At 60.0% G+C, this 57,671-nt stretch carries 42 protein-coding genes, 10 pseudogenes and 1 riboswitch (1 of these 53 running past the window's edge); of the genes and pseudogenes, 25 read left to right on the top strand and 27 right to left on the bottom strand.

From position 1 onward, the window contains the following. Positions 1-380, top strand: the 3' portion of a protein-coding gene (locus IYW40_RS01940; protein WP_124740578.1) for a hypothetical protein. Its footprint begins 112 nt before the window's first position; only the last 380 of its 492 coding nucleotides appear in the window; its start codon lies off the left edge, out of view; the stop codon is at positions 378-380. A gap of 435 nt (positions 381-815) precedes the next feature. Here the strand turns inward: IYW40_RS01940 and istB are convergent. Further along, a pseudogene (istB, locus tag IYW40_RS01935) lies at positions 816-1,561 on the bottom strand (IS21-like element helper ATPase IstB). Positions 1,562-1,572: 11 nt separating this feature from the next. Further along, positions 1,573-2,355 (bottom strand): annotated as a pseudogene (locus IYW40_RS01930) (IS21 family transposase); the annotation flags it as partial. 5 nt (positions 2,356-2,360) lie between these two features. Between IYW40_RS01930 and IYW40_RS01925 the strand changes: the two are divergent. From IYW40_RS01925 to IYW40_RS01910, 4 genes are all read left to right on the top strand, one after another. Continuing rightward, positions 2,361-2,669, top strand: coding sequence for a DUF5372 family protein (locus IYW40_RS01925; protein ID WP_196399181.1), 309 nt, complete (start codon positions 2,361-2,363; stop codon positions 2,667-2,669). A 176-nt stretch (positions 2,670-2,845) separates the two neighbouring features. Continuing rightward, on the top strand, positions 2,846-3,322 hold the full coding sequence (locus IYW40_RS01920) for a helix-turn-helix domain-containing protein (RefSeq protein WP_196399180.1): 477 nt from the start codon (positions 2,846-2,848) through the stop codon (positions 3,320-3,322). A 143-nt stretch (positions 3,323-3,465) separates the two neighbouring features. Beyond that, positions 3,466-3,603 carry a hypothetical protein gene (locus tag IYW40_RS01915; RefSeq protein WP_196399179.1) on the top strand — a complete coding sequence of 46 codons (138 nt, stop codon included), beginning with the start codon at positions 3,466-3,468 and terminating at the stop codon, positions 3,601-3,603. After that, on the top strand, positions 3,596-5,674 hold the full coding sequence (locus tag IYW40_RS01910; protein ID WP_196399178.1) for a recombinase family protein: 2,079 nt from the start codon (positions 3,596-3,598) through the stop codon (positions 5,672-5,674). The genes IYW40_RS01915 and IYW40_RS01910 overlap by 8 nt, the downstream gene beginning before the upstream one ends. 6 nt (positions 5,675-5,680) lie before the next feature. On the opposite strand, the pseudogene istA reads toward IYW40_RS01910, so the two are convergent. Beyond that, a pseudogene (istA, locus tag IYW40_RS01905) lies at positions 5,681-6,430 on the bottom strand (IS21 family transposase); the annotation flags it as partial. A gap of 762 nt (positions 6,431-7,192) precedes the next feature. On the opposite strand from istA, the gene IYW40_RS01900 reads away from it, so the two are divergent. Further along, positions 7,193-7,405 carry a transposase gene (locus IYW40_RS01900; RefSeq protein ID WP_109026914.1) on the top strand — a complete coding sequence of 71 codons (213 nt, stop codon included), beginning with the start codon at positions 7,193-7,195 and terminating at the stop codon, positions 7,403-7,405. A gap of 190 nt (positions 7,406-7,595) precedes the next feature. Here the strand turns inward: IYW40_RS01900 and IYW40_RS21570 are convergent. The 12 genes and pseudogenes from IYW40_RS21570 to IYW40_RS01845 form a co-directional block, all read right to left on the bottom strand. After that, positions 7,596-7,857, bottom strand: a pseudogene (locus IYW40_RS21570) (IS1380 family transposase); the annotation flags it as partial. A gap of 228 nt (positions 7,858-8,085) precedes the next feature. Then, positions 8,086-10,377 carry a copper-translocating P-type ATPase gene (locus IYW40_RS01895; protein ID WP_109026913.1) on the bottom strand — a complete coding sequence of 764 codons (2,292 nt, stop codon included), beginning with the start codon at positions 10,375-10,377 and terminating at the stop codon, positions 8,086-8,088. A gap of 666 nt (positions 10,378-11,043) precedes the next feature. After that, positions 11,044-14,205, bottom strand: a complete 3,162-nt coding sequence (locus IYW40_RS01890; RefSeq protein WP_196399177.1) for a CusA/CzcA family heavy metal efflux RND transporter — start codon at positions 14,203-14,205, stop codon at positions 11,044-11,046. Continuing rightward, a complete protein-coding gene (locus IYW40_RS01885) occupies positions 14,202-15,626 on the bottom strand; it encodes an efflux RND transporter periplasmic adaptor subunit (protein ID WP_124740575.1) in 1,425 nt (474 codons plus the stop codon). The genes IYW40_RS01890 and IYW40_RS01885 overlap by 4 nt, the downstream gene beginning before the upstream one ends. Further along, positions 15,623-16,777: a TolC family protein gene (locus tag IYW40_RS01880; RefSeq protein WP_245435099.1), complete on the bottom strand. Its 1,155-nt coding sequence runs from the start codon at positions 16,775-16,777 to the stop codon at positions 15,623-15,625. Before IYW40_RS01880 ends, IYW40_RS01885 begins: the two co-directional genes overlap by 4 nt. An 89-nt stretch (positions 16,778-16,866) precedes the next feature. Continuing rightward, a complete protein-coding gene (locus tag IYW40_RS01875; RefSeq protein WP_245435141.1) occupies positions 16,867-17,268 on the bottom strand; it encodes a FixH family protein in 402 nt (133 codons plus the stop codon). 792 nt (positions 17,269-18,060) lie between these two features. Beyond that, positions 18,061-18,342: a hypothetical protein gene (locus IYW40_RS01870; protein ID WP_109026909.1), complete on the bottom strand. Its 282-nt coding sequence runs from the start codon at positions 18,340-18,342 to the stop codon at positions 18,061-18,063. A gap of 1,278 nt (positions 18,343-19,620) precedes the next feature. Continuing rightward, entirely contained in the window at positions 19,621-19,917 is a 297-nt protein-coding gene (locus tag IYW40_RS21565) for a DUF6522 family protein (RefSeq protein WP_109026906.1), read from the bottom strand. 957 nt (positions 19,918-20,874) lie between these two features. Continuing rightward, positions 20,875-21,621, bottom strand: coding sequence for an ABC transporter ATP-binding protein (locus tag IYW40_RS01860; RefSeq protein WP_109026905.1), 747 nt, complete (start codon positions 21,619-21,621; stop codon positions 20,875-20,877). 1 nt (position 21,622) lies between these two features. Continuing rightward, positions 21,623-22,756: an FtsX-like permease family protein gene (locus IYW40_RS01855; protein ID WP_109026904.1), complete on the bottom strand. Its 1,134-nt coding sequence runs from the start codon at positions 22,754-22,756 to the stop codon at positions 21,623-21,625. Continuing rightward, positions 22,753-24,003 carry an efflux RND transporter periplasmic adaptor subunit gene (locus tag IYW40_RS01850; protein ID WP_109026903.1) on the bottom strand — a complete coding sequence of 417 codons (1,251 nt, stop codon included), beginning with the start codon at positions 24,001-24,003 and terminating at the stop codon, positions 22,753-22,755. The genes IYW40_RS01855 and IYW40_RS01850 overlap by 4 nt, the downstream gene beginning before the upstream one ends. A gap of 288 nt (positions 24,004-24,291) precedes the next feature. Beyond that, on the bottom strand, positions 24,292-24,945 hold the full coding sequence (locus tag IYW40_RS01845; RefSeq protein WP_109026902.1) for a TetR/AcrR family transcriptional regulator: 654 nt from the start codon (positions 24,943-24,945) through the stop codon (positions 24,292-24,294). Positions 24,946-25,439: 494 nt separating this feature from the next. On the opposite strand from IYW40_RS01845, the gene IYW40_RS01840 reads away from it, so the two are divergent. From IYW40_RS01840 to IYW40_RS01830, 3 genes are all read left to right on the top strand, one after another. Next, positions 25,440-26,009: a hypothetical protein gene (locus IYW40_RS01840; protein WP_109026901.1), complete on the top strand. Its 570-nt coding sequence runs from the start codon at positions 25,440-25,442 to the stop codon at positions 26,007-26,009. 867 nt (positions 26,010-26,876) lie between these two features. Beyond that, complete coding sequence (locus tag IYW40_RS22185) at positions 26,877-27,128, top strand: transposase (protein ID WP_246695852.1); 252 nt, start codon at positions 26,877-26,879, stop codon at positions 27,126-27,128. Positions 27,129-27,216: 88 nt separating this feature from the next. Then, positions 27,217-27,381, top strand: a complete 165-nt coding sequence (locus tag IYW40_RS01830; RefSeq protein ID WP_154454016.1) for a hypothetical protein — start codon at positions 27,217-27,219, stop codon at positions 27,379-27,381. A 16-nt stretch (positions 27,382-27,397) separates the two neighbouring features. On the opposite strand, the gene IYW40_RS01825 is transcribed toward IYW40_RS01830, so the two are convergent. Further along, positions 27,398-27,946 carry a hypothetical protein gene (locus tag IYW40_RS01825; protein ID WP_124740573.1) on the bottom strand — a complete coding sequence of 183 codons (549 nt, stop codon included), beginning with the start codon at positions 27,944-27,946 and terminating at the stop codon, positions 27,398-27,400. A gap of 749 nt (positions 27,947-28,695) precedes the next feature. Between IYW40_RS01825 and IYW40_RS01820 the strand changes: the two genes are divergently transcribed. From IYW40_RS01820 to IYW40_RS01780, 9 genes are all read left to right on the top strand, one after another. Further along, positions 28,696-29,673 carry a YncE family protein gene (locus IYW40_RS01820; protein WP_158273654.1) on the top strand — a complete coding sequence of 326 codons (978 nt, stop codon included), beginning with the start codon at positions 28,696-28,698 and terminating at the stop codon, positions 29,671-29,673. A 287-nt stretch (positions 29,674-29,960) separates the two neighbouring features. Continuing rightward, on the top strand, positions 29,961-30,662 hold the full coding sequence (locus IYW40_RS01815; RefSeq protein WP_245435097.1) for a sigma-70 family RNA polymerase sigma factor: 702 nt from the start codon (positions 29,961-29,963) through the stop codon (positions 30,660-30,662). Between the two features lie 21 nt (positions 30,663-30,683). Further along, entirely contained in the window at positions 30,684-30,929 is a 246-nt protein-coding gene (locus IYW40_RS01810) for a hypothetical protein (protein WP_109026897.1), read from the top strand. Positions 30,930-31,005: 76 nt separating this feature from the next. After that, positions 31,006-32,019, top strand: coding sequence for a multicopper oxidase domain-containing protein (locus tag IYW40_RS01805; RefSeq protein ID WP_210327161.1), 1,014 nt, complete (start codon positions 31,006-31,008; stop codon positions 32,017-32,019). Between the two features lie 28 nt (positions 32,020-32,047). After that, positions 32,048-33,889 carry a hypothetical protein gene (locus IYW40_RS01800; protein ID WP_245435095.1) on the top strand — a complete coding sequence of 614 codons (1,842 nt, stop codon included), beginning with the start codon at positions 32,048-32,050 and terminating at the stop codon, positions 33,887-33,889. A gap of 191 nt (positions 33,890-34,080) precedes the next feature. Beyond that, positions 34,081-34,686 carry a GTP cyclohydrolase I FolE gene (gene folE / locus IYW40_RS01795; RefSeq protein WP_109026895.1) on the top strand — a complete coding sequence of 202 codons (606 nt, stop codon included), beginning with the start codon at positions 34,081-34,083 and terminating at the stop codon, positions 34,684-34,686. Between the two features lie 495 nt (positions 34,687-35,181). Then, entirely contained in the window at positions 35,182-35,838 is a 657-nt protein-coding gene (locus IYW40_RS21560; protein ID WP_246716394.1) for a hypothetical protein, read from the top strand. A gap of 3 nt (positions 35,839-35,841) precedes the next feature. After that, a complete protein-coding gene (locus IYW40_RS01785; RefSeq protein ID WP_246716395.1) occupies positions 35,842-37,488 on the top strand; it encodes a cbb3-type cytochrome c oxidase subunit I in 1,647 nt (548 codons plus the stop codon). 12 nt (positions 37,489-37,500) lie between these two features. Then, positions 37,501-37,899 (top strand): SirB2 family protein, encoded by a 399-nt coding sequence (locus IYW40_RS01780; protein WP_109026893.1) that lies wholly within the window; start codon positions 37,501-37,503, stop codon positions 37,897-37,899. A 42-nt stretch (positions 37,900-37,941) separates the two neighbouring features. Here the strand turns inward: IYW40_RS01780 and IYW40_RS01775 are convergent, their stop codons facing one another. From IYW40_RS01775 to IYW40_RS21555, 8 genes and pseudogenes are all read right to left on the bottom strand, one after another. Further along, positions 37,942-39,105 (bottom strand): NnrS family protein, encoded by a 1,164-nt coding sequence (locus IYW40_RS01775; protein WP_312029689.1) that lies wholly within the window; start codon positions 39,103-39,105, stop codon positions 37,942-37,944. A gap of 458 nt (positions 39,106-39,563) precedes the next feature. After that, a pseudogene (nthA, locus tag IYW40_RS01770) lies at positions 39,564-40,183 on the bottom strand (nitrile hydratase subunit alpha). 72 nt (positions 40,184-40,255) lie between these two features. Beyond that, positions 40,256-40,741 (bottom strand): annotated as a pseudogene (locus tag IYW40_RS22180) (SH3-like domain-containing protein); the annotation flags it as partial. Between the two features lie 727 nt (positions 40,742-41,468). Beyond that, complete coding sequence (locus tag IYW40_RS01760) at positions 41,469-42,182, bottom strand: RNA polymerase sigma factor (protein WP_109026971.1); 714 nt, start codon at positions 42,180-42,182, stop codon at positions 41,469-41,471. A gap of 220 nt (positions 42,183-42,402) precedes the next feature. Beyond that, complete coding sequence (locus IYW40_RS01755; RefSeq protein ID WP_109026890.1) at positions 42,403-43,095, bottom strand: hypothetical protein; 693 nt, start codon at positions 43,093-43,095, stop codon at positions 42,403-42,405. A 506-nt stretch (positions 43,096-43,601) separates the two neighbouring features. Beyond that, positions 43,602-44,129 carry a DUF488 domain-containing protein gene (locus IYW40_RS01750; protein WP_109026889.1) on the bottom strand — a complete coding sequence of 176 codons (528 nt, stop codon included), beginning with the start codon at positions 44,127-44,129 and terminating at the stop codon, positions 43,602-43,604. Between the two features lie 12 nt (positions 44,130-44,141). Further along, positions 44,142-44,351 carry a DUF2945 domain-containing protein gene (locus IYW40_RS01745; RefSeq protein WP_109026888.1) on the bottom strand — a complete coding sequence of 70 codons (210 nt, stop codon included), beginning with the start codon at positions 44,349-44,351 and terminating at the stop codon, positions 44,142-44,144. Positions 44,352-44,434: 83 nt separating this feature from the next. Continuing rightward, a complete protein-coding gene (locus tag IYW40_RS21555) occupies positions 44,435-44,719 on the bottom strand; it encodes a family 1 encapsulin nanocompartment shell protein (protein ID WP_245435091.1) in 285 nt (94 codons plus the stop codon). Between the two features lie 544 nt (positions 44,720-45,263). Further along, positions 45,264-45,323, top strand: a riboswitch (Fluoride riboswitch). A 115-nt stretch (positions 45,324-45,438) separates the two neighbouring features. Here IYW40_RS21555 and IYW40_RS01735 point away from each other — a divergent pair. Beyond that, the gene (locus IYW40_RS01735; RefSeq protein ID WP_245435089.1) at positions 45,439-47,004 is read left to right on the top strand and encodes an MFS transporter; all 1,566 of its coding nucleotides are present in this window, start codon (positions 45,439-45,441) and stop codon (positions 47,002-47,004) included. 53 nt (positions 47,005-47,057) lie between these two features. Then, positions 47,058-47,387, top strand: a pseudogene (locus tag IYW40_RS01730) (transposase); the annotation flags it as partial. 61 nt (positions 47,388-47,448) lie between these two features. Here IYW40_RS01730 and IYW40_RS01725 read toward each other — a convergent pair. Next, positions 47,449-48,072, bottom strand: a pseudogene (locus IYW40_RS01725) (TniB family NTP-binding protein); the annotation flags it as partial. A 560-nt stretch (positions 48,073-48,632) separates the two neighbouring features. On the opposite strand from IYW40_RS01725, the gene IYW40_RS21550 reads away from it, so the two are divergent. Further along, the gene (locus tag IYW40_RS21550; RefSeq protein ID WP_245435143.1) at positions 48,633-49,391 is read left to right on the top strand and encodes a DUF3600 domain-containing protein; all 759 of its coding nucleotides are present in this window, start codon (positions 48,633-48,635) and stop codon (positions 49,389-49,391) included. 634 nt (positions 49,392-50,025) lie between these two features. Here the strand turns inward: IYW40_RS21550 and IYW40_RS22175 are convergent. After that, positions 50,026-50,199 (bottom strand): annotated as a pseudogene (locus IYW40_RS22175) (LysR family transcriptional regulator); the annotation flags it as partial. 455 nt (positions 50,200-50,654) lie between these two features. On the opposite strand from IYW40_RS22175, the gene IYW40_RS01710 reads away from it, so the two are divergent. The 4 genes from IYW40_RS01710 to IYW40_RS01695 all read left to right on the top strand — a co-directional run bounded on the left by IYW40_RS01710 (position 50,655) and on the right by IYW40_RS01695 (position 57,139). Further along, complete coding sequence (locus tag IYW40_RS01710) at positions 50,655-51,737, top strand: efflux RND transporter periplasmic adaptor subunit (protein WP_245435086.1); 1,083 nt, start codon at positions 50,655-50,657, stop codon at positions 51,735-51,737. A gap of 10 nt (positions 51,738-51,747) precedes the next feature. Further along, the gene (locus tag IYW40_RS01705) at positions 51,748-54,891 is read left to right on the top strand and encodes a CusA/CzcA family heavy metal efflux RND transporter (protein ID WP_109026884.1); all 3,144 of its coding nucleotides are present in this window, start codon (positions 51,748-51,750) and stop codon (positions 54,889-54,891) included. Positions 54,892-54,977: 86 nt separating this feature from the next. Beyond that, positions 54,978-56,264 (top strand): TolC family protein, encoded by a 1,287-nt coding sequence (locus IYW40_RS01700; RefSeq protein ID WP_109026883.1) that lies wholly within the window; start codon positions 54,978-54,980, stop codon positions 56,262-56,264. A 311-nt stretch (positions 56,265-56,575) separates the two neighbouring features. Then, a complete protein-coding gene (locus tag IYW40_RS01695) occupies positions 56,576-57,139 on the top strand; it encodes a helix-turn-helix domain-containing protein (protein WP_109026882.1) in 564 nt (187 codons plus the stop codon). A gap of 71 nt (positions 57,140-57,210) precedes the next feature. On the opposite strand, the pseudogene IYW40_RS01690 reads toward IYW40_RS01695, so the two are convergent. Then, a pseudogene (locus IYW40_RS01690) lies at positions 57,211-57,671 on the bottom strand (hypothetical protein); the annotation flags it as partial.

Genomic DNA, 57,671 nt, shown 5'->3' with positions numbered 1-57,671 from the left:
TCGTCTATGACCGCCTCGATCGGCAGCGCGTCGCGCAGCTCCGCCGAAAAAAATCCAGCGCGCACAAATTCGCCAAAAGGCTGCAATCCGCGTCGCGCCATAAGGTCGCGGAGAGAGCGGTAGGCTGCGGCCGCCACGGTATGGATCGCCAGTTCGTCTTCTTCCGCAAACCAAAAGCGGATCGCGGCGTCCAGTTTCTCCTGGCAGCGGCCGCGTTCGTCACGGGCATGCCCGCGCCGTCAGCGTCCAACTACATGCCCTTGCTCAACCAACGATACGCTATCCCCAAGTTGGATTTGCCAGACGCAACATCGCCTCGCCTAACCCTTGGCGGCGATCGCAGCGACGCAGACGGAGGCAAGTTTGTCCCTTCGGGTTAGGGCGCGCGTGTGGCGGTGAATGGCGCTGCGATAACCGTCGTCGCCCGCGCAACGCCATAAGGCGGCAGTTTCGCCAGAATGTCCGCGCCCGCCGGGTAAACAGCGACTTGACCGCCGGTTGTCAGAAGGCGAGAGGCAGCGTTACGCGTCGGTTAGCGCATGAATTTTGGTCACGCGTCTTGCGCGCGACTGGCGATTGCCTGGGCGTGTTTCTTTGCCGCTGCGCTCGCCGAAGGATGCGCCTACGCCGCTGAAGAGCCGACAAAGACTTGAGTCGGCGGGTTGCCTGACGATTCCGACGAAGGCGCCCGTCTGTAACGGGATAATGCCGCCCGGGGATTCCGGGATAATGGCGCCCCCCTTTTACGAGATGATCCCGCCCGGGCGCCGCGTTCGTTGACCGACGAGATTTGTCTCACCTCCGATTGTTTTTGGTCAAGTCGTTTTGGGTCCTTTGGCGCGGGCGCGGCGCAGGCTCTCGCCGACGAGTTCTACGCGATGCGCGTTGTGCACGAGGCGGTCCAAGATCGCGTCGGCGTAGGTGGGATCGCCGATGACCTCATGCCATGAGGTCACGGGAAGTTGGGATGTGACGATCGTCGATCGTCGCCCATAGCGCTCTTCGAGGATTTCCAGGAGATCGTGGCGGGCGCCGGCGTCGAGCGGCTCGAGGCCGAAGTCGTCGAGGATCAGGAGATCGGCGCGGCCGAGGGATTTGATAAGACGCGGTGGCGCCCATCGCCGCGCGCGAGTGCAAGGTCTTCGCAGAGCTTCGGCCAGCGATGATAGACGACCGAGCGATTGTCCCGGCAAGCCTTCTGGCCGATGGCGCAGGCGAGCCAGCTCTTGCCGACGCCGGACGGACCGACGAGGGCGAGATTGTCGTGGGCGTCGATCCATTGGCCCTCGGCTAGCTTCTGGAACAGGGCGCGGTCGAGCCCGCGCGCGGCGCGGTAGTCGACATCTTCGATGCTGGCCTGCTGGCGGAGTTTTGCGGCGCGCAGCCTGGCCGTCAGCCGCTTGTCGCGTCGAAGAGACGCTTCTCGATCAAGCAGCAGCGCGAGCCAGTCGTTGCGGTCGATCCCTTTCGCCTCATCTGTCTCTGCGAGTTCGGCGAAAGCCTTGGCCATTCCGTAAAGGCCGAGGGCGTGAAGCTGGTCGAGGGTGGGATGTTTAAGCAAGTCGCTGTCTCCTAATGATAGTAGCGCGGGCCGCGGATATTGGGGTGAAGGATCGGAGCCGCGTCCGCGGCGCGCTTTGCCGCCGGCTTCCGATCGAGCTTGTTGTCGAGGATGGATTTGACCGAGCCGTAGGTCTTCGCGCCGATCTCGATGGCGCGCTCCGCCGCGGCCTCGACGCGCTCGGACCCGTAGGGGCCGACAAGGCGGACGATGCCCAGACAAGCGCGATAGCCCTGTTCGGGATGAGGCCGCGCCTCCAGAATCTGCTCGCAGAGCGCCGCCGTCGCCGGGCCGATCTTGCGGGCGTCCTCGCGGATGCGTTCAACGGTCCAGCCGGCATAGCGCCGGTGGCTCGACGGCATGTGCTCGGGAATGGTCGTGTGCTTGCGGTTGCCGCTCATCCGCAGATGGACGGCGATGCGCTCGCTCTTGCAGAAAATCTCGACGCCGCGGACGGTCAGGCGCGCTTCGACCTCCGCCCGGGCGAAGCGATAAGGCACGGAGTAATAATGCGCGTCGATCTCGACGTGATAGTCGATGCCGACGCGGCGCAAGCGCCATTCGCAATATTCGTAAGGCTCGACTGGAAGCGCCTTCAATGCCGGGCGGTCGATCTCGTCGAACAATTGGCGACGGGTGACACCGAGCCGGCGGATGGGGCGCTCCTCGTTGAGAGTTTTCAGCATCCCGTCGATGGCGGCGTTGACCTCCGCGAGGCTGTAGAAGGTTTTGCGACGCAGCCTGCCGAGCAGCCAGCGTTCGACGATCAGCACCGCCGATTCCACCTTCGCCTTGGAGAATGCCGCCAACTGCGGATCGTGTGGGAACGATCCATGACAAGGTGCATGTCATCCACCCGTTCCATCCGCTGAGCGGGCAAGAGATCAACGCGGTCTGCCGACGCTCTCACTGGGGTGAGGATCGCGTCGTCTACTTGGGCAAAGACAATCGGCTTTGCTTCATCTCCGCCGCATGGACAGATATCGACCCGGGGGATGAGTTCCGGCGGATTGCTGATGGCCGGGCGTCGTTTCGCAGCTGCGATTTATTGGCGCTGCATTGCTTGCTCGACGAACTTACGGCGCGTCTGGAGGCTGGCGATGTGTAAAGCCAATTTCGCCTATGATGTAAAGGTAATGACGCCGCATAACCCTTCGGTTTGTCCTTGGCTTGCTGAGAAAAGCTCGACTATCTGCTCGCATCCTTACCAAGAGTGCCGGCAAAGAGAGGTTGACAGCCAGGAATATGCGGCGTATTTATGTTTACATATATCCGGGGCCGCGCATGGCGAAGGCAAAACGACAAGACCCGAAAAGGGAAGCACTCGCGCAGGATGGCGCGCTCAATCCTCACCCAGAAGCCGTCCGCGACGCTCTGTTCGCCGGCAATCCATTCTTCGACCCGAACGACTTGCTCCAGGTCCGTTACGAGATGGTAAGGCGCCACAAGGTGGATGGCCTCAGCATCAGCGACGTCGCCGAGAACTTTGGGGTCTCACGACCGACCTTCTACAAATCCCGGAACGCGCTCGAAATTGCCGGGCTTTCGGGTCTGCTGCCCAGGCAGCGCGGGCCAAAGGGTGGACACAAAATCTCTGCCGAAGTCCTTGCCTTCATCGTCGAACTCAAGGCCGGCAGGCCCGAAGTGACGGCGCAGCAATGTCTCGACGCGATCGAAACACGTTTCGGCTTCAAGCCGCACCGGCGCAGCCTGGAACGCGCGCTCGCGGGCAAAAAAAAACGCCTCAATCCAGCAATCTGACGCCCCCTCCGGCAGACGCGGCCATCGCATACGAAGAACTGCGCGCAGCCGTCTTGTCCGCCCAGCAAAGCAGCTGTTTCGGCCTCGGCGTCATTCGCCGCCGTGGTCTCGCGGCATGGATCAGAGATCTTGGATCGGAGCCTTTGGCCAAGCCTCCCGGCTTCTATCACCGTCCGCCAGATCACGGGATTGCGCAGGTTCCAACGCCCGCATCGGACGAACTCACCCGCCTCATCGCCGGAATCGTCATTACTCTCACTGCGGAGACCGCTCATGCCTGACCTCAAGGTTGCCGCCAGCCATCTCGATCGCGACGCCTATCTTTACATCCGTCAGTCGACGCTGCGGCAGGTCGCCGAGAATGGCGAGAGCACGCTGCGCCAATATGCGTTGCGCGATCGCGCCGTCGCCGCGGGTTGGCCAATCGAGCGCATTCGCGTCATCGATTGTGATCTCGGGAAGTCCGGATCGAGCGCGGCGGCGCGCGACGGCTTTCAGAAACTCGTCAGCGAAGTGGCGCTCGGCAAGGCCGGCATCGTCATGGGACTGGAGGTCTCGCGGCTGGCCCGCAACTCAGCAGATTGGCATCGCCTCATCGAGCTGTGCGCGCTGGCGGGCACGCTCATTCTCGACGAAGATGGGGTGTACGATCCGGCGAGCTTCAATGATCGCCTCTTGCTCGGATTAAAGGGAACGATGAGCGAGGCGGAGTTGCACATACTCAAGGCGCGCATGCGCGGCGGGCAACTCAATAAGGCGCGCAGAGGCGAACTCGAAATGGGACCTCCCGTCGGCTTGGTCTATCGGAACGACGGAACAATCGGCCTTGATCCAGACGTGCAGGTGCAGAACGCCATCCGTCTGGTCTTCGATACCTTCGACCGAACCGGCAGCGCGGTCAAAACGGTCCGGTTCTTCAGAGAACAAGGCTTGCTTTTTCCCCGACGGCTGCGAACCGGTCAAGACAAAGGGGAACTCCTATGGGCGCTCCCGCAGCATGCGCGCATCCTGCAAGTCCTCCACAATCCGCGTTATGCCGGCGCGTTCGTCTATGGTCGCACGCGCACGCGTCACCTTCCCGACGGTGGTATCGTCGTAATCAAAGTGCCTCGGGCCGAATGGCAGTTCGTCGTGCCGGGAATGCACCCTGGCTATATCGACTGGGACTGCTTCGAAGCCAACCAACGGCGCCTGACAGATAATGCTCGGGCCTTCGGCGTGGAGCGGCGTTCGGGACCTGTCCGAGAGGGCCCGGCGCTGTTGCAGGGTCGCGTGCTGTGCGGTTTATGCGGCGAACGCATGGGCGTCCACTACAACCAAGAACATGGCCATACCGTCCCGGTCTATATTTGTCAGGAAACTCATATTCGCCGCGCTGGAAAAGTTTGCCAGACGGTTCCCGGCAAAGTTGTCGACGCGGCCATCGGCGCCCTGCTGCTGGAATTGATGACGCCGATGAACTTGGAAATCGTCATGGCGGTTCAGCGCGAACTCGAAGCGCGCTCCGCCGAGACCGACGCCCTGCGGCGTCAACATGTCGAGCGGACACGCTACGAGGCAGAACTCGCGCGGCGCCGCTACATGAAAGTCGACCCCGACAATCGTCTCGTCGCCGATGCGCTCGAGGCGGAATGGAATGAAAAACTGAAGCTTCACACCGAAGTCGCCGCGGACTACGAAAAGCGGAGCAAGGAACGGGCGGCTATCCTGGATCAGGAAGCGCGCCGCCGCATTCTCGATCTTGCCGCGCGTTTCCCACAAATCTGGCAAGACCCTCGCGTTCCCGCAGCTGAGCGCAAGCGCGTTCTGCGTCTGCTTGTCGATGACGTCACCTTGATCAAGGCCGAACAGATTACCGCGCGGGTGCGGTTGACGGGCGGCGCAACTCGCACTCTCGTCCTCGATCGGCCATTGCCCATCGCTCAGATTCGCAAGTTCAAACCCGAACTCGTCGCCGAGGTCGATGATCTTCTCGACCAGCATTGCGACCGCGAGATTGCGGAGATTCTCAACAGTCGTGGTCGGCGAACATGGGAGGGCAAACCCTTCAACCTGAAGAAGATTGCATTCATTCGCGGGGCCTACAATCTGCTCAGCCGCTATGAGAGATTGCGTCGCCGCGGAATGCTCACGACCAGTGAGATTGCACAACGGTTCGGCGTCTCGGAGACCGCCGTCCACCAATGGGGGCGTGAGGGCCTCCTAAAGAGATGCTACAAAGACACACTGAACCGCGGCCTCTGGGAAGTCCCGCCGGGCCAGACGATCCTCAAAGGCTGCGGCGGACGCGACGCCCGCCCAGCCCGCCTCGCGTCAATCACAACGCCATCAACCGAACAAGGTGCAGTATGAAGCAATTGCCTTGTCGCGCGGTTTTCTGGGCCGGGCCGGCAAAAGCGCGGCGCCGTAATGCGCCGCCATGTCGGCGTAGGTGCGGTTGACCTGTGGATCGTAGAAGCAGGCTTTGACGATGGCGGTCTTGGCGTTGTCCGGCACGATGAGCTGCGGAACGCCGCCGATCGCCTCAAGCGCGCCGACATGGGCGTCGATCCAGTCAGGAAGCGTCTGCGTCCAGCTCGCTCTCGCGAATGTGAGGCTCGACGCGCCCAGCACCGCGACGAATATCTGCCCCATGCGCACTTCGCCGGTGAGCCTGTCGACGACGACGGGAACGCCGTCGCCGGCGTAATCGACGAACAGGCGCTCGCCGGCGGCGTGGGTCTGCCGCATGGTCACCGACAGCGTTTTCTCGAAGGCGCGATACAGCTCGCAAAAGCGCGAATAGCGATAGCCGCCGGGGTTCTCGGCGATGTATTCGTCCCACAGGATCGTCAGGGTGACGTGCTTGCGCTTCAGCTCGCGATGCACGTTTGCCCAGTCCGGCTCTTCGACGCGCCGGTGACCGCGCTTGCTGCGCCGGTTGGCGTAAAGCGCCGCCTCCAGCGCGTCGTCGTTCATTCCCTCCGGCAGCGGCCAGGAGAGCCCGGCGCCCTCCGCGCGTTCGAGCGCTTCCCGAACCGTCGAACGCGGCATGCCGAGACGCCGGGAAATCTCGTGCGCTGAAACCGACGCGGTCTTCAGCCGAATAATCTCGCGCGCCTGGCGCATCGTAATCCGCTCCGCTGGCATGAATCGCTCCCCCTTGGATTGCCAAAGGAGCGACTTGATCAGGCCAACGGCGGCGGTGAGCCACTGCACGAAATCACCCGGGCGGGATCATTCCGTTGCAGGGGGCGGGATCATCTCGGAATCGGGGGGCGCCATCATTCCGTAACGGGTGGGCGCCTTCATCTCGTTTTAGGGGGCGCCATCAAGCGGAATCAGCAACGCTGCAACTCCGGGAGCCAAACCACGCCTATCCGAACACGTGCGAGCGCATCAAGCTCCGGGACAGACGGCAAGGGGGCAGCTCGCGGAAACTAGAGGAGCCGCTATGAGAGACGAATGACGACCCGCGCCCACATGTTCGCTGGGTGGGCGGGGGCGTTATTGGTGGTCTTGCTATGCAGGTCTTGGCGGCCCTTAGAACACAATCGCTGCGGTTGTCGTGAAGCTCGTTGGCGGAGCTGCTTAGGGTTTTTGTTCTAGTCGGGGCTGAGCCGGCGAGCCGGCGCAGGGTCTTTCGAGCCTGCGCCGATACATCAGGCGAGAATGACTGGCTATCGATGCCTACGGCTCATCCAGTCGGCGCGTGCACGGCCGGCACTCGCTTAAACTCGCGCGTTCAGCGTCACATAGGCCGAGCGCGGGGTGCCTGGCGTGTTGTTGTTGTTATGCTCGAAGACATAGTACGTAAGCGCTTAGCCGATCCCCTTCTGCCGAAAATGTTCTGATCATGCGAAGAAGCCCCTGCTTTCGAGGGTGGCTGTAATGACCAGAGACGTCAAAATGGACGCCCAAATGGGCGTCTCGAAAGAAGGCTACGCGGGACGGATTGAGGTGGTTGCCGGCCCCACGGGCCGTCGGCGACGCTCTGAGGCGGAGAAAGCTCGGATCGCCGCCGAGAGTCTGACGCCGAACGCCATCGTGGCCGATATCGCTCGCCGATACGGAGCGACGCGCTGGCAGATCTACGATTCATAGTACCGCGCGCCAGCCAGATTCTCGACGTTGAGCTATCCCGAGACATTCTCGCTCAACCTGATGAACAAGGCGCCGTCCACGCGCGCGTAAACGGGCACCACGACGAAATTGTCGATCGCCGGATAGAACTTGGAATTGTACCACGCCGGCGCCGACGCCCAGAACGCCAGGGCCCGCCGAAGCCGCTCACGTCGTTCACGTCCTGGTAGCCGGCGAGCCGACCTAACCCAGACCGCCGTAAATTGCCAACCAAGAGCATGCTCTTGCCGGTGCAGGCGCCGGCAAGAGTCTCGCCCGCCATGCCGCTCAGGCCAAGCGCGTCGTCGAGTTCTCGATAAGGCGACCACGCCAACATCAGAGGTCACGACCGAACCCCGAATTGCATCTTTTAGACGGCGGTCAAAATCGAGCCTGAGAGCCTCTCCATCCGATTCACCCGCCGCGTTCGTCATCGCCGCCTCACTCAACGAGCCTAACCTTCTAAAAATTGCTATAAATGACGAATTGTACAGTGAAATCAGAGTTCATCCGGCGAGTGCGGGCCAAAATGTTTGCTCTCATAACGCGGGCGAGAGTTCCGCCAATGACAGATGCTGTGAGTGTGGCAAAGTGGTGAGAGAACAGCCGGCGCTGTGGGAGTGGTGACTGCCCCCGCACCGAATAGTCCTATAGCCCTCTGCTTAGGTCGTATATGGCGGCATCTCAATTTTTCGCTCGGGGTCCAACCTGGCTTGCTTCAGTCGCAGGGAATTGACGACGACGCTTACAGATGACAGCGTCATCGCTGCGGCGGCGATCGTTGGTGATAAGAGTAGCCCGAAGATCGGATAGAGCGCGCCAGCGGCAATGGGCACGCCCGCGGCATTATAAATGAACGCAAAGAACAGATTCTCGCGGATGTTGCGCATCGTCGTCTTGGAGAGGCGTCGACCACGCACGATGCCCCCGAGATCGCCCTTCAGCAAAGTCACCCCCGCGCTTTCGATCGCGACATCGGTTCCGGTTCCCATGGCGATTCCGACATCGGCAGCGGCCAGTGCAGGGGCATCATTCACGCCGTCTCCCGCCATGGCGACGATTCGACCCGCCTCGCGCAAGCTGGTCACGACTTTGCTCTTGTCCTCAGGGAGGATCTCAGCTTCGATCTCGCCGATTCCCAAGCGTTTGGCGACGGCCCGCGCCGTTGTCCAGTTATCGCCGGTTAGCATCACGACATCGACGCCATCTTCGCGCAGCGATTTCAGCGCGGCGTCCGTCGTCGCTTTGATTGGGTCAGCGATGCCGATGACGCCGGAAATTCTTCCGTCTATGGCGACAAAGATAGCAGTCGCGCCGTCTTCCCGCAGGCGTTCAGCGTCGCTATCGAGCGGCGTCGCATCGACGCCGAGCTCCACAAGGTATCGACGATTGCCGATCGCGACCACATTGCCTTCGACCCGACCGATGACGCCCTTGCCCACGGGGGAATCGAAATCCGTCGCACCTTTGAGCGCGAGCCCGCGCTCGGCTGCGGCCTGAACGATTGCGAACGCCAGGGGATGCTCGCTGGCGCGTTCAAGACTCGCCGCCGTCGCCAACAGATCTTCCTCGGAGATCCCGGTGACGGCGAGGATGGCCGTGACGCGCGGCTTGCCTTCGGTGAGCGTCCCGGTCTTGTCCACCACCAGCGTGTCTATTTTTTCCAAGCGCTCCAGCGCCTCGGCGCTTTTTATCAGCACGCCCGACTGCGCGCCGCGTCCCACGCCGACCATGATCGACATCGGCGTCGCAAGACCGAGCGCGCAAGGGCAAGCGATGATGAGAACGGAGACCGCTGCAACAAGGCCATACGTCATGCGTGGTTCCGGTCCCCAGATTGCCCAGGCAAGAAATGCAATAACGGCGATGAGAATGACGGCGGGCACGAACCATCCCGCCACTTGATCGGCGAGGCGCTGTATTGGCGCGCGGCTTCTCTGCGCGGATGCGACCATCTCGACAATCCTTGAGAGCACGGTGTCGCGGCCAACCTTCTCCGCGCGCATCACAAAGCCGCCAGTCTGATTAAGCGTGCCGCCGATGACTCTGTCGCCTGCAATCTTCGTCACCGGCATGGATTCGCCGGTGACCATGGACTCATCGACCGAACTGCGGCCCTCGACGAGTTCGCCGTCCACAGGAACCTTTTCTCCTGGACGGACGCGCAGGCGCTCGCCGACCTTCACAAGATCCAGCACAACTTCTTCGTCGGATCCGTCAGCGTTAATCCGAGTCGCCATTTTTGGCGCGAGATCGAGGAGCGCGCGTATGGCGCCGCCGGTCTGTTCCCGCGCGCGCAATTCAAGAACTTGTCCAAGCAGAACAAGGACGGTGATAACCGCCGCCGCCTCGAAATAGATCGGGACAGAGCCATCGAGGTTGCGGAATGCCGGCGGGAAGAGCGACGGCGCCAATGTTGCGATGACGCTGTAAATCCAGGCGATGCCCGTTCCCATGGCGATGAGCGTGAACATATTCAGATTACGTGTCACGAGCGATTGCGCGCCTCGAACCAAAAACGGCCAGCCAGCCCAAATCACGACCGGCGTCGCCAAAATAAGCTGAAGCCAGTTCGACGCCTGCGGCGCTAGCAAGTGATGGAGATTGAATAAATGTCCGCCCATCTCCAAGACGAGCACCGGCGCCGCCAACGCCAGCCCGATCCAGAACCGCCTAGTCATGTCGACGAGTTCGGCGTTCGGTTCGGCTTCGGTCGAAGCGACGAGTGGCTCAAGCGTCATGCCGCAGATTGGACAATTTCCGGGCCCGATCTGACGAATCTGCGGATGCATCGGGCATGTGTAGATAACGTCCGCTACATGGGATGGGTCTTGATGCGCATCCTCGATTGTGACACCGCCACGGGCCGTCTTCGATTCCTCATGCGAGGCGCGATCATGCCGATGCTCGTGGGCCACTCGGTTCATCCTTCCTTGCGCCGTCAGAAGCGGCATCGTAATTGATCTAGGCGTCCTTTGCGCAAGGTCGATCGTCGTTGCTCACTCGGCAATACGGCCGCCCCGCTTCCAGAAATGGCGGTTCCTTCAGTCACGGCCTCGACACCATTGGCTGCGGAGGCTCCCGCTCGACCGATGTCGTCGTGTATCGTCGCTCGAAAAGATCAACAACGCAAAGTTTAACGGCGGAACTGCAAGTCACTGGATGCGGTCCGCCATTTTGCTCGACGGTTTATGAGGGGCGCGGACTCCTTGGATGATATCACGCCGATGAGACCTTCCGCGCCTCGTACTGTTGCCTAAGGAACACGGCCCGACAGCAAATCGATGGTCGGACCGTTCCATTATTGTCGACGACAATTACCGTACGTCAGCTTCGCATCGAATATGCGTTCAATCACGAAGCTCTCTCCATCAGCGACAGACCCACACCCATTTTCCATGATGGCGGTGCCAGCACACATTATGTCTGTGTTGGCCAGGAGTGCTCCAATCACGATGCATGTGACGGCCATGCCCGCCGGGGACCATTCCGTGAGTCTGCGGGTCGTGCTCCTGGAGCTCTTGGGCCATCGCGGGAACGGATAGGGCCAGCATCGTCGCTAAGGCAATAGAGAGTCTAAGCATTAGTCTTTCCTCCTGTGAAGATTGTTGTGCATTGTTCTATGGAGCTGCGTGGATAGTTCCCCCCAACTCCTGTTTGACCTCTCCTTTTTGAGGCAGGCCAAACCCCTTGATCAGCGCATAGATCGCCGGAATGACAACGAGCGTCAGAGCCGTCGAAGACACCATCCCGCCAATCATCGGAACGGCGATGCGCTGCATAACTTCTGACCCTGCGCCAGTGCTCCAGAGGATCGGCACAAGCCCCGCCATGATTGCGACGACCGTCATCATCTTCGGCCGCACGCGCTCGACCGCGCCGAGCATAATCGCTTCTCGCAAATCGGCGCGAGTGAAGATCTTCCCTTTGGCCACGCGCTTGGCCGCGACCTCGCGCATTGCCGCATCGAGATAGATCAGCATCACGACGCCGGTCTCGGCGGCGACGCCAGCAAGCGCGATGAAGCCGACCGCAACCGCGACGGACATATTGAAGTTCAAGAGCCACATCAGCCACACGCCGCCGACCAGCGCGAAGGGCAGCGACAGCATGACAATCAATGTCTCGGTCAAGCGGCGGAAATTCAGGTAGAGCAGCAGGAAGATGATGAGCAGCGTCACCGGTACCACGATCTGCATGCGCCCTCGTGCGCGCTCCAGATATTCGAACTGACCGCTCCAGACGACATAAGCGCCTGCCGGGAACTCGATCGCATCGACGACCGCCTGGCGCGCTTCTTCGACAAAGCCGCCGAGATCGCGGTCGCGGATATCAACGAAGATGTAGACTGTGAGCTGGCCGTTCTCGGTGCGAATCGAGGTCGGGCCACGAACGAGTCCGACACTCGCCACTTCGCCGAGCGGAACCGTCCCGCCGCCAGGTAGGGGAATCAGCACTTCGCTGGCGATCGCTCTCGGATCGGAGCGGAAGTCGCGCGGATAGCGGATGTTGACGCCGTAGCGTTCGCGTCCTTCAACCGTCGTTGTGACGGTCTCGCCGCCGAGCGCCGTGGCGATTATCGCTTGCATGTCGCCGATCATGAGGCCGTAGCGCGCGAGCATCGCGCGATCAGGAACAATATCGAGATAATAGCCGCCGATGACGCGTTCGGCGTAGGCGCTCGAAGTTCCGGGCACGCGCTTCAAGACGGCCTCGACTTGGCGCGCGAGCCCCTCCATTTGCGACAGGTCGCGGCCAAAAATCTTGACGCCGATCGGCGTTCTGATCCCGGTCGCCAGCATGTCAATCCTGTTTCGGATCGGCATGGTCCAGGCATTCGACACGCCGGGGAATTGCAGCGCCGCGTCCATTTCGCCAATGAGCTTGTCGATCGTTATTCCAGAACGCCACTGATCCTTCGGCTTCAACTGGATGACGGTCTCTGACATTTCGAGCGGCGCCGGATCGGTCGCCGTGGAGGCGCGCCCAGCCTTGCCATACGCGGTGTGAACTTCGGGGAAGGATTTGATGATACGGTCCTGCTTTTGCAGGAGCTCGGCGGCCTTGGTGACCGAGAGCCCGGGCAGCGTCGTCGGCATGTAAAGGAGCGCACCCTCATTGAGAGTGGGCATGAATTCGCTACCGAGCTGGCGGGCCGGAATGATGGTCAGCGCTAGCGCGCCCAGCGCCAGCAGAATAGTGGCGACTTTCGCTTTGAGCACCAGACGTATGATCGGCCGATAGAGCCAAATGAGCGCGCGATTGATGGGGTTCCTCGTCTCGGGAATAATTTTTCCGCGCACGAAGACGACCATCAGCGCCGGCACGAGCGTCACGGAAAGAAGCGCCGCCGCCGCCATGGCGAACGTCTTGGTGAAGGCGAGCGGGCTGAACAGACGCCCCTCTTGCGCTTCGAGCGTGAAGATGGGCAGGAACGAAACCGTAATGATCAACAGGCTGAAGAACAGCGCGGGGCCAACCTCAGTCGCAGCATCGATCAATATCTCGATACGCCGCTTGTCGGGCAGCGCGCGCTCCAGATGCTTATGCGCGTTCTCAATCATGACGATGGCGGCGTCCACCATTGCGCCGATAGCGATGGCTATGCCGCCCAAACTCATGATGTTGGAGCCGATTCCCAGCGCCTTCATCGCGGCGAACGCCATGAGTACGCCAACGGGAAGCATGATGATGGCGACGAGTGCGCTGCGCACATGCATTAGAAAGACGACGCAGACGAGAGCAACAATGACGCCTTCTTCGACGAGTGTGCTCCTGAGCGTCTCGACGGCTGCATGAATGAGCTGGGAGCGGTCGTAAACCGAGACGATCTCAACGCCCTTGGGCAAGCTTGTCGCCATCTGCGCAAGGGTCGATTTGACATTGTCGATCACTGTGAGCGCATTGGCGCCATAACGCTGTAGCGCGATGCCGCTCGCAACCTCGCCCTCACCATTGAGTTCGGTGACGCCACGCCGCTCGTCGGGGCCGAGCTCGACGCGCGCGACATCCTTCAGGAGAAGTGGTGTGCCGTTTTCGACGCGCAGGACAATACTTTTCAGGTCGTTCACGCTGCGCAGATAGCCTCGTCCACGCACAATGAATTCAAATTCGGAAAGTTCGACCGTGCGACCGCCTACATCGGTATTGCTGGCGCGGATGGCGCCACGCACTTTCGACAGTGGAAGGCCGAGCGCGCGTAGTCGGTTAGGATCGACAACGACATTATACTGCTTGACGAAGCCGCCGACGCTCGCGATCTCAGCGACGCCTTCAGCCTTGGCGAGGCCGTAGCGGATCGTCCAGTCCTGGATCGAGCGCAATTCGGCGAGCGTCATATCCTTGGCGATGAGCGCATATTGATAGACCCAGCCGACGCCCGTCGCATCGGGACCAAGAACAGGCGTCACGCCCGCCGGCAATCTCTTACTCGCCGCGCTCAAATATTCGAGGACGCGCGCGCGCGCCCAATAAATATCGACGCCATCGTCGAAGATGACGTAGACGAAGGATACGCCGAAGAATGAAAATCCGCGCACCACTTTGGAGCGCGGAACGGTCAACATCGAAGTGGTGAGCGGATAAGTGACTTGATCCTCGACGACTTGCGGCGCCTGGCCCGGATATTCCGTATAAACGATCGCTTGCACATCGGAGAGATCGGGAATGGCGTCGAGTGGCAGTGTGCGCACGGCATAGACGCCCCCTGCGACCGCGAAGGCAGCGCCCACGAATATGAGCAATAGGTTGCGCGCCGACCAGGCGATGAGACGGGCGATCATTTGCCCGCCTCCCCTTGGTCGAGAGCTCGTAACGCCGCCTTCAAATTGCTTTCGGCGTCGATGAGGAAGTTCGCGGTCGTAACTACGCGTTCGTTTTCGCTCACGCCGCTCTTGATTTCGACGAAGCCTTCGCCGCGCCGGCCGATCTTTACTTCTCGCGGCTCGAAGCGCCCTTCGCCCTTGTCGACAATCGCCACTTGCCGTTTACCGGTGTCGATGATGGCGCTTTCTGGCGCCGTTAGCACCTTCTCGTTTCCACCGGCTGCGATCTCGACCTCCGCATACATATCTCCCCGCAGCAACCCGTCGGGGTTCGGCAGTTCGATTCTGACGCGCGCCGTTCGTGTCTCCATATTGAGATGGGGATAAATCAGAGCGACTTGCCCCTTAAAGGCTCGATCTGGGTAAGCCCGTGGCCGCACATCGACCTTTTGTCCGGGCTTGATCAAGGCGATGTCCCGCTCGGCGATGTCCGCCAGCACCCAAACTAGGGAATGATCGACGATGCGAAACAGCATGTCGCCCGGCGCGGCGCGCATGCCGTTAATTGCCGCTCGCTCCAAGACATGGCCGTCTTGCGGCGCGGGCCATGCAATCACACGTGGAACGCTGCGGGCGCGCCCGATCGCGGCGATGGCGCTTTCGTCGAGGCCGAGATTGACGAGCCGCCGCTTGGCTCCCTCCAGACGCTGGGCGTCGATCCCGCCGCCACGCCGCATGTTGAGGACGGCGACATATTCGGCGGCTGCGCTCGAAAGATTCGGCCCATACACGCGCATCAGCGTCTGGCCCTTGCGAACATAATCGCCCTCCGCAAACTTCCCGACCGATTCGATGAAGCCTTCGAAGCGCAGGGAGACGATCGAGATACGTCGCGGGTCGAAGTCGATCCTGCCCGTCGCTCGAACAGGGACGCTCAGCGTCCGGCGTTGGACGGGTTCGGAGCGAACGCCGGTCTTTTGCAGCTTTCCGGGGCTGATCGTGATGGTCGTGCCGTTCTCCGCCTCGTCCTCGTAGACGGGTACGTAATCCATTCCCATCTCGTCTTTCTTGGGAACGGGCGATGTGTCAGGCAGGCCCATTGGATGGCGATAGAAGCGCACGCGTCGTTCGCCACCAATCTTGGCGGAGCCTGCAGGAGGCTTGTCCTCGAAACTCACATCCTCGCTGGCGCGCACCGGCAGATAATCTTTGCCTGCCGATGTCTTCTTGGGCGTCGAGGAATAGGCTGGGCGACCGTCGGGATCCCTGTAGTAAATGATCGGGCCTGTCGTTGCAGGCGGCTTACCCGAGATACTAGGCCCGGCGTCACCCAGCGTTCCTGTAGGTGTGACCCATTTGAAACGTCCCTCGGCCAGCCAAGCGAGGCTGGCCGCGACGACGACAAAGCCCAAAAGAATTGCGAAGTGACGGCGAGTCATAGAGAGCCTCCCGCCAGACGTTCAAGCTCCGCGTATCTGGCTTGCTCTTCGACTTTGAGCTTAAGGATTTCGAGTTCGATCGCTCGCAGGCGTCGTTCGGCTTCCAGAGACGTCGCCAAGTCGGCGGCTCCGGCCGCAAAGCCGCTTCGCGCCGTCTCCACCGACAGCCGCGCCGGACTGAGCTGGCGTTGTTCGACGATCCGGATCGCCTTGCGCACCGCCTCCAGCCCGAACCACGCTTCGGCCACATCGCCGTCGAGCCGGATTCGGATGGCGTCGTAGCGCATCTGCGCGGCGCCGAGCCGCGAACTGGCGGCGCGCTGTTCGGCGTCTTTCGCTTCATATTGCAGCGGCACCTTGAATCCGAGCATGAACATGCCGCTATTGTCGCCGGTGGGACGCTGCACGAAATTCGCGCCAACGGTGACGTTCGGATAGTAATTCAGGTCCGTGAGTTCTTTAGTTCCGATCGCTGCGCGGACCTGCGCGCCGGTCGTGGCGAGGGCTGGATTGGCGACTCTCGCGAGCTCCTGAACGCCGGCGAGCGTCAGCTTTGTTTTCAGCGGCCGAAAGCCTTTGGGCATAGCGAGTGGCTCTTGCGAGCCGCGACCGACCAAGGCATTTAAGCGAGCGGCGGCGGCCTTTGCCTCGCCTTGACGGCGCGCGACCTCTGTTTCAGCCGTCGCCGCCTCGATCTCGGCTTTGATCACTTCCTGCTGGTCGACCGAGCTCGCGCCATAACGCAAGCGCAGGAGCGCGAGAATTTCGTCGAGCCGGCGCTTTAATCCAAGCGAAAGGTCGATCGCCCGATGCGCGGCGCCGTATTGCGCATAGGCGGCTTTGACGCGGGCGATCAAATCTGTGGCGACGGCGCGACTCTGATGCCTCGCAGCCTCGGCGTCGGCCTCTGCGACGCCGCGCTCCAGATCGAGTTTGCCCCAAAGTTTGAATTCCTGCTCGAAGCCGATCCAACGCTGGCCGATGCCGCGTCCATTCACATCCCATGCTTGCAGCGTTACCGTCGGATCGGCCAGCACGCCTGCCGCGCCCACTTTATGCGCTGCCGCATCGGCATCCAGCGCGGCCGCCGCTAGTTCAGGGCTTAGCTGATTTGCAAGGGCGACGACGCTTTCGACGTTGGCGCCGGGCAAGTTTCGCTCGGTTGCCGAAAGCGATGTTGAGCACATCAATACCGCCGCCGATTCCACAAATGAGATGGCGCGAAGGCGCCGTCCTCGACTCATGGCGCCACCTTTAGAATTAGTCGGCCTTGGACCGTGCCGCTCTCGCCCTGCACCTTTGCAGCGAGTGATATCCGCCACGTTCCCGCATCAGTCAGATCGACCTTGAATCGATAAATTCCGGGATCGGGGCTTTGCGCCGGTTCGATCATGCTGGTCATCGTCTCCATGCCATCTGGAGCCATATCGAGACGCATCGCGAAGATCACCGCGTCTGGCGCCGGCTTGTCGTCGGGCTTATGGACGAGACGTACCGATACGATCGCTTGCCCCGTCTTGAATTGCGCTGCGACGAGTCGGAATTCGTAGTCGTTGATATTGGCGCGGGCGAACGGCGCTAGGCCTAGGATGGCAAGCGCGACCAGCGCGAATAAGCGCGCCTTGCTCGAGGTCACGAGCATCATCAGATTCTCTCCGTATCCCATTAATGCGCATGGTCGTCGGGCGGATTGCAGCCGCGCTCAATCCCGACGAGGGACGTCATCGCGCCTCACGCGTCGATGCGACAACGGCGCTGGTTCCTGCGGGAATGGGATCGTGGATAACGATCCCCCTCGGCTAGCCGCAGCGACCGCTTGAGGTCGCGCCAAATCTGCTCCGGGCGCAACCGTGAGCGAGATTGGACTTTCGGCTTTAGACGATTGGAGGCCGAAGAGCGGGCGGGCTTCGCAATCCACCGAGCTCAATGTCGTCGGAGGGAATTAGCGGCGGCGCACACACCCAAAGAACGGCATCAACGAATGGTTGAAACTGCGGAAGCGCTGCTTGACTGGGCCCGCAGAGGATCTCAGCGCACACGGGGAGTGCTGCGCCGTCATGGCCGTTGTGGTCGGGACAATCGTCCATGCTCATTTCGATGCAAGCATGGTTCATCTTCGCGGCAAAAGCTCCGCCCGCCCCAGCTAAAGCTGTAGCGAGAATAACCACAGAGATCAAAAGGCGAAGGCAGCGAAGCATTTCTCTACTCTGTCAGCCGCAAACTACCATGGCAAGCGCCACGCCCAAACCATTTTCTGATCCGGCGAAGGTCGGCTACGGACGGTGTGCGCCCGGATAGCTGGACTCCGCTAGATTGTCTCTCGCCAGTGGCTGGCCGGAATAGGATTGGACTTGAAAAGCGTACTAAAGCGTGAAGGTGCTGAACTAAAACTTCGGAGCGGCATGATTTCGTGCTCATACCGTCGACTGTCGACCTATCGTGCGATGAGATTGTTGAAGAACTTTTGGCGCAAAGTTGTTTCATGCGCATGCCAGATACCGGCGCAAAGACCATCGTCGCTTGTCTGGCCGTGACAACGACCCAAATCGGAGCGATAGGCGATGCCCATAAGAAGGGCGAGAAGAAAGCGCCCGAGATCGACCGAAGGCGAAGGAAGGGCAGTTGCGGTGTTTGCCTGGAATGCGCCCTCGGCGTCCTTTCTCAAACGCGGTCCCCTGAGTTCCTGCCCCCGCGCACGCGAATCGGCCGTGTTCATGTTCCAAATCCAGCGACAGAGCTTCCTTGGTTAGCTCGGCTCGCCGACGTCCTTGTGATTTATCAGAGAAGATGCGCGTTCAGTAATAGCCTTAAGAGGAAGCCGAAGTTCGAAGATCAACCCGTTTGGGTTAAAATCGATCGTTGCTTGTCCACCGAACGGCTTTCCCGACTCGAGTAAGATGGTATTGCCGAATCCGTTCGCTGTCGGTCGAGGATGGATGGGCGGCCCGCCGGCTGGCGACGACATACGACGCCAGCCCCGTTTTTGCACGCGCAGTACAAGCGTGATGAATCTGTAGCCCAGAGTTTTCGAAAAAGGCATCTCGCTCTCTTTTTTTGTCCGCACCTAGTCCCTCACATCGCCCATCCTACGCCTATCGATGATGCACTTGGGTAGCGCGGCTCGAGAGAAGATGCCAAAGACGCTTAGGCTCTGCCTATGACAGAAAGGGTTCTTTCGATGTGGGTCAACCCCCGAGTTTCTTACGAGGACAAATTGAAAGCCCTCACATTAGCTTGCCTCCAAGCCAATCCGGAGCTGGTCAAAAGAATTGAAAGCCGTCCAAATTGCGCTGCAAGCGCGAGCGACGTAATCGGCATTGTCGACATTAAGGTGCTGCTTATGAAGGACGTCTCTGATCGCAGGTGCCTGTCAAATATTGAGACCCTGTCGTGTTGGTGGAATTTCAAGAAAGACGCGTTGAGTTCTCAATCAGACGAATGCATCGGTTTTTTATATGAAACTCTCCTCTATCTCACACGCTAAATTCAGATTCGCCATTCTGAACGAATCCGGGGCACGGCCAGGATCGCGGTCCTTTTTGTGGTGCGCATTGCGAGCCGGCGGGAATGGTCGATGGTAAGCAGCAGCGCCTCGTGCTGTAAATTAGAAGAGGTCGGCGAGTCGGACCCCTCAGAGGTTTGCAGACAGCTTTTCGTTGGCCCGAGCCCATAGGCCGCAGCTCGCGCGGCAACGCGTCAATGCTACGCCCTCGCCACGTCGGCCGCAGGGCGTCGGCGTCGTCATCGAGGCGGAGCACAGCTGCACGACGCTGTGGGGGTCAACACGACGGACTCGCTCCTGACGATGAGCCGGCTGCTCGGCGTGAACCGCGACCACTCGCGCACCCGCAAGGAATTCCTTGCCATGGTGCAGGGGAGGCGAGCGCTGCGCCTAGCAAGTTGTGGAAATTAGCGCCGCGCCGGCGGCGGTACTTGCAAGGCGCCCAGACGAGTCGATGTGATTTATTGGCAAGAGCGCCGGCGCAGCCATAGCTCATGGACGGGATTGTGGTCGCGAAGAGCTGGCGCGTTTAGCCAGGAGCGGGTCTTCGTGGACCGCGCCGTCCCCATCCAGGACGAAGCGCCAAAGCAATATTCCGCGCCGGAAGGTGAGGCGAGTTTTGCCATAATCCTCGCCTTCTCCCCGCTCGCAGGTCGCCACGATTGTTCCCCGCTGCAGTTCCGTGCGAAAGGCTTCGACGGAGAGTCCGAATTTTGGCGCAACGAAAGTCGCGTCCACAACGAAGTCTTCGCCGTCACGGACAATGTCCGCACATCTGGGATTGGCCATCCTGTCCTCCGCTCGCCGGGTCAAGGCCGGCACCCAAAATCAAGTGCCGTTGCTTTATAGCCGACGAGGCAGGGTCGTGTCGCGGCGAAAGAGGCGTGCTTCGATTCAGCGGTTCATCAAAACGCCTTTAGGCTCGGCTTCGGCAACAATGGGGCTGACCTGAGCTTAAAGGAGGTCGATTTTCGCTGGACCTACATCTCATCGCCGCTCAATCGCCGCCACGTGCCGTCCGGCTGAACAGCCGCGCGATCTTGCGTGCTAACGGCGCGCGTGAGCGCCGCAGAATGCGCTTCTCCGCTCTTTTCCTGCGCACGCGCCGCGGCCTTGGGCTCCAAAGCGCGCCGCAGACGCCGATACGCTCAGCGATCACCGCGTCCTGCCTTGGAGTGAAGATGACTCCTGGGAGCAGGTTGGAATGAAATCGGCGGAACGTGAGAATAGCATGGCTCTGCTCCTCTTCGAAATCTCAGACCTCATCAAAACTCACTCAGAGGGCTTATCTCATGAACAGGAACACCTTGGCGATTATAAGGGACTGGGTTGGGCGCTGGTCAGACGAACGTTTCGCCGGGGCGCTCAATCGAATGGTCATCCCTCCGGCAAGGGCAAACCTCAAGTGCGCTCCCGTGCGTCGCGCGCGGTATCCAAGCCTATAATCTTCAGAATGGCTGACGATGACCGAGGCGGCTCAGGCGTCGAGCATAATGAAAGATAGGTTGAGCCATCTTAGCAAGGCTGGCCATTTTCGCCCGCGGCAGGTTGTTTCCGCAGTGCGTAACAAATCCGTGTTAACAGGACCGATGAAATGGCGGGGCTCGAAAAGGGCGCCCGTATCGCATCGCCAACGAGAAGACGCTTCCAGTATTTTACTACGCACGCACCATGATGGGTGTCATCGCAGCTTCGACACGCGTTGTTGTTTTGGATGCTCCGCTTGAGACAAAAGAGCTCAGCCTCTCACAAAGGCGAGTCCAGTCTTGAGACGTCGATCTGCTCGTCGTGCATCCCGAACAGCCTGCCGTCCCGTAGCTGATGGATGTGATCGAAGCGATCGAAAATCTTCTCGTCATGCGTTACGGCGATGATCGCGGCGTCGTGCTCGACCGCGAGCTTGCGCAAGAGGTCCATGACGATGCCGGCGCGCTTGGAGTCGAGGGCGGCCGTTGGTTCGTCCGCGAGAATGATGCGAGGGCTGTTCGCTAGCGCCCGCGCGATGGCCACCCGCTGCGCTTCGCCACCGGAGAGCTTGGCCGGCATCGCTTTTGCGCGGTGGCCGATCTCGAGATAATCGAGCAAAGCCACGGCCCGCTTGCGCGCATTAGCAATGTCGACGCCGGCCAATTGCAACACGATCGCCACGTTATCGGTCACATCGAGGAACGGCAGCAGGTTGTGGAACTGGAAGATGAACCCGATCTTGTCGAGCCTGAGACGCCGCAAATCACCCCGAAGCCGGCGGCCATCGCGGACGACCAGTTCGCCGTCGAGCTCCATGCACCCCGAGGACGGATCCAAAATGCAGCCGATGATGTTAAGGAGGGTGGTCTTGCCGGAACCGGAGGGGCCAAGCAGCGCTACGACCTGTCGGGGGTAAACCTCTAGCGAAACATCGCGCACTGCATCGACGCGGGTTTCTCCCTCGCCAAAGTGTTTTGAGATGCGATCCAGCCGAACAAGCGGCGCGCCAGAGCTTGTGGTTTGCATCTCAGCCCCCAAGCGCGGTCGCCGGATCGACCCTGAGCGCGGCGCGGACGCCAAGGACGCTCGATAGAAGGCATACTACGAAGACAATGGCTCCCAGAATGACAACATTATCCGGCTCCAGCACCACACGTCGTGGAAAGTAGTCCTGAATATTGACGATAAGTGCGCCACCGATTGCAAATCCGATGAAGCCGAGCGCCATGGCTTGCTGCACGATCATCCCGATGATCGTTCTGTCGGGCGCTCCAATCAATTTCAAGGTGGCGATCTGCTTCAGTTTCTCCATGGTCATCGTGTAGATAATAAGCGCGATGATCACCGCGGAGACGACCAGCAGCAGGCCTGTAAAAAGCGCGATTTGTCGGCGCGCACGGTCAACGAGCGAAAGTGTCAGAATGTTCTCTTGAGCTTCCTGGGTAATGGCCGCGAGATGCTTCCACCGCTTGATTGTGCTAGCGACGGCCTCCGAAGAAGAGTTCGGATGCAGACGCGCCACGACCGCATTGACGGTGTCCCGAGTTGATCCGCCCTCGCCACGAGCGAGTTTGAGTCGCGCCGCCGACGGCGCGAGATCGAACTGCAGTTTCTGCGCGTCCTGCAGCGTGACGTAGACGGCCGGGTCGCCTCCCGAACTGACCTGGTGCTGCGTGAGACCAACCACCGTGAACATGCTTCGGCCGAGCGCGACCCGATCGCCGAGGACAAGACCGGCAGCGCGGTCGGCGACTATCTCATAGTGGCTGCGAGCAACTCCGCGACCTTCGATGATTACTGGCGGACCGCCTGGTCGCGTCGGCTCGTAACCGATGACGTAGAGCCGGAGCTTGTTGCCCATGTGCTCACTCTCTACCGTCTGATACGTGACGCTTCCGGCGGCGTCCACGCCCGCGATGCGGGCGATCGCCTCCCGCGTGTCTCCTGGAATGCGAGATATCTCCGCGAAGGGACCGCGCGTACTGGATTCCACAACCCACAAATCGACAGCCGGCGCTCGGGCGATGGTCAGCGCCTCAACGACGAGCCCGCGATAGATGCCGATCATTGCGAGCACGACTCCGAGCAGGAGGCCAAGTCCCAGGCAGGTCAATAGGAACCGACCGAGATTGTGCATAATGTCGCGATATGCAAGGTTCATTTCTTGCTGGCCTCGATCGTCCAAATAAAGCGGCCTTCGCGTAAGCCGCTCTCCAGGTTCGCCACGACACGCGCATCTCCGGGCAGGCCATCCACGATCTCAAGACGCGCGTCCTCCGTGCGATGTCGGAATTTTACCAGACGCCTCCGCAACCGGCCGGACTCGACCGTCCATACCCGGCCTTGCCGTCCGTCGTAGCCCTGCACGACGGCCTCTGGAACGAGGATCGCTCTATCAAGCTGAGCGACGGTGATCCAGACCTCCACCTGCTCGCCGAGATAGACTCGGAATGGCGGATTGTCGCCCTTAATGAGAACGCGCCGTTCCTCCGTAATGCGATCGCTTTCGAGGCCAATGCGGGCGACCCGTCCTGTGAACGCATCCTGCGGACGCGAGCGAAGGCGTGCATCGACATGTTGCCCTTCCTGGATAAATCCCGCGCGCGCTTCGTCGACATGAGCGAGACCCCAGTACGTGTCAGCCGCAATGAGCGTGAAAATTGGATCGCCAGCCTTGACGACAGAGCCCAGTTCCTTGTGGCGCTCCATAATCACGGCGTCGTAGGGAGCCGTGAGCGTCCTATGGCGCAACATCGTTTCTTCGAACTGATACTGAGCTCGCGCATCGGCCAGTTGCGCCTTCGCGCTGGCAATCTCGCTATCTGCAACGGCAACATCGGCGCGGGCTACGGCCTCGTCTCTGAAAGCCTCCTCTGCGACTTGCTTTGTGACGATGCTTCGCGCAACAAGCGCCTGCTTGCGCCGATTGGCTTCCTGTCTTTGCGCCATCACCGCCCGCGCCCTCTCGAGATTGGCATCCGCCCGGTTGATGTTCGTCTCGGCGATCAAGAGCGCAGCGCGCGCCTTTGCGACCTTGGCCTCTTGTTCGCTACTGGCGAGGCGCGCGAGGACCTGGCCCTTCGTCACGCGGTCGCCGTGGTCCGCGTGCAGTTCGACCAGCGTGGCCCCCACTTCGAAACCGATTTTCGACATCACACGGGCCTCGACCGTGCCAAGCCCAAAGACTCGGATCGGCACGTTCTTTTCAATTGACGCGACCTCGACGGCGATCGGACGGTTCGCGTAAACGATTAGAGCCACGGCGATGGCAAACAGTACGCCGGAGGTCGCCAGGGCGTATCTAGCGATACGCCCGCGAAGCGCTGCGGCATACAAGAGGCTGGCTCCGGTCTTTTCGCCAATAGACGTGTCAGGCCCCCTGGCCGATCGTTCGGAGGACTCATTCATGATCAGTCTCCCGGTCGCATAGAGTTCCGCTCCAATGAGGGACTATCGTTCATTCATTGCCGCCACGTCGGAGATCCTCCAGCCCTCGGCCAGCGTGCGAATGCGTTCCATGCCGGCCGGCAGTGGCGCGTCGCTCTCCCACTTCCTTGTCACGTTGAGCATGGATCGAGCCCGATTGGCCTGATCGGTAGTGTTTTCGCCATGTCGCGTCGGAGCCTCCCGACATGCCGAGCTAGAACGCCAGCGCGGCTCCCAAGTTCGTTCCCGCTTGCCATGAACTTGCGCGCATCATCGCCTGATCTTTCCTCTTGGAGTTCTTGCATTCAGCGTCTCAGCATCGGAGGCGCCTGACTTCACGCCACGGAGGTAGATGCCGAGAACTCCATGAGCATGGGTGCGAACGCCTTTGATGTCGCCCGACAGCAATGATTGCATCACCAGACCCTGGATCATCCCGATGAACAGGATCGCCGCCGCATGCGTGTCCAGATCATTGGCTGCTTCTCCAGCCGCCTTGGCCTCCTCAAGCTTTTTTGCAAGCCGCTCGGCATAGCGCTTGATGAGCATCCGTGCGATTTTCGTGGCGGGTGCGGCTTCGGCGCGCTGCAATTCACCGAACATCATTCGAGGCACGCCAGGATATTCGATCACGAACTCGATATGACTCATGAACATCGCTCGCAATCCGTCCATCGGCGAGCATGCGCCTTCTGCCGCATGATCAATGCGATCCAGCAAACGATTGGTCACCCACTCCATCACCGCCTCCCAGATCGCATCCTTCGTGGGGAAGTGACGAAACAAGGCGCCCTGCGTCACGTTCATGTGCTTAGCGATCGCTGCTGTCGTGATCTCGCTGGGGTTCTGCGCGCCGGAAAGTACGACAACTGCTTCGACGGTGAGTGATCGGCGCTCCTCGGCCGGAAGATACTTGGACTGCATGCTGCGGCTTGGCTCGGATAATAGTAAGCAATTACTATTATTGGTTAGCCGACTGCGTTGTCAAGGGACAGGCCTTCCTCTCCCGTGGCGTCGCGCTTAAGTAGAGTTGGATACGTTAGGAGCGCGGCGAGCGGGAGCTGATTACTCACTTTTCCGCTGAGCGGAACAAGCGGAGAACCGTGGCATTGATCCTCTCCATAGAGCGTTGGCTGGAAAAAAGGGGACGCCATGGCTGAGCTGCCCAGACGGCGATCAGGTTTTCTGGTTCAGCGAGATCTTAATCGAGCGATCGGAGACGTGGGATATAGGGCCCCATTAGCGTAACCGCCCCCATAACCAAGCTCTATCTTGATCTTTGTGGCTACCTTTTCATATCGCAACGCTTTACAGAGTTGCGAGATTAGGGTCGCCGACATTTCGCCGGGACCAAAGCGCTACGGCCGATGCCGCCAACTTGCCAGTTGCGCGAAGAAAGCCTTCCCTCCGGAGCTAGAATGCGCAACTTTTTTCGAACACTTGCGCCCGAGCAATTCGATGCGAGCGTCGCAATCCGCGCCGACGGAAGCTATTTTTATTCGTACGACGGCATTCTTATTTTCGTGCCCGCTCTTATTCAGGCCTGCCGAGCGGGTTTCCTGGAAGCACGCCTGGAGGCCCGACTTAAACATGCCGCTGCGCAATTGCGCGACGAAGGCTTTCGATATGCCCAATATCTTGCCCGAGGACGTTACGCAGTATTCTTGGAGCGATCGGTCGCTAGAGGCCAATCGTCCTGTTTCCCATCACGCGAGATGAAGGTGTTTTGCATTCAGCCGCAAGCCGACGGCGCTATCGTGATTGGCGGCTCTCGACCAGACGCTAACGCCCCATGTCAACTTTCCGGAACAGATGCAGAAATCGACGGACGGCTCACCGTCAGGTTAGAAAAAGGCGTCAATGTCGTCAAACATAATGCGCAGACCAAGCGGTCGAATTTGAACCATTTCCTCGTCTACCAATGGCGCATTAAATCACCAGACGCCGACCCGTTCATGGTCGTCCAGCTTCCAGAATTAGGTCGATAAGTCTGATAGCGCCTTGGTAACGCTCATCTTCGACTCGCCGGGCTGCCACGACTTCAGAAAATCGATCCAGCCCCGGCTCAACCAGGACGCTGCCGTTAGTTGCGTGCCATTTAAGCATCGGGTTTCGTTCTGGCGCGAGCGTATCGTCCTTTTACACCGATGCCCCTCATACAAGACGAGTAGAGGATCTCTCGAGCAGCGGCCATAACGCGGACGTATGCCGCCAATCACAGTTCGAGCACGGCATCATGAAGGCAATAAGCCCTTGCAGAAAGGTACAAATCTGATGACGCGCTCAGTCGCGTCGAACCAAAGCAGAGTAGCATCTAAGGCGGAGAGGATCGAGCTACCGAATTCGTTGACAGTGGACTGATGGCTATTTCGACGATGGCCTCCGCCCCGAGGCTGTTACAACTTTGGGCATGGCGCTCCGCGAACCAATGTCCAACGCCCCGTTTAACCTTGCTAAGAAAATCGAGACCGCGGTCGTCCGCCAAGTGACCGAGATCACATATCAAGTCCGCAATAGCATGCGCCTCGACAGTGCCGCACTCCTGTTGAAAAACGGCGACTGCATTAGCGCCGGCGGCTATGTGATTGGCCTTATTCATCGTTTCTCCAACCTGACAATTAGCTGGACCCTTGGAGCAGGATATCAAGTCGGGAACTTGCACAATCACAGAGCGATAGGAGCTGATCAGCGGTCAGTGCTGTTACGGCCCCACCTTCAAACGAACGATGAAAGCGGCGAGTCTGATCTCCTGATTTGGAGATAAGGCTTATGTCTAGACTTGATCTTTCGCTTGAGCCGAACGGCTCCGGGTTACGGCGCATCGAGGTGATCACTGGAGCTGGTGGTCGGCGCCGGTGGTCCGAAGGGGAGAAGGCGCTGGCAGTCGAAGGGAGTCGCTGGCTCCTGACGCGGTCGTCTCGCAGGTCGCGCGTCGACATGGCGCTACGCCACAGCAACTGTTCACCTGGCGAAGGGAGGCGCGCCGGAGGGCAGAGGCGGCGGGTTGCAATATTCTTCATCATTCCCCTCCGTTCATTTCTGATGCGGCAACTCAACTATGCCGAAAAAGGGGGGAGCCATTCCATAATCTTACGCTAAAGCGCTGATGGAGGTTCGCTGGTATCTCGGGATGGAGTTGCGCAGATAAGCCGGACCGCTGCGCGAAGGCCCTATTGCGCACCAAAGGAGCCGGCGATGAAGAAGCATGAAATCGTCTTGGCGCAGGCCCATGCGACGCTGTTCGATCTGCCCAACCGCCCCGTCCCCGACGGCGATCTTCGGCGCCATAATTTAATGGTCCCAGCGCGGAAAGCCGCGTGGGTCGTCGGATGCAAAGAAATCTCAATTGGCAACTATTAGCGAAACGCAGAATGCCTCACATGGCGCCTTGCGGAACGTCTCGGTGATCCAGACGAGTCATCGAATACCGTATGATACTGGTTGTGACAGGCAACAGTAGCGCTCCTCCAAGTATGGCTACGATCATGATCGCTATCCACGTCGTCCTGTAGTTTGCGAGCGCTTCTTCGGGCATCAACCCTTGGAAGGGCGGCATCGCTCCAATGTCAATGATGAGGCCTAGAAAGGCAAAAAACAAAGATAGCACGATCATTTGCGCAGGGGGATTCTTCGCCCAGGCATATAAATCGGCTCCAGAAGTGCGGTTGCTTTCATTTTTTGTTTCTGCAGCGCTATTTTGTGCATCATCTCCGACAAGCTCTCCGCACCGAAACACGCCGACTTGCATTCCGCCATTTTCAACACTTTTCGCGCCAGTTCCGTTCACTTGATTTGCGGAAGGCGGAACCCCGGGGCGGCTAAGGAACACGTCGTCGGATCGCCAAGGTAGTTCAATGGCGTTTGCCGCCGGCGGAGGCGTGAGTAGGAAAGTGGCGAGCGCAAGTAGGTAGAAAACGTGGTTCATGCCATTGGGTCCTGCTACTTGGAGTTATTCGCCGACTCGGAGATCGCCCATCGTGCCGAATGCATGACGCCTCTTAGATGTGATGAAAAGACGAAATCTTACTTAGAGTCGGACTCAAATTCACATCTCGATTATCCAGGGCGATGCGTCGATGGATGCCTCCGATCTCTGGAGAGACTTAGCGGCGATTGAGCCAAGCGAGCGTTCGTTCGACCAACGCCGTGCGCGAGGATGAATTCCAAGGTATCGATTTCGGAGGACCGCAAGCCTCGCTCGCGCTATTGCGGAAGCGAGCGGTGTGGTGCCCCCTTAGCATCGACAGTCACGCGGGAAAGGCAATCCGTTCTCAGCCGCGACGTTCACTCACACGCGCCAATCACGTCACCCTTTTATAGCGGGCGTTGCTTGCTATTACCGCACCGAGCGGCTTGCGTGTCGCAGCTTTCGTTGACAACGAAGGAAATTGGTGGATCATCGCGCCTGCGAGGGTGGCGATCCCTATTCCAGGCGGTATGCCCAAGCATCGCGGACGGCTCTTCAAAGCCGAGGATTCCGGATGCCGTCTTTATATCGACGTCTGTCTATGGACTTGACCGCTCGGCTCTACATTTGGCGGCGTGCCCCGGAGCGTCTGTTGTCGCGCCAGCAAAGCTGCGCGCGCAGCACGCGGCGGCTTTCTCATTGCGCCTCGCCTTGAACGCAGGCCGGCGGGCGCTTCGAATCCATCCAAAATCAAAAGGAGAAAGCACTTGGTTTCCGCGATCATTCGCATTGTTCTCTTAACGAGCGCCCTGGCGCTTGCAATAGGCGCGCCGCAGCTGCGCGCCGAACCTGCGACGCCCATCAAGGGGACCGCCTATGTGACCTCGTGGTTCGGCGGCGTCGTTTCCGTTATAGATCTCGCATCAGGCGCACTGAAGAAGAAAATCCCAGTCGGCATCCACAATCATAACGTCACGCTGCGTCCCGATCAGAAACAAGCTTGGGTCACGAACAACAACGCGGGGACCTTATCCATCATCGATACGCAAGCAAACAGCGTGATCAAAGCGCTGCCAACAGGAAAGGGTCCGCGACACATCTTTTTCAGCGCCGATGGCAAGGAAGCATACGTTACGAACGAGTTCGACGACCGGGTCGAAATTTTTGACGCGCAGGCGGGTGCATCGCTTGGCGTCGTCAAGGTCGGCGCGATGCCGCATTTCGCGCTCGCTTCAGGCGACAGGCTTTTCGTCTCCAATTTCGGCGGCGGCGACGTGACGGTGCTCTCACGCGCAAAACGCCAGGCGCTCGCGACGATCGCTGTCGGAACAGGGCCGCTGGGCCAAGGCGCGACCAAGGACGGCAAGCGCGTTTATGTCGCCTGTCACAACGCCAATCTCGTCGCCGTGATCGACGCCGAAAGCCTTCGGCGGATCGCGGATATCGAGACCGATGCGGGACCGGTGCAAGTCACGGTCGCGCCAAATCAGACCTTCGCTTATGTCGCTAATGACGGGGCGGGCACGGTGCAGAAAATCGACCTTGCCGTGAACAAAGTCATCAAAACGATCTCCATAGCGCCGGACGCGGGTAGTCACGGCGTCGGCTTCGCCGGCGACGGTCGCTGGCTCCTCATCACCAATACGGGAGCCAACAGCCTCTCGATCTTCGACACGCAGACGGATGAGATTGTGAAGACAATCTTCGTTCCGACAGCGCCTGAAGGCGTTGCGGTCCGGCGTTGAATAGCATCTTTTTTGCGAAACGGGGGAGACGCTCGCAATTCAATGGCGCCAGACTGCCCGAATCAGTCTTGTTCTCTTTAGCTATAACGGCGCTTCGAAATTCCAAGGACTATCGTCCATGCCGCGGGCGCCGTTTAGCAGCTTTCCCTGCCCGCAGCGGATCAGAGACTTAGTTGCGCCGCAAAAAATCCCAGCCGTTCATGAGGATGGCATTTCCCTAAAGTGTTGCTACATTTGGCTGCGGTACGCGTTTGTCACGCACCCGCGTTAATTTCTCCTGAGCCGTGATGGAAATTATGCAACGATCCAATGCAGAGTGGCTGACGGCGCTTCAGGAGAGCGGTCGAGACCAACAGTTGGCGCTTGCGGACCTTCGAGCACGACTGCTTGCGGCAATTCGGGCCTATTTGGCGAAAGGCTACGCCACGCAAGAATCAACGCGTTCAGATGAAGCGCAGCACCTTGCTGAAGACTGCGCACAAGAGGCCATTCTCATTATACAATCAAAACTTGGAGACTTTCGCGGCGAAAGCCGCTTTATGACTTGGGCTTATTCAATCGCAATCAGAGTCGTGCTCGGAGAGCTGCGCCGCCGTCGCTGGCGAGAAGCTACGATCGAGCGCGCTCAGCTTGGACAGACTTTGCCGGCTTGGCCGATTCAAGAACCGGGGCCGGAGCGCAGTCTACAGCAGCGCGAAGCGTGGACTCTACTTGCGCGACTTATCGGCGCCAAGCTTACTCCCTTGCAACGGACCGCACTTGTCGCTCACGCTTTTCAGGGGATGCCCTTGGACGAGGTCGCCGAATGGTTGGGTTCTAATCGGAATAATCTTTACAAACTCATCCACGATGCGCGTAAACGGCTCAAGCAGGCTTTGCTCGAAGAAGGCGTGACGCACAAAGATCTTATTGCCGTGTTTGACGAGCCAAAATCGGGAACCCATCTCCATTCGGAGGGTAAGACTTCCTCCGTTCAACGCATCTTATAGTCAGTCGTGCCGGAACCCGACATGAAACACAAAGACTTTACCCGCCTCATTGACACCGTCTTCGCCGCTAAGAGCGGAGAGGAGATGCTGTGCACGGAATATTTTGATGAACTTCCACGTTACGTCGACATTGAGGCATCCGGTCAGGACGCCGGAGCCTTATTGCCCGAGGTTAAACACCATATGCATCAGTGCCCCGAGTGCGAAGAGGTTTATCTCGCCCTTCTGAGACTCGTGAACGCAGAAAAAACTTTTCCTTCGAGGTAAGACCTCAGCGTTCCGTCGCATCTAAGTCGTATCGGATCGAACTGGTTGGCGCGCGCGATCGGATCGATCGCCGGCATTGTCCCCGGTTCTCCGCTCGAAGGAGTGTGATGCGATGCTAAGAACCTGGGCGCAGTTGGGGATTTCACGTTCGTTCGCGTTTTTGCTCATGTGGCCAGCCGCGCTTCTCGCCGCTAGCGCAGCCTCTGCCGCCGACCAACATTTGATCACGCTCAAAGCAAGCGCAATGCCGTCGGGTCAGCTGGCCTATGAGATGGTCAGTCACAAGGTCAAATCTTCCACGGGAAAAGAAAGCGACCTTACGGATCGGTATGCGAGCGGTCCTACCATCCCTGGTCCCACGCTCGTCATGAAAGAGGGGGACGTCGCCGAGGTGACTCTTCAACATGGCATCGCCGACTCGGCGTTGCCGGTCAGCATCCATGTCCACGGCGTGCACTTCAAGATCGACAGCGATGGCACCATGAAGGTTTTGAATGGCGTCGCCGACGAAGCTGCGTTCCCAGACAAACCTTACACATACAAATGGACGGCCGCGCCTGGAACGGCAGGCACGTGGGCCTATCACGATCATGCATTCGGCAATCCGATGCTCGGAGCCGAGGACAAGGGGCTGTTCGGTACGCTCATCATCAATCCGGCGAGCGGGAAGGTTCCTGCGCTCATCGACGGCAAGATCGTCGACGTTGATCTTGCCGATGTGAAACGCGAATTCATCATCTGGATGCATGAAACGACCTTTTGGGGTCAGGAGCTCAATCATATCATCGAGGGCGGCAAGGAGATTCCGTTATGGACTAATCCGACCGTCGGCGCGCGCCTGGGCGAAAAGGTTCGCTTCCACGTCATGGGGATTGGCACCGCGTTCCATACTTTCCATCTCCATGCGCATCGCTGGATCGAGCCCGGAGCAACCGCCGGCGTTGACACCGTCAACATCGGTCCAATCAGCCGCACCTCGTTCATCGTGAAGGCCGGCGAGGGTGTTGGCCCCGGCGACTGGCACTACCACTGTCACGTTATCCAACACATGCAGTCTGGAATGATGGGTGATTTCCGCGTCATCGAATGATCAATGGCGGAACGGGGGAGTTAAAGGCATGAACCACGCAACAATCATGAACCGCGTATCCTTTCTGACGTTGGCCGTGGCGACGACCTCGCTTGCTGCGCCGCTGGCGGCGCAGGCGAAAGACGCCGTGAAATCTGACGACGTCATCATCAGCCGCCCCGGGGTCCTACCGTCGGCCGTGCTGGAGATGACCGACGAGCCCGGCAAATGGTTCAAGGATCCCAAGAGCGGCGGCTCGCTCGTTGTGGTGAAGCCTGGCGAGGCGGTGCTCATCAAGATGACGGACACCAATACGGATCACACCATCACCAGTCTTGCCTGGCAGCCTGGCGCGGACAAATTCCCGGTCGATCAGGAGAAGCCGTCGAACGCCAGCGTTACGCAGACCTTCGACAAACCGGGGCTCTATGTCTTCACTTGCAAGGTCCATCCCTACATGTTCGGCGCCGTTGTCGTCGACGATCCGAAGACGGAAGGGCTGGACATCGGCGGCGAATTGCAGCTCGTGACCGGCGCCAAAGTTCCGACGACAAGCGACATCGCCAAGAAGCTGCTCCGCACCTTCTTCGTCGCCACGACGCCGGCGCTATGGCGCGACTATCGGCAGCCGAAGTGGGAGGTGAAGCTTCCCGATCTCGGACTCAATCTCGGCGGCGCGCAGATCAATCTGAGCGCGCTCAGCCTTTCGGCGCCGAACACGCTGCTGACGCCCAAGACGCCCGGCGTCGGCGAGGTCTGGGTCAACACGCAGTTTGAAGGGGTGAGCGGCAAGACGAAGTTCGGAACGGCGACGCAAATCGACGCGGCGGATTGGACGCTCAAGAAAAAAGTCAAGGGCGTCGAGCAGAATATGAACAACCCTCACAATATGTGGCCCGATCCGACATATAAATACATTTATCAGACGGAATGGTTCGACAAACGGCTGACCACCTTCGACCGCGAGAGCGGAAAGGTTCTTAACACGCAGGTCGTTGGACAAAATCCGTCTCATGTGATGACGAGCCCGGTAAACGGCATGCTCTATGTCGCCATCAATGGCGAGGACCGCGTGGCGAAACTGTCGCCTGGCGAATTCCCTTCGGCGATGGGCAACATTAATGTCGGCCCGCATTCCGGCCCCCACGGCCATCACATCACCGACGACGGCAAATATATGATGACGCCGAACGCGCTGGCGGGAAGCGTTACCGTCGTCGATCTCGCGACCGAGAAAGCGACGGAAATTCCGACCGGCGGCGTTATTCCGATCGCGATCTGGAGCGACATGAACCATAAGGGCTATGCCGCCAATCTGCTCGGCACGCCCCCCGCCATGCTCTCCTCATTGACGGTCATCGACATTGACAACAAGAAGAAGGTCAAAGACATCGACCTCGCTGCCGATTACGACCCGATCAGCGGCGCGCACAAGGGCGAGGCTTATGGCCTGCTTCCGATCCAGACCCCGGTCAGCCCGGACGGCAAATACGTCGTCACGGCGAACACATTGAGCGCCACAGTCACGATTGTCGACGTGAAGACCGACAAGGTGGTGAAAAGCCTGCCCTGCGAAGCAGGCTGCCACGGCGTCAACTTCGGACATAAGAAGGGGGGCGGCTATTACGCCTATGTGGCGAGCAAATTCGCCAATGACTTGATCGTTATCGACATGGATAAGCTCGAAGTCGTAGGCCGCATTCTGCTCGCGGATTCGAAGGACGGTCAGATCACCGCGCATAACGGCATGGGCGGACAGGGCGTGCTGCCCTTGCCGATCGTCGAGCGTGGCATGCTGGCGCCCACGCTAAAACTCGCGGGAACGGGCAAGTTGAGCGCCGAAGTCGAGGGATGGCTCAAGCTTTTGAACAAGGAGCAACGCGGCAACTGAGCCACTGCAAGTCAGCTCCGATGGATAGCCCCAAGCAGGGCTTCCATCGGGGTGATCAGTTGTTACCGCAACAGACGCAGCACCCGCCGAATAATGTTAGGAGATGCGCGAATGATCGAGCGTCAAGCCAACAAACTGAATATCTAGTTTCGGCCCATGCAGATCGATTTCGTGACGGCCCGAGTCGTTTAATGGGTTTGGACAACAACTTTAGCGGAGTCCGAAGGTCGAAGCGTACCCAGGCTGAAGCTGAAGCGGCTGTGCGGGTTCTTATCGAATGGGCAGGCGACGATCCGAACCGCGAAGGTTTGATCGATACGCCTGAGCGGGTGGCGCGTTCTTATCGCGAATTGTTCGCTGGCTACGCCGCCGATCCTCGCGAATATCTCAAGCGCACGTTCGAAGAAGTGGGCGGTTATGACGAGCTGGTCGTATTGAAGAACATCCGCGTCGTTACTTTTTGCGAACATCACATGCTGCCGGTGATCGGACGCGCGCATGTCGGTTACCTGCCGACAAACAGGGTCGTGGGAATCTCCAAACTGGCGCGGGTCGTGCACGGATTCGCGCGTCGATTACAGATTCAGGAGAAGCTAACCGCTGAGATCGCCGAAGCCATCCAGGAAATTCTCGAGCCGCAAGGAGTAGGAGTGGTCGTCGAGGCCGAACACAGTTGCATGACCTTGCGTGGCGTGAACACGCTCGGATCCACATTGACCACTAGCCGGTTACTCGGCGTAATCCGCGACGACGCCCGCTCACGAGAGGAATTCCTCGGCATGGTGCGCCGAGCCTAGAATTTGGACCAGCGGCTGACGAAAGAAGCATTGGGAGCGGAACGCCATGGAAGATGGCATTCTCTAAGTTCTCCCGCTTGTAATTTTGCCTCGACCTGAGGGACCGGCTCTAGATGGAGACCGTTGCACGAGCGTTGTCGCCGATAATAGCTCGAGCCTTGAATCTGGAAGACGGGGGGTTTCCAAATCTGGAGATCCGCAACGGTGAGTCTCGTTGGAACGATAGTTGCTTGTGCGGTAGAAATGCGCGCTGACCTGATCGTTATGCAGACCGATGGTCGCGATAGCGCTTTGGACTCGATCATCGGGAGCACAACCGAGCGCGTCATACACGAAGCGCCTTGTCCTGTATTGGCGATTCCGCGAAGCTCCCTAGATGACGTGAACCGAGAGCGTCTGTTTGGAAGGTAGCGGCGACTCTTGAACTCGCACTGGGCGCTTTCCTTTACGATGCGCCGCGCCGGCCGTTTCGCTGTTGAGTTCTAGGAGGGCGTCGTGGAAAGCGCGCGTAAACTCTGGATCTCGCTCGTCGCCCTGTTGGCGCTTTCCTTCGCCGTGCTTTTGCTCATTGGCCGCGAAATCAGCGTCAAGGCGCCGCCATTGCCGGAGCGCGTCGTTACGGAAAGAGGCCGAACGGTCTATACAATCGACGACATCCAGCGCGGCCGGCAGGTATGGCAGTCGATCGGCGGTATGCAACTCGGCTCCGTCTGGGGCCATGGCGGCTACGTCGCGCCGGACTGGACCGCCGACTGGCAGCACCGGGAACTCGTCGCCATCCTGGACGCCTGGGCGCGCCGCGAGTTCGCGGCCGGCCGCTACGCTGATCTCAGCGAGGAGCAGCAGAGTTCTCTGCGGGGACGGCTGCGCCCGATGATGAGGCGAAACACGTTCGATCCGAAAACTGGGACAATCACTGTGTCTGAGGAGCGGGCTCAGGCGATCGTCCTCGTCTCTAGCCACTATGAGAGCCTATTCGGCGACGATCCGCGCAGCGCGGAGCTTCGCGAGAACTACGCAATGAAGAACGGCACTGTCGCCGACGCCGAGCATCGACGGGCGCTATGCGCCTTCTTCTGGTGGACCGCGTGGGCCGCGACCACGGAGCGGCCGGGAAGCCACGTCACCTACACCAACAACTGGCCGAGCTAGCCGTTGATCGACAACCGCCCGCCTGCAACCACCTTCATCTGGTCTGCGTTCAGCGTGGTTTTTCTGCTTGCCGGCATCGGGCTTCTCGGCTGGCACCGCGCCGTCAGTCATGCGCGCGGCGGCGAGACGTGCGACGTGCCCGCGCGTGATCCGATGCGCAACGTGAGGGTCACGCCGTCCATGCGCGCGACCGCCAAGTATTTTTGGGTGCTTCTTGCCCTGTTTCTCGTCCAGATCCTGTTTGGCGCCATAAGCGCCCATTACCAGGTCGAGGGGCAGCTGTTTTACGGCTACCCGATGGCGGAGATCCTTCCCTATTCGATCACCCGCACCTGGCACACGCAATTGGCCGTGCTGTGGATCGCCACGGCCTGGCTGGGCACTGGGCTCTACATGGCGCCGGCGATTTCCGGCTACGAGCCGAAGTTCCAGGCGCTCGGGGTGAATGTGCTCTGGATCTGCTTGCTGATCATTGTCGTCGGCGCCTTCGCGGGCCAATGGCTCGCGGTCATGCAACGGCTGGGATTGGAACACAATTTCTGGTTCGGGCATCAGGGCTGGGAGTATGCCGATATCGGGCGTTTCTGGCAGTGGTTCCTCTTTATCGGACTGCTGCTGTGGCTCATCCTCGTCGGCCGCGCCTTGTGGCCGGCGCTGCTGGTAAAAAATGAGTCACGCTCCATCGTCGCTCTTTTCTTCCTCTCGACCGTTGCGATCGGCCTGTTCTACGGCGCGGGGCTGATGTGGAACGAGCATACGCATCTGTCGATGGTCGAGTATTGGCGGTGGTGGCTGGTGCACTTGTGGGTCGAAGGGTTTTTCGAGGTGTTCGCCACCGCCGTCGTCGCCTTCCTGTTCACCCGCCTCGGCCTGGTCGCAGTCAAGCCGGCAACTTCGGCGGTGCTGTTCGCGACGATTGTCTTTATGGCCGGCGGCGTGATCGGCACACTGCATCATCTCTATTTCGCCGGCACTCCGACGTCGGTGCTGGCGCTTGGCGCCAGTTTCTCCGCGCTGGAAGTCGTGCCGCTCGCCTACATCGGCTTCGAGGCCTATGAGCATTGGCGGTTTTGCGGCGCCACGCCATGGATGCAGCGCTATAAATGGCCCGTGCTGTTCTTCATCGCTGTCTCCTTCTGGAATCTCGTGGGAGCCGGTCTGTTCGGTTTCCTGATCAACCCGCCGCTCTCGCTCTATTACATGCAGGGGCTCAACCTGACACCGCTGCACGGCCACACGGCGCTGTTCGGCGTCTATGGGATGCTCGGCATCGGCCTCGTGTTGTTCTGCCTGCGCGGAATGATGCCCGAACTCGTCTGGAACGAGAAGATCCTCAGCATCAGCTTCTGGTGCTTCAACGTGGGGCTGGCGATGATGGCGTTGTTCACGCTCCTGCCGCTCGGCACGCTGCAACTCCTTGCCGCGATCAATGAAGGTTATTGGTACGCCCGCTCTGAGCAGTTCATGCAGCAGCCGATCGTCGATCTTTTGGTATGGATGCGCGTGCCGGGCGACACGGTCTTCTCGATAGGCGCATTGGCCTTCGCCTGGTTCGTTGTCAGCCTGTGGCTCCGGCCGCGCCGCCAGCCTCATGAAGTGGAGCAGGAGGACAGGGAACTGGAGGCGGGACCGGCGAAGCGTGCGGCGTGATCCGCCACTTGCATGGAAGCCTATTACTTCGAGATTCGCGCCGTCCACGTCGCGGCGGCGCTGGCGAGCGGCGGCTTCTGCCTTATGCGGGCGCTCGCTTTGAACTTGCTCGCGGCGTCATGGCCACCGTCGCTGCTCGCGCGGCTTGCCTCCTACGCTATCGACACCGTGCTCTTCACGGCTGCCCTCATGCTGACGGCCGTCACGCGTCAATACCCGTTTGTTGACACTTGGCTGACCATGAAGGTCGTGGTCATGCTGCCGCTCTATATTTTTCTGGGTTACTGGGCGCTCCGAGCCAAGGCGTTCAAGTTGCGGTTGGCGGCGATGGCCGGCGCGATCGCAGCTTTTCTTTTCATTTATAGCATCGCACGCAAGCATAGCCCGCTTGGCATGTTTGCCCTCGGGTGAGAAACGTCGGCAAGCTTGGTCGACCTTTCCGGGAACTGGCCTTTAGGCGGTTTGATGCAAGCGCCTCGTCGTCACCATCCCGAAATAGAGCACCACGAAGAGGCCGTAGGCCAGGCTCCACATCCCGCCGGCGACCGCGAGGGCTGCGAAGTAGTGCTCGCCCATGAAAGGCGCGCCGATGCGCAGGATGGCCGCCAAAGTTATGGCGACGTAGATCGCGGCCGTCCACCGATCTGCGAGGAGCGGGCGACCGGTGTGGCCGCGCGTTGCGCGGGTCATCACCGCGAGCGTCATTGTTCCGATGGCGCCGACGGTGAGGGCATGCAGAGGCGCGGCAGGACCCGCGACTCCCCATAGTTCATTGCCGCCGATGAGCAGGAAGCCCAAGGGCACCCAGCCATAGCCCAGATGCAGCACGAAGAGCATCGGTTCCGCGCGCGTGCTGACGCCGCGCCAGCGGATAAGACGTAGAAAGAGCGCCGCGCCGGCGATAATGAGCGGAGCCGCGGTAAGTCCGGCGTCGGGAAACGCGACCCAGGCGACGAGCGCCACGAGCGTCGCCGCGAGCGCGAAACGATCGAGCGCGCCGAAAGGCGCGGGCTCCACTTCAGCTGGCGAATTCTTCGCCAGCCAGTTGCGGGTGAAGCTCGGCGCGATGCGCCCCCCGATGATGGCGATGAGCATGATGAGGGTCGCGACGCCGACGCGGGCCCCGATGGCGCCCGTCGCGGCAAGGTCCATCGCTTCGAGATGCGTGAGCAGATTCCCGAAGAACAGAAGCGCGAGAGCGGCGACCATGGGCAAGTTGCGCCAGTTTCGCCCCGTGGCGATCTCGCGCGCGACAACGAAGATAAAGACCGCCGGGAAAGCGAGGTCGAGCGCCGCGGAGACAAGCGCAGGCGCACTATTCGAAGTCAGGACGGCGATGCGGCCGAGAAGCCAAAGGGCGACGAGGCCGGCGAGCGGCGCGCCTTGCAGGGGCAGCCGACCGGTCCAGTTTGGAATGGCCGTCAGCAAGAATCCCGCGACGACGGCGCCGCCAAAACCGAAGGCCATTTCATGCGCGTGCCAGAGAGAGGGCGCGAAGCGTGTCGGCAGTTCGGCCGCCGCCTCCAGATAGGCGATGGAGAGCGGCAGCCCGACAGCGGCCCAGAGCGCGGCAAAAAGGAAGAAGGGGCGGAAACCCGCGGAAAGAAAGATCGCCACAGGGTTTTGACTCGCCTGAGCGCGATATCGCGGAATTGGAGGCATCGTTGACTTCCCCTTTGGAATTGATGATGGGCTGGCGCTCGGTCACCAACGCACACATCGAGCGCGCAGGTCGCGAGCCTCTCGTTAGAAACCAAGCGGAATGTCACAGAGGGGAGGGGAAGATCAATAGGCCTTCTCTTGCGACACCATTCCTTCTTCTACGCGGATTCCCCGCAGATCGCGAAGGCGTTGCAGGGAAAGCGTCGCGCGCCACGGGTGTGGGCTGCGCTGGGGTTTTTCGCCCTTGTGACCGCGACGATATAGATATCGACGACTTCTTCCGCGAACCGCCGCGGGCAGCTGAGCGATAGTGGCCGAATTCGATAACGCGATGGCCAAGCCGAACTCGCGTCACTGCCACTCGTGGTCAAACCGCGGCGCTCCCTGATCAGTGGTGCAGGATCCGTGCAACCTCATGATGGCGCTCCGGCCAGCGCGACGCCCATCATCGACTCGGTCGTCACGAGCTCCATCAGCTGCGCCTCAGTAAAATCCTCTGTCGCTGCTGGCCTTTCAGGAATTACGAACCACCGCGCCGTCCCGCTGCTGTCCCACACCCCGATCTCCGTTTCCTCGGGCAGGTGGACGCCAACCTCGGCGAGCACTTTCCGCGGCTCGCGGGCCGCGCGGGCGCGAAATACCGGATCCTTGTACCAGTACGGCGGTAACCCCAGCACCGGCCATGGAAAGCACGAGCAGAGCGAGCAGATGATCAGATTGTGCACCCCGGGCGCGTTGGCGACCGCCCGCAGGTGCTCGCCTCGGCGCCGGCCATTCCCTCGGGCAGGTCGAGTTCGGCAATTGCGGCCGGGGTGTCGGCCAGCAGCCGGGCCAAGAAGCCCGCGTCGGTCCACGCCCGCACGACGATCTTCTTGCCGTTGAGCGGCGTCATCTCCGATTCGAAGTAGGCCAGCACCTTATCGACGGTCTGGGGCGTGATGACGCCGTTTTCGATCAGAAGCGATTTCAGCGCAGCGACTTTGGCCGCGCTGGACTTCTCGCGGTCCTGCGGATACTTGAACTGGCCGCTCATGCAGGTTCCTCCAAGTATGCCTCGAACAGTTCGGCGTAAAGCGTCTGCGCGCCGGGTTCCGCGCGCGGGACCCCACAATTCGGTCGGCGTGAACTCGACGATGTAGACGGGCATTGGATCGCCGATGCCGTCGCCAGTGTGCCAGAAGTAGGCGTAGTCGCCTTCGAGCACCTGCGCCACCGTGCCGCTCCGCCCCCGCAGATAGCCGGGCAGGCGAGTGTGCGCGCCAGCTGGGACATTTGCGATCCGGACCCGCTGCCCGACGGCGAACTTCGGATGCGCGACGTCGCGCCGCGGGCTGTCGCCGCTGCGTAGATATGCGATGATCTGCTCGTCGATGGCTTCAGCCCGATCGGGTCCCCCTGGCCGAGCGCCGTCCGGCCTGGCCGCTTCGCCACGCAGTTCGCTTGTCCGCGAGGCTAATTCGTCCTCGCGCAGGTATCCCTTGTCGACGAGGAATGGGGATGCCGCTGAGCCACTTCTCGTAGTAACGGAATTTGAAGTAGTCGAATGGATCCATCGTCTCGGCGCCAGCGCGCAGATCCGCCCTGTCCACATGTCGCGGAAGCGGTCGGCACGTCGGCGATCGCGCAGGCCGGCACGGACGAGTCGAGATGGCCCGAGAGAGCCATCATCGCCACATAGATGCCGAATATCCGATTTCCCACTGCCTCGGCAGGCTGGTTCAGAAAAAAGGGTCAATTCGGATCTGGAGCGCTTTTCCGACGTTGTCCAAAATAGGCTCAGAGTTGTGGAAGGCAAAGGCCGCAACACGCCGACGGTGGAATGGGAGGATCCAGGGGCGACGCGCGCGGAAGATGCGGAGCGGCGGCGCATGAGCGCATGACGAATAAAGAAGTTGTCGCGCTGGTTTTTCAAGGCGGCGGCGCGCTCGGCGCCTATTAGGCGGGCCCGTTCGGGGCGCTCGCGGCGGGGATATTGTCCGAAGGGGCTCGCCGGCATTTCGATCGGCGCGATCAACGTCGTGATCATTTGCGGCAATCATCTGGAAAAGCGCGTCGAGCGCCTGCGCGCCTTTTGGGAACGCGTGATAAGCAGGACGCCCCTTCCCTTCAATCTGGACGGATTCCTCGGTCCCATTTTTGCCAACGCCAGCGCAAATCCCCTAGCGACGGTTGGCGCGCCCGGTTTTTAGGCTGCGTCTACCGCCTCCGGCCCTCTTATGCCCTATTCAGCGTCCGGCTATCCCACCTCATATCTTCCCTTCCGAATAGTTCCATCAAGCAGGCTTATGCGGCTGAGGTACGGGGCTCTCGACCCGCCGCTACTCTTCGCTGGCCAGCCCTTCCGCTTTACAGCGTTCGAGGACACCGGTCACGATGCGGTCGCACCGCTCGCCGGCGAAGGCGAAAACGTCGCTTAAGCCCGCGTCCATCTCCTGGGCAAGGCTTTCGCGCAACAGGCTGCGAGCTCGGAAGAAGCGCGTACGCACCGTCGCCTCGGGGATCTCCAGCGCCTCGGCGATTTCTTCGACGCTCATCTCCTCGATCGCGCGCAGCATGAACACCGTCCGGAAGGCCTCCGGCAGAAGGTCGATGCGCGCCTCCAAGAGCTTGCGCATCTGAACCCGCATCATCGATTGTTCTGGGCTACGCTCAGGCTCATCGTTCAGCGCTGTCTGGGCTTCAGATTCATGGGGCGTCATGGCAGCTTCCAAAGGAATGATCTGGGCACTCTTTCGCCGCAAGCGGCCGAGCGCTTCATTGGTCGTGATCCGCACAAGCCAGGTAGAGAGCTTGCTCTCGGCGCGATAGTTTCCAAGCGCGCGCCACGCCCGCAGATAGGCGTCCTGGACGACATCCTCCGCCTCCGCATCATTGTGCACGATGCTACGCGCCGTACGGAACAGAAGCTGGTTGTGCCGTCGCATGATGGCTTCGAACGCCACTCCGTCACCGTCAGCGGCGCGCGAGATCAGCTCTGCCTCCGGCGTGGTTTTCGAGAAGCTATTTGCCGCCTGACGCTGAAGTGATTGCATTTTCGCCTCCATTCATTGAACAGGTAGGCTACCGGCGTGCCTTTGCCGGCGCTGCCGCTATAGGGATCGCGCGCGCCGCGTCTTCCGGATCGCGCAGCAATTCCATCATGCCCGCGACCATCGCGAAAGCGATCAACGCGTCGATGAGTATCACGGCTCCTTTCCGGGCGTACGGGCAATGGCGGGGCGCCGTTCCGTCGTCGCCCTTGGCGTTGTCCGACTAATTCTCGAACTTCGTTGGGAAGGCGGCGATCAAACCGTTGGTCAGGGCATCGGCCAGCATCATCATATGAGCTTCGGCCTTTCCATATTCGGCGATGCCGTCGGCATATTTGCCCTGCAAAAGCCCCGTGGCGTAGACCACAGTTGTGTCGATATGCCCCTTGAGCATGTCGCGTACCGTGGTTTGCGGCCAGTTCTTGTTCGCCTTGGCGAGAAAATCGGCAATTTCCTGCGCGTTTGCGTAGGCGGCTGCGACGGCCTTGTCGGTGGCCGGCTTGTCGCCGGCCTTGGCGGCTTTCACGACCTCGACGGCTGCGCCGATATGCTCCTGAAGCAGCTTGGTGAGCGCGTTACCAGCTGCATCGCCATAGAAGGGCTTGATAGCGTCGCCGATATCGGCCTGGTTCTGCATCAGCCGCGCTGCGGTGGCGTCGAAAGATGGCGAGCCGTTGGCCAAGGCCGTGACTGCCGCATAGGTCCATTCCATATGCTGAGCCCACAATTCACGCATCGCATTATTGAGCGCGAGTCCGCTCGGGCTGCGAATGATCTGCGCGGCTTCGGTGTGCGAGGTGTTAACGGAATAGGCGGCGGTCGGGCGGAAAACGGGAGTAGCCATAAGTGCGGCGGCGAAGCCCGCAAGGGCGAGGCGGCGATTAACGGCCCGGTGGAACATCTGCACGCGTGTCATGACGGTTCTCCTTGGTCGATCAGTTTGCGTAGCGGCCGGTGTGATCGACTCGATGCGGCCCCGTATATTCGATGCGACCCTTTCGCGCTGCGTTCCCGTTGCACGAGATTTTTTTGGGGGAAAGGAGAAAGCTTCCGAGCACGTCGAGCGGCAGAGTACGGTCAGCTCTAAAACATCCTGCGACAACACAAGCGCTGGATAGGCTCTCATTACTTCGTAAACGGGCTGCGGAGGCGCTAAAACTCATAGCGCCTCCGCTATCGCACCAGCGTGATTTTACGGGGGTTCCCGACGGTACGATATTTCTGTGCAGAGCGGTAGCTGCCGCTCAGTTTTTCTCCGCACTTGCGCCCTGTATATTAGATGCGACCATTCCGTGCTGCGTTCCCGATGCAGAAATATTTTTAGCTTTAGGCGTGTGGCCGGGTTTGTTCGCTTGGGCGCGAGCATCGAGGCGTTGCTCGAAGCTCTGGCGTCGAAGCGCTGCCAATGCTGCGAGCGGCGGACTACGGATAGATCACGGCGCCGTCAGGTTGAATGACCGCGCCTGGAGTGAGATGGGCCGGCTCCAGACGACCTTCCCCCATAATGTGGAAAACGGTCTCCCCGCTGGCGATAAGATAATCGGCGACGATGCGGCGGTGGCATCGCCACCATACGGCTTCCGAACACATGATGGTACAGCGCCGCTTGCGTCCTCTGTCCAAGAGGTGTTGGAGGCCTGCCTGAAACTGTGCAGTAAGCGCATAATCGGCGTAGTTGTGGAAACTCTCGTTCGTCCAGAAGGCGTTGACAGTCGGAGATATGCCGCGTGACCTTCCACGAAGGCCACCGAGGGCAGCCATATGTTCATAAGAGATGGCGACGGCCGCCAAGGCGCCGGGAAGCGTGTTCTTGTCGAACTGTGGATTGGTTCGTGACTTCGGAATCGTTCTGATGTCCGCGACAAGAGCGATATCGGCTTCGCGCAGTAGACCGATGAAAGCCTCGAGGGTTCGGTTGGAATGGCCGATGGTGAAAAACGGAAGCTTCACGCGCGGCCTTCGTTATGCATAGTCGAGCGCGCCGCCCTTATGCGCTGCGATGTGATCTGTCTTGTCGCTTTTGATTTCGTACTGGGGATCGTCTTTCGACGCGTGATGCGTGTGGCCTTTATAATCGAAATCTCTAATGTGAATGGCGATGATAGTCCCCGACACGCGTCCGGCCTCGGAGTTCCAGCTCACATGATCGCCGATCTTAAACTTCCTTGCCATCGCCGCGTCCTCCCGGTTCCAAGAAGCGCTTCTCCCAAACAGATGGATCCGAAGTCTATGCCCGGCGCCAGCACCACGGAAGCCTAGGTCGTCGGCAGCCGGAAGGTGAAGGTCTCCAGAAAATTCAGTTCGACGGCCGTGCTGGAATAGCTCGTGTAACCAACGGATATGTCCCGACCGATATCTAACTCGAAGTCACCGCTGCAGGTCGTGCGCACGACGCCGCCTTCAATGGCGGGCGCCCAGATGATCCCTCCGTCCACCACACGCTCAAGATGGTGAAAAACCGGATAGCCCTGGACGCTTCCACCACTCGCGGCGGTGTAGGTGTCTAGCCCGAGCATGAGCGCGTACGGACCATGTCGCACAACTGGCTGAGCGAGGCGCTTGGGTAACCCGGACGTTGGAAGGCAGCACAACGCCCTGATTGCTGCTGGCCTCGCGAATGGTGAATGCCTGCCGCAGCGCACCCATCGGACACAGCGCGATCCTTTGCAAAGGGGATTTCCCGGGCACCCAATCTGAATCCATTGCGCCGCGCTCCACGTCGTCGATCGATTGCCGCGTCAGACCGTCTGGAATACGATCCAGAACGACTTGCCGACCAAGAAACAGCAGATGACGACGGCGGGGACGAAGATGACTGCTGAATGGGACAGGTTCACGCTACGGAAATTGCCATGCTGAGGCTGATACTGATAGCAAACAGCCACGTTACCATTTTGCCAAGCCTTTGTATCAACCCGCCAATTTTGAATCCAACAACGGGCACGCAATTAGCCGATGAAGACGGCAAAGATGCAGCTTGCGTGATCGGTGAGCAATTTTCTGTCTTTCACCCAAGGATGGCGTCCTGTCTGATGTTCTTCCTGCTACTTTCACCATTGACAGGCTTAGGTCCGATTCAGTTATCCTTGTCCCGGCGATCGAGTTCGCGCTCAACCGCCTGCGGCTGATGACCCCTGCTCTACATTGTGTCGGAGTCCGTCGTTGCTCTAGTCGACAACCGCGGATGATGTCGCGTAATACCGCCCAGTAGCGATTATAGAACGGAGCGAGGGTGGCGATCATGGATAGGCCGGCCCGAATGATAGGCTGGCGATTCCTGCTGCTGAATGGCGCGGCGGGGGCGGCGAATGTCGTCATGCTCTCGAACGTTCCGGGCTACACGGTGCTCGCGCCCTATGCCGCCGGCAGTCTGCAGGGCGTGACGCCGAGCTTCGGCACCTGGGCGACCACCGACCACATGGTGGGAATCGCGCTCGGCCTGCCACTGTCGCGGTGGTTCTCCGGGCGCTTCGGCGACTATCGCGTGCTGATCGGCGCGCTCATGTTCTACGCCATCTTCTCGCTGATGTGCGCGGCGAGCGAAACCATCTGGTTTTTCGCGCCGATGCGATTTCTCCTCGGCCTTGCCGGCGGCGTCGCCCTTCCGCTCGCCCAATCCGTGACGCTTGCGCAATATCCGGATCACCAGCGCACGCTCGGCGTCGGCTTCTGGGGCGTCATGAGCATGGCGCCCTTCACCATCGGCGTATTCATGGGCGGCTTCTGGGCCGAATATTTCGACTGGCGCTGGCTATTTTATTCCAACGTCTTGGTCGTGATGCCCGTCGCGGCGATCATTGCCGCGCTGTTCTACCGGCGCGGCTTTCAGCGCCGCATGACGCGCTTCGATACGATCGGCTTCATTCTGCTCGCCGCGGTGCTGCTCGGCGTGCAGACGATTCTCAACATGGGCAATGATTTCGACTGGTTCGCGGAGCCTCTCCTCGGATGGCTGCTGCTCGTCGTGCTGCTGGCGCTGCCGATGTTCATCTTTTGGGAGTTCGGCGAACGACGGCCCGCGCTAGACCTGCGTCTGTTTCTGCATCGCAACTTCGCCATCGCGACTTTCTGCTCGATCGTCGGCTTCCTGGTGATTCAGGGCCTGCTCTCGGTGTTCATCGTGCAATTGCAGGTGCTGCTCGGCTACACGTCCTCGCTCGCCGGCATGGTCTATCTGATCATGATTTTTCTGGCGATGGCGGCCGCGGCCGTCGTGCATGAAATCACGAGGAACGTCGACGCGCGACTGATCGTGTTCCTCAACTTCATCGGTCTCGCAGTGACCTTTGTCTGGCTCGGACAATACGACAAGAACGCCTATTTCGATGACGTCAAGACGCCGATGTTCTTTTTCGGCTTCTCGCTCGCGATGTTCTTTGCGCCGCTCGCGACCCTCGCCATGACCGGGCTCGTCGGCGAACGACTGATCCGCGCGGCGGAAGAGCTCGCGATGCTGCGCACCGTGGCCGGCGCCCTGGGCATCTCGCTGCTCGGCGTTCTCTTCTTCCGCCGAACGCCGTTCCATCAGCTCGATCTCGCCGATCATTTCGGCGGACGGCGCTTCGCCTCGCTCGACCTGCTCGCCACTTTCCTGGATCGCATGCAGGCGATGGGCATGTCGCCCACCGCCGCGCAGAGCCGCGCGGCGCAGCTCATTCGACAGCAGGCGTCGATCCTCGCGCTCAACGACGTCTTTCTGTTCGGCGCAATGGCGTTCATCCTGCTCTCGGGAGTCGTCTGGCTCGCCTATCCAAGCTACGCGTCCAAGAAGCGCAAACAATCGCTCGCACGGCTTTCCGCCGAGGAACTGATGGAGCAGCCCTGAGAGACCGTTTGAGAATGGTTGCGACGGAGATAGGGGCGTGATTCAAGCTAGGGATGTGGACCCGAGCGAATCGCGCCAAGATGGCCGCCATTGAGAAGAAAACCAAACGTTACCCGACGGATTAGACCGATGAGGAGTGGGAGCGCGTTGAGCCGTTCCTTCCCTCACCTGCGCGCAGAGGGCGCAAGCCTTCGGTCGACCCACGCGAGGTTTTGAACGCCATCCGCTACATCGCCCGCGCCGGCTGCGGCTGGCGCATGCTGCCCAAGGATTTTCCGCCCTGGCAAACCATCTACTGGTGGTTTCGCCGCTTCATGCGCCGTTTTCTGTTCGAGACCATCCACGACGTGGCGCTGATGATCGACCGGGAACGCGCTGACCGCGATGCGAGCCCGTCTGTCACGCTGCGCTTAATTGTAAGAATGCGCCAGTTCGCGCCCGTTGCTGCAGCATCCAACGCAATGATTTCGTGCTGAGCACGGAAGGATTACGTAGCGGCGTGTTACGCAGAGTGGACGCGACGAGCGATTCAAATTTCATCCGCCGCCCAACGGTTCAGCGTGAACTGTTCAAACCGGCGGGCAAGTTGAACGTCACCGCTGATGGCTTCGCGCGCTTCGTTGACGCCAAAGCAAACAAGCGAGATTTGAAGGCGATTGCTCAAGAATCGAAGGGTGTTCAGCACGACTCTCTGTTCGCGATAGGAACCGGCGAGAATATTGTGGACTTCGTCGATAACAAGAACTTGAACACCGAGATCCGCAATGCGGACTGCACCATCTGCGCAATGTCTGCGCGCGGACGCTGCGGCCCGCCAAGAAGCGTGAGCAGTTCAGCATAGAAGCGGCGTTCTCCAGGTCGACTGGTCATCTCCATCGCGAGCGCAGGCGTTCGGAGCGCTCCCGTGACCGCATTGAAGCCCGGCGGGTGTTCATCACGGAATCGCTTCATGATCATGGTTTTGCCCATGCCGCTGTCGCCATAAATCGCAACGGAAGGCCTCCTCCTTCCCCGAGGATGGTCGAGCAGGAGCCCCAAACGGTCGAGGGCCTGTTTGGCCCGCGGATAGTCGGCATAACGCGCCACGCTCGATCTGCAGCGTCGGCGTCAAACCGCGCTTCCTGAAGGGTTGGCGAAAATCGGACTGGTTCAGCATATGCGCTCCTATGCGCGCATTGCGTGGGGTCGCGCCATCAATGGCCAAGCGTGACCCTTATGATCTGACTGCCACGCTTGCCTCAGCGCGCCTCGGCGCAATTTGGCCGGCGTCGCCTTCATCGCGACGCTCCAATCTCCTTTGCCCGCGGTTCACGGCCGCGGGCCTTTTTTCAACTTCAGCCGGGATCCAGCTGCTCAGCCGCCGTGCGGACGTGCGCTCGCGAGGCTTTTTTGGTTTTGCGTGGCCTTGGCGCTATCGTCCCGCCTATGTGCGGACGCTTCATGCAGCATCTGTCCTGGGAAGAGCTTTTCTCCGGGGCTCCGTTAGCGCTTGGCCTTGTCGAAGGCTTCAAGCGGGGGCATGCTGATATTTGATACGCCGATCACAGGGCAAATGACCGCTCAGATGGGCAAGGGCGCACACAGAGGCCGGCTTCGATTCAAGAGTAATGAGCTTCGGGAGGAACTCCATGGAATCGAATGAAACGACTGCGCTCGAACAGTCTCGCGAATTTTCCGAAGCCGTAGGCCTGTTCGACTCGCTTGATAAGCTGCAGTCCGCCATTGACTATTTGATGACTCATGGATTCGATCGATCCGAAATCAGCCTGCTCACCGAAGACGCGAAGACGCGCGAAAAGATTGGATCGAAACGCTCGGTCGAGATCGAGGACAGCGATGAAGCTCCTCGCATTTCCTACATCGAAGCCGAGTCGCTTAATGAAGGCAAAGCTGCGCTCATCGGCCTGCTCTTCTATGTTGGCGCCATTGCTGGCGCGATCGCCGTTTGGACCATCTACGGCAGTTTCGCCGAGGCGATCGTTGCGGGCATTGGCGCTGGTATGGCCGCCAGCCTGGTTGGCGTGGGCGTCGGCGCATTCATTCGACGTCGTCAGCGCAATTGGGTGCAGGCGCAATTAGCGCGCGGCTGGCTTCCCCAAATCCAATCCGATAGTGCTAACTTTTTTCATGGACGCCTCCCTCGAGTGAGATTCAACACCTCCACTCTGGCACATCGAGGCCGTCGGGGGGCGTCCACCCCATCAGAGCCGTTTCAACAGCGTGCTAGTCGTTCTGAGCGACGATTGCGCTACCAGTACCTCTTGCTGACTTTCTCCGTTTCTTCGACGGAGATCGTTGCGATAAATTTCGCGACAACGCTCTCGCACCGATCGCCGGCGGTATTCCCGCCCTCTCGTGACCTGACGCCACCAACCGTAATCCCTTAAGGACGCGTTGCATGACATCATCCTCGCGCCCCGTGGCGTAGATGGCGTACGTGGAATATGAGAACTCAGGAGCTCGACTTACACGATGCAACCGTCCGTCGGCCAAAAATGGCTGCGCACCGCCAATACGAAAATACCCCGCTCCGCCGACGCTCAGTATAAAGGTCAACGCGAGCGGACCCAGCGATATTGACAAGGGCGCAATGCTCAGCTTGGGAAAAGCGGCCTGGTGATTGACAGCGAATTCTGGCCCCCAATCGACGAAAACATACTCATTTGGATCGATTCTACCCTTTGGGTCGGTTGTTACCTGAATCAATTTCTCTTCAATGAGCAGTTCGCAGACAAGATCAGACCGTTGCGGCGGATTATGGAGAACGGCGAGGTCAAGCGAGCCCTCCTGCACGCGCTCGAGAAGTCGCGCAGGGGTGTCAACGTCCGCTGTTATCGCTGTTTCATACGATTCCGCATGCATCCATATGAGCCAATCTGCTAGGAGCGGATACCAGAGACTGAATTCTCCACCTATGCTGAAACCACTCGCTCGCCCCACGGGCAGAGCCACTTGTCGACAAGCGCCCTCCCATAACTGAACCATCGTCGTCGCGTAGCGCGCGAAGCGTTCGCCCGCCGACGTCAGACGCGCGCCCGCTTTATTGCGAACGAAGAGTGGTCGCTTGAGCTGACTTTCTAGAGTTCGAATTCTGGCGCTCACCGCTGCTTGCGTCAGGTGTAGACGATCCGCAGCAGCAATGAAGCTTCCACTCGCAACCACTTCCAAGAAGGTCTTCGCTAGATTGACGTCCATATTTTACATATAAATTTCTTTTGTTCTATTTTCAACAATTTTGCGTTTGCGAAAAATGAATGCAACGGTCACTCTTGGGGCTCAATCCAGACGGTGGAGCCCAAGCACGACGCAATTGAGTTGAACATGTGGACAGCAGACCCAATAAGGTGAAAGCCCTATGCGCACAGCAGCTTCGACGCCACGGTTGATCGACGTAATTAAGCGAATCGCTTAGTTGGACGCGTCATCATGGCGCATGCGCACGCTATCCGCCGACGTTCCTGGAACGGACAATAACGCAACTCCCGAGCCGACATGCTGGCATCGAGAATGATGCAGTAAGCAGCAATCAACCTCCCTCGGAACACGCCGCAGCTCGCTGCCCCTAATGGCCAGAATCCGTTAATTCCCCAGAAGGTCTAATGCATCACGCCCGATACCTTGGCGCTCAGCGCTTGCTCCTGGCCCTTACAATGGCCATTCCCGTCCGGGCGAGTTCGGAAACGAACGCTGGCGCAGGTCACGAAGTCGTTCTTCAGTTCAACGAAGCGCAGATCCGTGCGGGTGGGATCGAGACTCAGCTAGTAGTGCATGAGTCGAGTTTGGGCGAACTAGTCGTGCCGGGGGTCGTCACCGTCCCCCCGCAGCAAATGCGTGTTGTCGCTGCGCCGGCTGCAGGCCTCGTCGAAACATTGCTTGTCGTACCTGACGAAGATGTGAAGCAGGGCGCGCCTATCGCCACGCTGAAATCTTGGGACCTGATCGAAGCGCAGAGAAGCTTTCTCCATGCGCTTTCAGCTGCGAATCTAGCAGCCGAGAAACTGCGGCGCGACGAACAACTGTTCAAAGAACATATCATTGCGGAGCGACGTCTAATCGTCACACGAGCCGAAGCTATCCAGGCGCGCTCAGCGCTAGAGGAACGTAAGCAAATATTGTCGCTCGTCGGAATGTCAGACGAGGACGTCGCCTCATTGCAGCGCGAACGAACACTCGCGAGTTCCCTCCAAGTGCGCGCGCCGATTGCCGGCACCATTCTGCAGCGCCATGGCAAAACGGGCGAGCGCGTTCAAGCCTCGACGCCCCTTGTTACGATCGCGTGCCTTGATCCGATTTGGGTTAATTTGCAAATACCGATTATTCGCGCTGCAGCACTTGAAAGTGTCGACCGTGTGCACCTGCCGATCGCCGGCCTCGACGGCAAACTCATTCGAATTGGCCGCTCAGTCGATACTCCCACGCAATCGGTAAATGCCGTAGCCGAATTTCGTCCTGGTCGCCGCCCGCTGCGCCCTGGCCAGGCTGTGCAAGCAATCCTACACATCAATGGCAATTCACGCACTCAATGGCGTGTTCCAGCGGATGCGGTCGTCAGCCACCAGAATCACAATTGGGTGTTCGTGCGTACAGCGGACGGTTTCGTCGCACGACCCGTGACCCTTGTTTCCGAAACGCCGCAATTCGCCTCCGTGCAGGGGTCTTTGAAAGCTGAAGAACGCGTCGCGACAGGCGGTCTATTGACCCTGCTGGCGGAACTCGCCGCGGCCGCGAAGTAATCAGGAAACAATGCTCGAAAAACTGATCCGCCTTGCGCTTGGACAACGGCTCCTGGTTCTCATCGCCGCGCTCGGACTCGCGGTCTGGGGCGCCGTCAGCTATTTCAAACTCCCAATCGACGCTTTCCCTGACGTCGCTCCAGCACAGGTGCTGGTCGCCATGCGTGCGCCGGGCCTCACGCCTGAGGAGCTGGAAGCTCGCGTCACAGCGCCGATCGAACTCGCCGCTAAAGGTATTCCTCATCTTGTCCGGATGCGCTCCATCACGCGCTATTCGGTGGCGTTGCTGACTTTCGAATTCGAGGAGGGAACCGACATTTATTGGGCGCGCGTACAAGTCAATGAGCGGCTTGCCTTAGCCCAGGATCAGTTACCCGATGGCGTCAGTGGCGGGCTTGCGCCGATCGTGACGCCGCTCGGCGAGATGCTGATGTTCACAATCGTGGGCGGTGATTTATCCCCGTCGGAACAGCGCACGCTTTTCGACTGGACGATTCGTCCCGCCCTCCGCGGCCTGCCTGGCGTCGCTGATCTCAATAGACTTGGCGGTTTCGTGCGCACATTCGAAGTCGCGCCATCGCCTTCCGCCATGGCGGCGCGCGGCGTTACAGTAAAGATGCTCGATTCGAGCCTTCGAAACAATAACAGAAATGACGGCGCCGGCCGCGTACGGGACGGCGAGGAGGCGCTGCTGGTGCGCGCCGAAGGGAGGTTACGTTCTCTCGACGATATTCGCTCGGTCGTCATCGCGGCGCACGACTCCGGCATCGTGCGTGTCGGCGACGTGGCAGAAGTGCGCTATGGCTCATTGGCGCGCAACGGCGTCGTCGTCCGCAATGGCGAGGACGAGGCGGTATGGGGCCTCGTGCTTGGCCTGCGCGGCGCCGATGCGCGCACCGTCGTAAGTGGCGTCAAGGCGAAACTCGCCGAACTCGAGCCGACCCTACCAAAGGGCGCCAGATTCGAAATCTTCTACGACCGCAGCGAACTGATCGGCAAGGCGGTGTGGACGGTGCAAAAGGTTCTACTCGAAGCGATCGTCCTCGTCGTGGTTCTGCTTGCACTATTCTTGGGCAATCTGCGCGCGGCGATCGTCGTCTCGGTCATCCTGCCGCTCGCCGCGCTCGCGACCTTCGGCATCATGCGGCTGTCGGGCCTCTCCGCCAATATCATGTCTCTCGGCGGCCTCGCTATCGCCATCGGCCTGCTCGTCGACTGCGCCGTTGTCGTCGTCGAGAATGTCGAGCATCGCATGGCGAATGCGCATGACGCGACTCTCTCTGACCGCATTTTCATGACTCTGGAGGCGACGAAAGAGGTCGCAACGCCGCTTGTCTCTGGCGTTATCATCATCGTCACCGTCTTCCTTCCGTTGCTCTCGCTCGAAGGGTTGGAAGGTCGTTTGTTTTCGCCCGTCGCGCTCACCATCGCATTCGCCCTCGGCTCTGCGCTCGTCCTGTCGCTAACCGTGGTGCCAGCGCTGAGCGCCACGCTGCTCAGGCCCGGTCATTCCGACGAGCCCTGGCTCGTGCGCAAGATCGCCGCGATCTACGAGCCCTTGCTCCTGCGCGCGCTCTCGAAGCCGTCGTGGGTCGCCGCCATCGCCTTCTTCGGCCTTATTGTCGCCGGCGTCGCCTATTCCCGCATCGGCCAGACATTCATGCCGGTGATGGACGAGGGAACGCCAGTCATCACTGTGCGCAAACATCCAACGGTTAGTGTCAAAGAAACCGCCGAGACCGACATGCGCATTCAACGCGAAATCATGAGTCGGGTGCCCGAAGTCAAGGGCATGATGGCGCGCGCCGGCGCTGACGAACTCGGCATCGACCCTGTCGGACTCAACGATACCGACAACTTCCTCTCACTCGCGCCGCCAAACGAATGGCGCGGCAAGGGCATGGCCTGGTTGATGGGCGAAATCCGCGCGGTGCTCGACTCCACGCCAGGCATTTCTTACGCCTTTTCGCAGCCGATCGACATGCGCGTGCAGGAGATGATCATCGGCGCGCGCGGCGATGTCGTTGTCAAAATCTTTGGTGACGACATCAACGAGCTCAATCGCCTCACACGCGACGTGGAGGAGATTCTGCGTAAGATCAAAGGCGCGCGCGACGTCTTCGGCCTGCAGAACGATGGCATGCGTTATCTCACCGCGCGCGTCGACCGGCTTGCCGCCGGACGCTTCGGTCTCAATGCTGAGGAGATCCAGGATGCGCTGCGCGTCTGGGTCGACGGACAACAAGTTGGCATTGTTCTCGAAGGACCGATACGCACGCCGCTTGTCATTCGTGGATCCGAAACTTCGCGCCGCTCTTCGGTGGACTTCGCGCGGCTGCCGGTGGTGTCTTCGGAAGGAAAAGTTGTCGAACTGTCGCAAATTGCCCAGGTGCAGGCGGAGGACGGCCCCATCCAAGTGATTCGTGAACAAGGTCGCCGATTCGCGACTGTGCTCGCCAACGTGTCGGAACGTGATCTCGTCGGCTTCGTTGACGAGGCGAAAAAGGCGGTCGGGCAAAATGTGAAGACGCCGCCGGGCTATCGTTACCAATGGGGCGGGCAGTTTGAGAACCAACAGCGCGCCTCAGCGCGTCTTGCCATCGTCGTGCCCATCGCGCTGGCGTTGATCTTTCTCCTGCTCTATCTGACCTTCAGTTCGATGCTGCAGGCGACGCTGGTATTTTGCAATGTGCCCTTTGCGGCGATTGGAGGCATTCTGGCCCTGTGGCTTTCGGGAGAATTCATGTCTGTGCCGTCGTCTGTCGGTTTCATTGCCCTTATCGGCATCGCCGTGCTCAACGGCGTTGTGCTGATCTCGTACATTAACAAGCTAGTCGCGGAAGGCACGCGCACGACGCGCGAAGCTGTCGTCGAGGGCGCGCGCCGGCGCATGCGGCCGGTGATGCTCACCGCGGCCATTGCAGCCTTCGGTCTAATACCCTTTTTGTTTGCACATGGGCCGGGCGCCGAGATCCAGCGGCCCCTCGCGGTCGTGGTCATCGGCGGACTGATTTCAGCGACCGTGCTGACGCTCGTGCTGCTGCCGATTCTTTACGATCGCTCCGCTAATCTTAGTCTTTTTCTACGCCAGAAGCTGAGCGCCCGTGGAACTCGATCGCCAACGGCTCGCTGGCGCGAGGACGCGCGTTTATGAGCTCTTGGTTGATCCTTGTCGCGGCAATATTTCTCGCCTATACGTCTTCCGCGTTACGCGCCGAAACTAAGGCGACACCCCCATTAATGCCAGCACAAGAAATGCTGCGCGTTGAAGTCCTTTTCGAGGGCAAGAAGAAGGTCCGGGTCAAACGCGCCAAGTCGTTACGTGTCGACAAGAGGCCGCGCGTCCGCAAGCCTGCATCCAATCAAGTGCTAGCCCAACATCTCGACATGGCCGTCGCTATCGATGCGCAAAGCAAGTCGCTTGAAGCGCAATATCGCGCGATCTCCGCGCGCTACGCCACCGCGAATTCGATCACGCCAGGATCGCCATATGTCGGCGGCTCGCAGCGTAGTGCGCTATCCGGAAACTTACGCAACTACAATGAACTGGAAATGGAAGCCGGCATGCCCCTATGGCTGCCGGGGCAGCGCGACGCCTTTGAGGCGACGGTGACGACCGGGATTCGCGAAGTTGAGCAACGCTTCGCGTTACGTCGGCTGGATGTCGCGGGCCTATTGCGTGACGCCTGGTGGAATGCGAGTCGCGCGGCGCGAAATGTCGCCGTTGCCCGGACGCGCGTGATGACAGCCCATGATATCGGCCGGGATATGACCCGCCGCGTCGAACTCGGCGACGCCGCCCAGAGCGACGCGCTGCTCGCGACGAACGAGACACTCGCCGCCGAAACGGAGCTCGCCCAGGCGGAAGGCGCCATGAAGGTTGCTCGGGTGAACTACATGGCGCTGACTGGCGGCGCGCCCCCGGAGGGCACGCTCGAATCGGTGCGTCCCGCAACTGATATAGAAGATCATCCAGCTTTGCGAACGCCGCGGGCAGCGCTCGTACGAGCTGAAGCCCAGCTGCGGCTCGTCGACGCGACACCCATCGCCAGTCCCGATATCGGCGTGTTCGGACGGCGCGAATACAACAATCAGTATTCGACCGACCCTTCGCAAATCGTCTCGAACCAACGCACGGATTCGACCACTATTGGCGTTCGCATTCGCATTCCATTGCCAACACCTGGTCGCAATGCGCCGAGACGCGCAGAAGCGCGAGCCGAAATGGATCGCGCCCGGGCCGAATATGATCGCGCCAAGCGCGTCGTAACGGCGGAGATAAAGGCGGCGCGCGTGATGCTCGCTGCTACGCGGCGCGCCGCTGAAATCGCCAACAACCGACTCTCAGTCGCCGATGAACAATTCGAACTGTCGCGCAAATCATATCGAATTGGCGAGGTAAGCGCGTTCGACCTCTATCGCGTGCGGCAGATCCAACTCGAGGCCCAGCGTATGCAGGCGAACGCCGCGATCAACGTTGGCGTCGCAATCTCGCGGCTCAACCAAGCGTTCGGTTACGCTCCATAGAGTTTTGTACCTATAATCAGTGGTTTACGCATCAAGGCCGCTGATGTTTCACGAAAGATGCCGATGCAGACCTTTATCGACTTGTGCTGACGGCGAACGAGCAAATAATCGTCGCGTGGCAAGGTCCTACAGCTCTAAATGGCGGACGCAAAGTGTACCACTAAACCGGCTTTGCTCTGTTATTTTTACGGCGGCGCAAAAGTGTACCGGTCCTGCTAGTGGGTCGCTTCAGCGAATTTGAATAGGGCGCTTCCCCCGGCTGGCTATCCCTGATTCGCTACTGCCATTGATTCGACCTTCAGGAGGCGAAGATGGCGCGGGAAGCAGTCGGCGTGAAGCGGTATGTGGTGCGCTTGAGCGGCGAGGAGCGGGCGCATCTGGAAGCCATGCTGCGCAAGGGCAAGTATGGGGCGAAGACGCTGATAAAGGCTCAAATTTTGCTGAAGGCGGACGTTTCCGAGGCGGGCGAAGGCTTGAGCGACGGCGAGATCATCGAACAATTGGAGACGAGCGCGTCGATGGTCTATCGGGTGCGCAAGCAGCTCATAGAGGAGGGCTTCGCCGCGGTCTTGACGCGCAAGCCGCACACGCGTCCCTCCGTGCCGCGGATTTTTGACGGCGAGAAGGAAGCCAGGCTGATCGCCCTGTCCTGCTCGACGCCGCCGAAAGGCTATGCGCGCTGGACGTTGCGGCTGCTGGAAAAGAAAGTCGTCGAGCTCGAAATCGTCGAGACGGCGAGCGACAGCACGATCGGTCGTGTCTTAAAAAAACATTCTCAAACCCCATCGCAAGCAGCAGTGGGTGATTCCCCCGCAGGCCGACGCCAGCTTCGTCGCGGCGATGGAGGACGTTGTCAGGATACATCCTTTGATTAGAAAATCCCTGTTCGCGCGGCGCGTTGACATCATATTTGAGAATTTCGGCGCGCATTTTCGAGCTTTGACGCTTAAATTGAGAACTCCAGCGGCATCCCGAGCGCGGCGTAGGCGAGCTCGTCGAATCGCTTTCGATAGACGGGGCGACAGAAGGGGCGCAGGCGCTGAATCGTATCCGCCGCGTTTTTCGCGGCGACTGCGAGACCGGCGAGTAGCGCGATGCGTAAATAGAGCGGCACCATAGCGTTTGCGCCTTTGCTGATGGACGGCGCTATGCGTAATGCTTCGGCGTCAAATCCTGGAACGATCTCGTTGAGCAACCAGCTCTTATTGTAGCCTTCGGGGGGCTGCGTCGTCTGCGGGCGATTTAAGATCAGCAAAAGCCGCATCATCGCAATAGGGGATGCTAGCGGCGTCGGCTCGCCCCGCAAGTGACGATTGACAAGCTCCTCTCCGATTTTGGCGGCGTCCCAATGGTCCCCAAATGGGCTCGTGTTTCGGACGGTATCGCAGCCGGCACGAGGTCCCTCGA

Source organism: Methylocystis sp. H4A, from assembly GCF_015709545.1.
In the GTDB taxonomy this organism is placed as follows: Bacteria; Pseudomonadota; Alphaproteobacteria; order Rhizobiales; family Beijerinckiaceae; genus Methylocystis; species Methylocystis silviterrae.
This window is presented reverse-complemented; position numbering and strand designations above follow the sequence as displayed.

Excerpts from the sequence above, each read along its gene's own strand:
- IYW40_RS01875 (WP_245435141.1), bottom strand. The coding sequence starts at position 17,268 with ATGCTCGTGACCTCGAGCAAGGCGCGCTTATTCGCGCTGGTCGCGCTT.
- IYW40_RS01705 (WP_109026884.1), top strand. The coding sequence starts at position 51,748 with ATGCTCGAAAAACTGATCCGCCTTGCGCTTGGACAACGGCTCCTGGTT.
- IYW40_RS01910 (WP_196399178.1), top strand. The coding sequence starts at position 3,596 with ATGCCTGACCTCAAGGTTGCCGCCAGCCATCTCGATCGCGACGCCTAT.
- folE (WP_109026895.1), top strand. The coding sequence starts at position 34,081 with ATGGGTTTGGACAACAACTTTAGCGGAGTCCGAAGGTCGAAGCGTACC.
- IYW40_RS01710 (WP_245435086.1), top strand. The coding sequence starts at position 50,655 with ATGGCCATTCCCGTCCGGGCGAGTTCGGAAACGAACGCTGGCGCAGGT.
- IYW40_RS01870 (WP_109026909.1), bottom strand. The coding sequence starts at position 18,342 with ATGAACACGGCCGATTCGCGTGCGCGGGGGCAGGAACTCAGGGGACCG.
- IYW40_RS01925 (WP_196399181.1), top strand. The coding sequence starts at position 2,361 with ATGCCGCCAACTGCGGATCGTGTGGGAACGATCCATGACAAGGTGCAT.
- IYW40_RS01900 (WP_109026914.1), top strand. The coding sequence starts at position 7,193 with ATGACCAGAGACGTCAAAATGGACGCCCAAATGGGCGTCTCGAAAGAA.
- IYW40_RS01745 (WP_109026888.1), bottom strand. The coding sequence starts at position 44,351 with ATGGCAAGGAAGTTTAAGATCGGCGATCATGTGAGCTGGAACTCCGAG.
- IYW40_RS01920 (WP_196399180.1), top strand. The coding sequence starts at position 2,846 with ATGGCGAAGGCAAAACGACAAGACCCGAAAAGGGAAGCACTCGCGCAG.
- IYW40_RS21550 (WP_245435143.1), top strand. The coding sequence starts at position 48,633 with ATGGAATCGAATGAAACGACTGCGCTCGAACAGTCTCGCGAATTTTCC.
- IYW40_RS01815 (WP_245435097.1), top strand. The coding sequence starts at position 29,961 with ATGGAAATTATGCAACGATCCAATGCAGAGTGGCTGACGGCGCTTCAG.
- IYW40_RS01895 (WP_109026913.1), bottom strand. The coding sequence starts at position 10,377 with ATGCCGCTTCTGACGGCGCAAGGAAGGATGAACCGAGTGGCCCACGAG.
- IYW40_RS21565 (WP_109026906.1), bottom strand. The coding sequence starts at position 19,917 with ATGGCCAATCCCAGATGTGCGGACATTGTCCGTGACGGCGAAGACTTC.
- IYW40_RS01760 (WP_109026971.1), bottom strand. The coding sequence starts at position 42,182 with ATGCAATCACTTCAGCGTCAGGCGGCAAATAGCTTCTCGAAAACCACG.
- IYW40_RS01735 (WP_245435089.1), top strand. The coding sequence starts at position 45,439 with ATGATAGGCTGGCGATTCCTGCTGCTGAATGGCGCGGCGGGGGCGGCG.
- IYW40_RS01850 (WP_109026903.1), bottom strand. The coding sequence starts at position 24,003 with ATGAATGAGTCCTCCGAACGATCGGCCAGGGGGCCTGACACGTCTATT.
- IYW40_RS01825 (WP_124740573.1), bottom strand. The coding sequence starts at position 27,946 with ATGAACCACGTTTTCTACCTACTTGCGCTCGCCACTTTCCTACTCACG.
- IYW40_RS01845 (WP_109026902.1), bottom strand. The coding sequence starts at position 24,945 with ATGCAGTCCAAGTATCTTCCGGCCGAGGAGCGCCGATCACTCACCGTC.
- IYW40_RS01755 (WP_109026890.1), bottom strand. The coding sequence starts at position 43,095 with ATGACACGCGTGCAGATGTTCCACCGGGCCGTTAATCGCCGCCTCGCC.
- IYW40_RS01810 (WP_109026897.1), top strand. The coding sequence starts at position 30,684 with ATGAAACACAAAGACTTTACCCGCCTCATTGACACCGTCTTCGCCGCT.
- IYW40_RS01780 (WP_109026893.1), top strand. The coding sequence starts at position 37,501 with ATGGAAGCCTATTACTTCGAGATTCGCGCCGTCCACGTCGCGGCGGCG.
- IYW40_RS01830 (WP_154454016.1), top strand. The coding sequence starts at position 27,217 with ATGAAGAAGCATGAAATCGTCTTGGCGCAGGCCCATGCGACGCTGTTC.
- IYW40_RS01860 (WP_109026905.1), bottom strand. The coding sequence starts at position 21,621 with ATGCAAACCACAAGCTCTGGCGCGCCGCTTGTTCGGCTGGATCGCATC.
- IYW40_RS01695 (WP_109026882.1), top strand. The coding sequence starts at position 56,576 with ATGGCGCGGGAAGCAGTCGGCGTGAAGCGGTATGTGGTGCGCTTGAGC.
- IYW40_RS01700 (WP_109026883.1), top strand. The coding sequence starts at position 54,978 with ATGCCAGCACAAGAAATGCTGCGCGTTGAAGTCCTTTTCGAGGGCAAG.
- IYW40_RS01840 (WP_109026901.1), top strand. The coding sequence starts at position 25,440 with ATGCGCAACTTTTTTCGAACACTTGCGCCCGAGCAATTCGATGCGAGC.
- IYW40_RS01800 (WP_245435095.1), top strand. The coding sequence starts at position 32,048 with ATGAACCACGCAACAATCATGAACCGCGTATCCTTTCTGACGTTGGCC.
- IYW40_RS01890 (WP_196399177.1), bottom strand. The coding sequence starts at position 14,205 with ATGATCGCCCGTCTCATCGCCTGGTCGGCGCGCAACCTATTGCTCATA.
- IYW40_RS01885 (WP_124740575.1), bottom strand. The coding sequence starts at position 15,626 with ATGACTCGCCGTCACTTCGCAATTCTTTTGGGCTTTGTCGTCGTCGCG.
- IYW40_RS01855 (WP_109026904.1), bottom strand. The coding sequence starts at position 22,756 with ATGAACCTTGCATATCGCGACATTATGCACAATCTCGGTCGGTTCCTA.